We start from the raw sequence: 48,808 nt of genomic DNA on the forward strand, positions 1-48,808 counted from the left end.
TCCTAGGTGGCGGTAGCGGCGGCTACGCCGGCGTTCGCGGTGGTGGCGGTGGCGCGGGTCCGCGCACCGGCACCGGCGGTCCCGGTGGCGGCGGCGGTTTCGCCGGTCGTCCCGGTGGCGGCGGCCGTGGTCGCGGCGGCGGTACGGCAGGCGCGTTCGGCCGCCCAGGTGGTCGTCCCGCGCGTGGCCGCAAGTCCAAGCGTCAGAGGCGCCAGGAGTTCGACAACATGTCGGCGCCGGCGATCGGCGGTGTGCAGGTTCCTCGCGGCAACGGCGCGACGATCAGGCTCCCGCGCGGCGCTTCGCTGTCCGACTTCGCCGACCGCATCGGCGCCAACCCCGCCTCGCTGGTGCAGATCATGCTGCACCTCGGCGAGATGGTGACGGCCACGCAGTCGGTCAACGAGGAGACCCTGCAGCTGCTGGGTGCCGAGCTCGACTACAACATCCAGGTCGTCAGCCCGGAGGAGGAGGACCGCGAGCTTCTCGAGGCCTTCGACATCGAGTTCGGCGAGGACGAGGGCGACGAGACCGACCTGGCCGCGCGTCCGCCCGTCGTGACCGTCATGGGTCACGTCGACCACGGTAAGACCAAGCTGCTCGACGCCATCCGCAACACCAACGTGGCGGCGCGCGAGGCCGGTGGCATCACCCAGCACATCGGTGCCTACCAGGTCGCGACCGAGCACGAGGGTGAAGAGCGCAAGATCACCTTCATCGACACCCCCGGTCACGAGGCGTTCACCGCCATGCGTGCCCGTGGTGCCAAGGCCACCGACATCGCCGTCCTGGTGGTCGCGGCCGACGACGGTGTGAAGCCGCAGACGATCGAGGCGCTCAACCACGCCCAGGCGGCCGACGTGCCCGTCGTGGTCGCGGTCAACAAGGTCGACAAGGAGGGCGCGGACCCGAACAAGGTGCGGGCCCAGCTCACCGAGTACGGCCTGGTGGCCGAGGAGTTCGGTGGCTCGACGCTGTTCGTCGACATCTCCGCCAAGAACGGCACCGGCATCGAGAACCTTCTCGAGGCGATCGTCCTGACCGCCGACGCCGAGCTCGACCTGCGGGCCAACCCGACGATGGACGCTCAGGGCATCACGATCGAGGCTCGCCTCGACAAGGGTCGCGGCCCCGTCGCGACCGTCCTGGTCCAGCGCGGCACGCTGCGCGTCGGCGACTCCATCGTCTGTGGCGAGGCCTTCGGCCGCGTCAGGGCGATGCTCGACGACAACGGCGACCCGGTGGAGGAGGCCACGCCTTCGCGTCCCGTCCTGGTGATGGGTCTGACGGCGGTGCCGAGCGCCGGTGACAACTTCATCGTCGTCACCGACGACCGGATGGCCAGGCAGATCGCCCAGCAGCGCGCCGCGCGCAAGCGCAGCGCCGACATGGCGAAGTCGAGCCGTCGCCTGACCCTCGAGGAGCTGTTCAGCAACCTCGAGAAGGGTCGCGTCGACGAGCTCAAGCTCATCATCAAGGGTGACGTGTCCGGTTCGGTCGAGGCGCTGGAAGACGCGCTGCTCAAGATCGACGTCGGCGACGAGGTCAGGCTCCGTGTCCTGCACCGCGCCGTCGGTGCGATCACCGAGTACGACGTCAACCTGGCCGTCGCCGACGACAACGCGGTCATCATCGGCTTCAACGTCCGCCCCGAGCCTCGGGCGCGCGACCTGGCCGAGCGCGAGGGCGTCGACATCCGCTACTACTCGGTCATCTACCAGGCGATCGAGGAAATCGAAGCGGCGCTCAAGGGCATGCTCAAGCCCGAGTTCGAAGAGGTCCAGATGGGCACCGCCGAAGTCCGCGAGGTCTTCAAGGTGCCGAAGATCGGCAACGTCGCCGGTTCGCTGGTCCGTTCGGGCACGATCGTGCGCAACAGCAAGGCGCGGATCATCCGCGACGGTGTCGTCATCGCCGACAACCTCACCGTTTCGTCGCTGCGTCGCTTCAAGGACGACGCGACCGAGGTCCGTGAGGGCTTCGAGTGCGGTATCGGTGTCGGATACAGCGACATCAGGATCGACGACGTCATCGAGACGTTCGAGATGCGGGAGAAGCCGCGCGGCTAAAGCGCGGTCGGGCGCCCGGTGGAGTCTCCGCCGGGCGCCCCTCGCACGCCAGGGTGTCGTACGCATCACTGGCGTCACCTGCGCGGCGAGGACTAAGTCGCCGCGCGCGGGCGTTGACGAAGAAGGGCGTTGCCCATGAGGTCATGGGTGGCGCCGCGCCGTACGCCGGGGGATGGCCCCGCGCGTGCGGGGCGTACGAGGAACCGGGTAGGGCTCCCACCGCGGCCCTTCAGGACTGCCTCGCACGCTTCCGGCCACGAACCGAGCGGTGGATGCCAACGATGTATGTCGGTGCCTTGACCCTGGACATCCTGCTCGGCGACGTGCACTCACTGAAGCAGAAGCGCGGCGTGGTGCGTCCCCTCGTCGCGGAGGTGCAGCGACGCTTCCCCAGCGTCGCCGTCGCCGAGACCGGCCATCTCGACCTGCACCGCAGGGCGGAGATCGGCATCGCCGTCGTCTCGGCCTCCGCGGGCAACTGCGGCGAGGTGATGGACGCCTGTGAGCGGCTGGTGGCCTACCGCCCTGATATCGAACTGCTGTCTGCGAGGCAGCGGCTCTACAACGACGAAGACTGACCGAACACTAGGGGGATCGAAGATGGTGGACGCCGCACGAGCGCGCAAGCTCGCCGACCGCATCCAGCAGATCGTCGCCGAGATGCTGGAGCGGCGGATCAAGGACCCACGGCTGGGCTTCGTGACCGTGACCGACACGCGCATCACCGCTGACCTGCGGGAGGCGACGGTCTTCTACACGGTGTTCGGCTCCGACGCCGAGCGCGCGGACAGCGCGGCCGCGTTGGAGAGCGCGAAGGGGATCATCCGCTCCGAAGTGGGCAAGCAGACCGGTGTGCGCCACACACCCACGCTGACCTTCAAGCACGACCCGCTGCCTGACAGCGCCCGCCAGCTCGACGAGCTGCTGGCCGCCGCCAAGGAGCGCGACGCCGAGGTCGCCAAGCGGGCGGAGGGAGCCTCCTACGCGGGCGAGGCGGACCCGTACAAGAAGCCCGAACTTGACGAAGACGAGGACGAACCCTCCGACCGCGCGGGATACTCCGCAACGTGACGCCCGACGTGCGTGACGAGATCCGCCGTCCGGCCGCCGGGCCCGTTCAGGGTCCGGCGGACGGTGGTATTTCGCGTACGGCGATCGGCGAGGGCGAATGGGACAGGGCGCTGCGGCTGATCCACGAGGCCGACGAGGTGGCGCTGGCCTGCCACATCTCGCCCGACGGTGACGCCCTCGGCTCCATGCTCGCCGCCGCCAAGGCTCTCACGGCGATGGGCAAACGCGTGGTGGCCTCCTTCGGCGACCGCAGGTTCGTGGTGCCGAGGCTGCTGCGCTTCCTGCCCGCCCTCGACCTGCTGACGGTCCCCTCGGCCTTTCCCGCCGAACCCGACCTGATGATCACCTTCGACGCCTCCACGCTCGAACGCCTCGGCGTGCTCGCCGCCACCGCGGGCAAGGCACGCGAGGTGATCGTGGTCGACCACCACGCCTCCAACCAGGGCTTCGGCACGGTGAGCCTCATCGATCCAGGAGTGGCGGCGACAGCCGTCCTGGCCGAGGAGCTCATCCGCCGCCTCGGACAGCCGCTCGACCGCGACATGGCCACACTGCTGTACGTGGGCCTGTCGACCGACACTGGCCAGTTCAGGCACTCCTCGACCACGCCGGCCGCGCACCAGATGGCGGCCAGGCTGGTGGCCGCGGGGCTGCGCACCGATGAGATCGCGCGCGAGCTGTGGGACCGTTCCCCGTTCGCCTACCTCAAGGTGCTCGCGGCGGCGCTGGAGCGCGTGGTGCTCGAGGACGGCCTGGTCTGGACGTACATCTCCCACGCCGACAGGGCGGCGTACGGCCTGCCGTACGACGAGATCGAGGGCGTGATCGACGTGATCCGCCGCACCGACGAGGCCGACGTGGCCGTGGTGCTGAAGCAGGACGACGACGGCGCCTGGCAGGTGTCGGCGCGCTCGAAGGGCGGCGCGGACGTCGGGGCGATCAGCACGGCGCTGGGCGGCGGAGGTCACTGCTACGCTGCCGGGTTCACCTCGCACGACAGTGTCGAGGAGACCATGGCGCGTTTCAAGGAGATGCTGTGACTGAGAGCGGCTTGATCATCGTGGACAAGCCCGCCGAGTGGACCTCCCACGACGTCGTCGGCAAGATGCGGCGCATCGCGGGCACCAGGCGAGTGGGCCACGCGGGCACGCTCGACCCGATGGCCACGGGCGTGCTGGTGATCGGCGTGGAGAAGGCCACCAGGCTGCTGGGCCATCTGGCGCTGACCGAGAAGGTCTACGAGGCGACGATCAGGCTGGGCGTCACCACCAACACCGACGACGCCGAGGGCGAGGTCACCGCGACCTTCGACACCGGCTCGGTGATGCCCGAGGCGGTGCGCAAGGGGATCGAGGCGCTGACGGGGCGCATCATGCAGGTGCCCCCGCAGGTGTCGGCGATCAAGGTGAACGGCGAGCGGGCCTACAAGCGGGCGCGCGCGGGCGAGGAGGTCGAGCTGGCCGCCAGGCCCGTGACCGTCCACGACTTCGACGTCGCCTCCATCGAGGGGCCCGAGATCAAGGCCACCATCCGCTGCTCCAGCGGCACCTACATCAGGGCGCTCGCCCGCGACCTCGGCGCCTCCCTCGGCGTGGGCGGTCACCTCACCGCGCTGCGCCGCACCAGGGTCGGCCCCTACGACCTGTCGCTGGCCAGGACGATCGAGGAGCTGGCCGCCGACTGCGTGGTGCTGCCGATCGGCGAGGCCGTCAGCGCGGCCTTCCCCCGGCGCGACGTGGACGCCGACGAGGCGCGCGTCATCTCGCACGGCGGCCGCCTGCCCGCGGCCGGTCTCGGCGAGGGCCCGATCGGGGTGTTCGGGCCGGACGGCGACCTGCTGGCGCTGGTGGAGGAGCAGGGCAGGGCGGCCAGGCCGCTGGCGGTCTTCGTCGGTTAGGTCCTACCGCTTGCGGGCGACCATGATGTCGCGGACGATCGCCTGGTCCACCCAGTGCTCGAAGTCGGGAAGGGCCACGACCTCGAGGCCGTGCGCGGTGAGGATCCGCGCCAGGTCGTCGCGCGAGCCGCCGTAGGTGTTCCACGAGATGCCGATCGCGCCGCCGGGGCGCAGCAGCTCCTGCCAGACGGGCACCGCCCTGCCGATCAGGTCGAGGGGGCTGCGCGACAGGCCGCCCCCCGCCTTGCTGCCGTGCTGCACGCCGTACGGCGCGTCGGTCACGATGACGTCGAAGGAGCGCGGCTTGAAGAACTCGCGGCTGCGCAGGGTGTCGGCGTTGACCACGGTCACCTGCTGCGCCTCGCCCGCCTTGTAGGCCTCCTTCGAGAGCCCGAAGCTCGCGTTGAACCGCCGTCCGACCAGCGCCCGCTCCCTCCTGACGGGCACGGTCTCCGCGGTGTGCTTGAGGCGCTTGTTCTTCAGCCAGGTCCTGAGGAAGCCGGTGTAGGCCTCGAAGTCCTTGCCGTCGATGTCGACGCCGTAGGCGTCGTAGCCGTACATGAGGGCCTGGTTGAGCGTGGTGCCGCGCCCGCACATCGGGTCGAGGACGGACAGGCGCGCGTTCAGCGCGAAGTCGGAGGCGAGCACGGTGACGTTCAGCAGCAGCTTGGTGAAGTGCTCGTTGGTCTTGCCCGCGTACTTCTGGATCGTGATGAGGTCGCTGGACAGCCGGTCGAGCGGTGTCATCTCCAGGGGGCGCAGCAGGTCGCCCTCGATGCCGAAGATCGCGTAGACGGACGACAGGTTCGACAGCAGCGCGAGGTCGGGCGAGTCCGCCTCGAACGTCACGTACGGCACGCCGCCGATGCGCGTCTCCTCCACCTCGGAGACGTCGGCGAAGACCGCCAGCTCGCTCCTGGTCAGGCGGATGGAGCTTTCGCCGTAGACCCGGTTGAAGGCGGGCAGGATCAGCAGCGCGTAACGAGACATGCAGCGGATGGTACCGCCCACGCGCGGTCGGGCCCTCCACGGCGCCTTGACGGAGGTCGGAGGGCGGACGGCGGCTGCCGCCACCCTCGGTTGCGAGGAATGTCGCCGGGCATGGCACGCTTGAGGATGGTTGATCCGCCAAGAGACGAATGGGGACCGGGCGTGCAGGAGTCGGAAAGATCCGTCGTCACGGTCGGCGTGTTCGACGGCGTGCATCGGGGCCACCGTCAGGTGGTCGAGCGCGCCGTCGCCGTCGCCCGCTCGCTGGAGCTGCGATGTGTCGCGGTGACGTTCGAGCCGCACCCCGCCGAGGTCGTACGGCCAGGCACCCAGCCGCCGCGGCTGACCACCCTGCGCGAGCGCACCGCCCTGCTGACCGGGCTGGGCGTGGACGAGGTCGTGGTGCTGCCGTTCACGATGGAGGTGGCGCGTCTGAGCCCCGCCGACTTCGCCCAGAGCGTGCTGGCCGAGCGGCTGCGCGCCGCCGCCGTCGTGGTGGGCGCGAACTTCACCTTCGGCCACCAGGCCGCGGGCGACCCGTCGGCCCTGCGCGTGCTGGGCGACAAGTACGACTTCACGGTGGAGGAGATCCCCCTGGTGTCCGGCGTTTCATCCACTCTCGTCCGTGAGCTCGTCGCCGCCGGTGACGTCTCGGCCGCGGCCACCCTGCTCGGCCGTCCGCACCGCGTCGAGGGCGTCGTCGTCCGCGGCTACCAGCGCGGCAGGCAGCTCGGCTTCCCCACCGCCAACGTGGAGACCCCGCCGAACACCGCCATCCCCGCCGACGGCGTCTACGCGGGCTGGCTGCGCTGCGTCGCCGTGGGCAACCTGCCCGCCGGTTACGACGGCTGCGTCTGGCCCGCCGCCATCTCGGTCGGCACCAACCCGACCTTCGAGGGCGTGCCGCGCACCGTGGAGGCGTATGCGCTGGACAGGGACGACCTCGACCTGTACGGCATGCACGTGGCGGTCGACTTCGGGGCGCGGCTGCGAGGGAACACGAAGTTCGACTCGATCGAGGCGCTCATCGCCCAGATCCACGCGGACGTCGACAGGGTCAGGCAGCTCACCTCCGGTCACGATAACCGGTAGATCGGCTGTTGCTCCGTTGCCATAATCGCCCGGTGCGATTGTGGACGGTCCAGCACCGAGTGGTCGTCGAGAAGCTGGAGCAGGCCGGTGAGGTGGTCGGGGACTGGACCACGGTGACGAGCCGCTCCTACGTGCCCGCCTACAGGGAGATGGTGGCGGAGATGGCGCGGCGCGGCATCGACTGCGCGGGCCGGCCGCCGCTGTGGGCCTGGCTGGGGCCGGACACCCGCGACGAGAGGGTGGCCGTGACGGCGGAGCTGCTGCTCTGCCCCGAGGGTCCCGAGGAGTACGCCCGCTACGTCGTCCTGGACCTGGAGGTCCCCGACGAGTTCGTGGTGCTCAGCTCGTACGGGCGCTGGAACGACTTCATGGAGGCGACCCTCTTCGGCCCGAGCTCACCAAGCATGGACTGGACGATCGAGCGGAGCGAGTTGGCCGCCGCCGGTCGCGTCCAGGCGTGCCTTCCGCGCCTGGCGGAGCCGTGGGTGCTGGGCGTCCGCCCGCTGGAGCCGTCGCTCGACAAGCCCGAGACGACGCTCGTCGAGAGCTTCGCCCGCAAGGACGTCGCGGACGCATACGACGACTGAGGCTATCGTTGCACTGGGCGTCGAGAGCGGAGAGCGGGTCGACGAGCCGGCCGGCAAGGCCCTCGTCCCCGGTGGCTCTCCCGCCCACGATCCGATGGGCGAAGAGTCCATGTACGGCAGGAGTTTCCAGGGCCCCTGACGGGCACCTGTGGGAGGTTGTGTGAATGGACCCGGCGGCCGTCGAGTCCTGACGAGCCTGCGCGCCGATTGCGGGCGGTGCCAGGGACTGTGCTGCGTCGTTCCCGCCTTCGCCGCCTCGGCGGATTTCGCGATCGACAAACCGGCGGGCAAGGCCTGCCCCAACCTGGGCGCGGACTTCCGCTGCGGGATCCACACCCAGCTCAGGGACAAGGGCTTTCCCGGCTGCACGGTCTACGACTGCTTCGGCGCGGGCCAGCACGTCACCGAGGCGGGGGCCGCGGGAAGGGCCGCCGAGGTCTTCCCCGCCATGCGCGACCTGCACGAGCTGCTCTACTACGTCACCGAGGCGCTGGGCTGGCAGGCCGCCGCGCCCGTGCACGACGAGCTGGGCCGTACGGCGGGCGAGCTCGAGGAGCTCATCGCCGCGCTCACCGTCGTCGACACCGGGGCGCTGCGCGGCAGGATCAGCCCGCTCCTGCTGCGCGCCAGCGAGCTGGTGCGCGGACGCGGAGGGCGCACGATGAAGATGGACCTCATCGGGGCCAGGCTCAGGGGCTCCGACCTGCGCAGAGCCAACCTGCGCGGCGTCCTGCTGATCGGCGCCGACCTCAGGGGGGCGGACCTGCGCGAGGCCGACGTCATCGGCGCCGACCTCAGGAACGCCGACCTGAGTGGCGCGAACCTGACCGGCGCGCTGTTCCTGACCCAGTCGCAGCTCGACGCGGCCAGGGGAGACGCCTCCACACGCGTCCCGAAGGCGCTCGGCCGTCCCGCGCACTGGGCGCGAGCCGAGCGGCCCGTCCGGCGGTGAGGTGGGAGCAGTGAGCGGGCGCCGCGCAGAGCCGACGATGAACGATGTGTCAAGGGGCGGACCGCGATGGTAACCTTGCATGTCGGCTCTGTAACGGTGGCGCTGTGCGCTGCCCTGAAGGCCTTCTCGCGGCGACTGTAGGCACGCATGGTCGTTCGCACTCTCATCTCATTCACGCGTGTCCGTAGATTGAAGGAGAGCCGTGTCCCTCGACACCGCTGCCAAGAAGGCAATCATCAGCGAGTACGCGACGGCCGAGGGCGACACCGGGTCGCCCGAGGTGCAGATCGCGCTGCTCAGCAAGCGCATCAGCGAGCTCACCGAGCACCTGAAGACGCACAAGCACGACCACCACAGCCGTCGTGGTCTGCTGCTGCTCGTCGGTCGCCGGCGTCGCCTGCTGAAGTACCTGCAGAACAACGACATCGCGCGTTACCGTGCGCTCATCGAGCGCCTCGGCCTGCGCCGATAGAGTGAGAAGGGAGCGGCGCTGCGCGCCGCTCCCTTCTCATATGGGTCCCGGCGCGCCTAGCGTCGGACAACTGAATAACCGAGACACACTGATAGCCCCCGCGTCCGCTACAGCACCATGCGACCCGCGACGCCTGCGGGCCGGTCCTCGGTAGTGGCTTCCGGTCGGGATGACCGGGCGCTTCGATCGAAGACCGGCGCTGCACCTAACGAGGGTGCCGGTGAGAAAAGAGGGCGCGGGAGACCGACCAACCTAGGAGGTCCCCCGTGGAGGGTGTCCACACCGCTGAAGCCGTCATAGACAACGGCACTTTCGGCACGCGCACGATCCGGTTCGAGACCGGCAGGCTCGCCCGGCAGGCCGCAGGCTCGGCCGTCGCCTACCTCGACGGCGAGACGATGGTCCTGTCCGCGACCACCGCTTCCAAGAACCCCAAGGAGAACCTCGACTTCTTCCCCCTCACGGTGGACGTCGAGGAGCGCATGTACGCCGCGGGCCGCATCCCCGGCTCGTTCTTCCGGCGTGAGGGCCGTCCCTCCGAGGACGCCATCCTCACCTGCCGCCTGATCGACAGGCCGCTGCGCCCGTCGTTCGTCAAGGGCCTGCGCAACGAGGTCCAGGTCGTGGCGACCATCATGGCGCTCAACCCCGACCACCTCTACGACGTCGTGGCGATCAACGCCGCGTCGCTGTCCACCCAGCTGGCCGGGCTGCCCTTCTCCGGCCCGATCGGCGGCGTCCGCGTCGCGCTGATCGACGGCCAGTGGGTCGCCTTCCCGACCCACCCCGAGCTCGAGCGCGCCACCTTCGACATGGTCGTGGCGGGCCGCGTCCTCGAGGACGGCGACGTCGCGATCATGATGGTCGAGGCCGAGTCCACCAGGGAGACGCTCAAGCTCGTCGCGGGCGGCGCCGTCGCCCCGACCGAGGAGACCGTCGCGCAGGGCCTCGAGGCGGCCAAGCCGTTCATCAAGGTGCTGTGCGAGGCGCAGTCCAAGGTGGCCAAGGTCGCCGCCAAGGAGACCGCCGAGTTCCCCGTCTTCCTCGACTACCAGGACGACGTCCTGGCCGCCGTCGAGAGCGCGGTCAAGACCGAGCTGGCCGCCGCGCTGACGATCGCCGGCAAGCAGGAGCGCGAGAGCGAGCTCGACAGGATCAAGGCCATGGCGGGCGAGAAGCTCCTGGCCGACTTCGAGGGTCGTGAGAAGGAGGTCAGCGCCGCGTTCAGGTCGCTGACCAAGAAGCTCATGCGCGAGCGGGTCATCAAGGACGGCGTCCGCATCGACGGCCGCGGCCCCAAGGACATCCGCGCGCTCAACGCCGAGGTCCACGTGGTTCCGCGGGTGCACGGCTCGGCGCTGTTCGAGCGCGGCGAGACCCAGATCATGGGCATCACCACGCTGAACATGCTGCGCATGGAGCAGGTCGTCGACACGCTCAACCCCGAGCGGACCAAGCGCTACATGCACAACTACAACTTCCCGCCCTACAGCACCGGCGAGACCGGCCGCGTGGGCTCGCCCAAGCGCCGCGAGATCGGTCACGGCGCGCTGGCCGAGCGGGCGTTGATCCCGGTCCTGCCGACGCGCGAGGAGTTCCCCTACGCGATCCGCCAGGTCTCCGAGGCGCTCGGCTCCAACGGCTCGACCTCCATGGGCTCGGTCTGCGCCAGCACCATGGCCCTGCTCGACGCCGGTGTGCCGCTCAAGGAGATGGTCGCGGGCATCGCGATGGGCCTGATCGGTGAGGGTGACACCTACGTCACGCTGACCGACATCCTCGGCGCCGAGGACGCCATGGGCGACATGGACTTCAAGGTCGCCGGCACCAAGGACGTCATCACCGCCCTCCAGCTCGACACCAAGCTCGACGGCATCCCCGCCTCGGTGCTGGCCGCCGCGCTGAAGCAGGCCAAGGGCGCGCGCCTGGCGATCCTCGACGTGATGGAGGAGGCGATCGACTCTCCCGCGGAGATGAACGTGACCGCGCCTCGCATCATCACGATCAAGGTCCCTGTCGACAAGATCGGTGAGGTCATCGGCCCGAAGGGCAAGATGATCAACCAGATCCAGGACGACTCGGGTGCGGAGATCACCATCGAGGACGACGGCACCATCTACATCGGTGCCACCGACGGCCCCTCGGCCGAGGCGGCGCGCAGCGCCATCAACGCCATCGCCAACCCGCACATGCCCGAGGTGGGCGAGCGTTACCTGGGCACGGTCGTGAAGATCGCCGCCTTCGGCGCGTTCATCTCGCTCATGCCGGGCAAGGACGGCCTGCTGCACGTCTCCCAGATCCGCAAGCTGCACGGCGGCAAGCGCATTGAGAACGTCGAGGACGTCATGGGCGTCGGCGAGAAGATCCAGGTGGAGATCGCCGAGATCGACTCGCGCGGCAAGCTCTCGCTCGTGCCCGTCGAGGTCATCGAGAAGGAGGCCGCCGACAAGGCCGCCAAGGGCACGGAGGAGCCTGCCGGTTCCGGCGACGCCCCCGTGGCGGAGGCTCCGGCGGCGGCGGCCGACGAGGACAAGGCGCGCGACGACCGGCCTCGCCGTACTCGCACCAGGGTTCGCAAGCCCGCGGGTGACGGAGAAGACCGCAACTCGTGACCACGACCACGCTGCACCCCGGCAAGGACGGTGCCGGGGTCGTCAGGCGCACCGTCCTCCCCGGTGGGCTGCGCGTGGTGACCGAGACCATGCCGACCGTGCGTTCCGTCGCGGTCGGCATGTGGGTCGGCATCGGCTCGCGTGATGAGGCCCCCGAGCACACCGGGGCCACCCACTTCCTCGAGCACCTGCTGTTCAAGGGCACGCCCACGCGTGACGCCATGGAGATCTCGGCGTCGATCGAGGGCATCGGCGGCGAGATCAACGCCTTCACCGCCAAGGAGTACACCTGCTACTACGCGCGGGTGCTCGACGAGGATCTGCCGCTGGCCGTCGACGTGCTGGCCGATGTGGTCACCTCGTCGCTCATCACCGAGGAGGACGTCGAGTCGGAGCGCGGGGTGATCCTCGAAGAGATCGCCATGCACGACGACGACCCGTCCGACGTGGTGCACGAGCAGTTCTCGGCGGCGCTGTACGGCGACTCGCCGATCGGCAGGCCGATCCTGGGCTCCGTCGAGTCGATCAACGCCCTGCAGCGTGACCGGATCGTGGAGTACTACCGCGCCTACTACCAGCCGCCGCGCACGGTCGTCTCCGTCGCGGGCAACGTCCGCCACGAGCACGTGGTGGAGCTGGTGGCGCGGGCGTACGAGCGGTCGGGCTCGCTCACAGGGCCGAGAGAGAGCGCTCCCCCGCGCACCAGCGGCCCCGGCGCGCCGACGCAGTCCGGCGTGCGGGTCGTCGACAGGCCCACCGAGCAGGCCAACCTCGTGCTCGGCACCACCGGCATGGCGCGCACGGACGACCGCAGGTTCGCGCTCGGCGTGCTGAACGCGGCGCTGGGCGGCGGGATGTCCTCCCGGCTTTTCCAGGAGATCAGGGAGAAGCGCGGGCTGGCCTACTCCGCCTACAGCTACACCTCCGCCTACGCCGACACCGGCCAGTTCGGCATCTACGTCGGCTGCATGCCGTCGAAGATCGACGACGTGCTGAAGATCTGCAGGGACGAGGTGGCCAGGGTCGTCTCCGAGGGCATCACCGAGGAGGAGATCGTCCGCGGCAAGGGTCAGATGCGCGGCGGTCTCGTGCTCGGGCTTGAGGACACCGGCTCGCGCATGTCGCGGATCGGCAAGAACGAGCTGGTCTACGACGAACTGATGTCGGTGGACGAGGTGCTGTCCCGCATCGAGACGGTCACCCCCGAGGAGATCGCGTCGGTGGCGGGCGACATCCTGAACAGGCCGATGACGCTGGCCGTCATCGGTCCCTACGCCGACAAGGACTTCTCCCACGCCATCAGCTGACCATCCTGTACGGCACGACCTTTTCAGCCTGTACGGCACAGCGGCGTCACGGCCACCGGGGTCACTCGGTGGCCGTCCGTCTTTCACGCCACTCCAGCGGGACTCCGGTTCCCGCCGTCACGTCAGGCCGGTCGGCGTGGCGGCTTCGCCACCCGCTCAGGCGCTTTCCGGCCTGCCGTGCAGCGTGAAGGGACAGGACGCACCGCTAAGGTGAGAGCTGTGATTAGAGTGGGCGTGCTCGGAGCACGGGGACGGGTCGGCGTCGAGGTGTGCAAGGCCGTCGAGGCGGCCTCCGACCTCGAGCTCGTGGCGGCGATCGACAAGGACGAGCCGATCGATTCCCTCGACGGCGCGCAGGTGGTCGTCGACTTCACCCATCCCGACGTCGTCATGGGCAACCTCGAGTGGGCCATCGCGCACGGCATCCACCCCGTGGTCGGCACGACCGGCTTCGACGAGGCGCGCCTGGCCACCGTCCGCGGCTGGCTGGAGCGTTCCCCCGGCACGAACTGCCTGATCGCGCCCAACTTCGGCATCGCGGCCGTGCTGATGATGCACTTCGCCCAGCAGGCCGCCAAGTACTTCGACTCCGTCGAGATCGTCGAGCTGCACCACCCGAACAAGGCCGACGCCCCTTCGGGCACCGCCCGCCGTACGGCGGAGCTGGTGGCCGAGGCGCGCGCGAAGGCCGGCATGGCGGCGATGCCCGACGCGACCAGCTCCGAGCTCGAAGGGGCGCGCGGCGCCGACGTCAACGGGGTGCACGTGCACGCCGTACGGCTGGCGGGGCTGATCGCGCACCAGGAGGTGCTGCTCGGCGGCGACGGCGAGACCCTCACGATCAGGCACGACACGATGAACAGGTCGTCGTTCACCCCTGGCGTGCTGCTCGGCGTACGCAGGGTGGGCGAGCTGCCCGGCCTCACCGTCGGCCTGGAGCGCCTGCTCGACCTGTGAAAGAAATGTGCCCATGCCGGAGCATGGGCACATTCTGTGGAGAGGGTTCCGGCTCCGCACAGCCGGGCGCACGATCATCACACTAGTACCACACCCGATCAGCGGCGGAAAGGCGAGTGCGTGTCGGTGGTCCGTTGGGCTCGCGAAGAGGAGCTTCCCGCGCTGGCCGAGGTGGAGCGAGCCGCCGACGGGCTGTTCGAGCAGGTCGGCATCGTGTTCCCGCCGGGCACCACGATGATCGAGGAGTGCGACGATCCCGGCAGGGTGCTCGTCGAGGGGCGGGGCTTCGCCATGATCAGCATGGTCGACGGCAACGTGCACCTCGACCAGCTGGCCGTCCACCCCGACAGCATGCGGCAGGGCATCGGCGGCAGGCTGATGGCCGCCGTCCACGACCACGCCCTGGCCGTGGGCGCCCCGGGTGTGACGCTGACGACCTTCCGCGACGTTCCGTGGAACGCGCCCTGGTACACCAGGCACGGGTTCGCGCCCATGGACGATCCCGGCCCCGAGCTGCGCGCCATCGTCCAGCACGAACGCGAACTGGGCCTCGAAATAGCACCACGGATCGTGATGTACCGTCCCGTAGTGTGAGGTTTCGCGACGAGCTGTGGCGGGCGATGGACGGCGTCTATCGCCAGATTCTGCGCCATCCCTTCCTGGAGGGTCTGACCGACGGCTCGCTGCCGCGCGAGGCCTTCCGCCACTACGTCATGCAGGAGGCGCACTTCCTGCCCGACTACGCCCGCGCGCTGGCCGCCTGCGCCGCCAGGTCGCCGCATCCGCAGGCGGTGCACAGGTTCGCCGCCGACGCGGCCAGGACCGTGGAGGTCGAGCACAGCCTGGTGGTGGAGCTGCTGGCCGCCTTCGGCCTCGACGAGGTCGAGGCGCTGAAGTCGCCCGCCGCCCCCACCACCGTGGGCTACGCCTCCTACCTGGTGCGCACCTGCTCGCTCGGCACCTTTCCCGAGGCGCTCGGCGCGATCGTGCCGTGCTACTGGATCTACGCCCGCGTCGGCGAGAAGCTGCTGGCCGAGTCGTCGCCCGACCCGCTGTACGCCTGGTGGATCGAGACCTACGGCGGCGAGGACTACCAGGACACCGTCGCCGGCGTGCTCGACCTGCTCGACGACCTCTCGTTGAGCGCCGAGGAGCGCGAGCGGCTGCTGGAGCGCGCGGTCACGACCGCCAGGTTCGAGTGGATGTTCTGGGACGCGGCCTGGTGCCAGGAGAGCTGGCCATGCGGCTGAAGGACCTGGTCCAGGACGATCACCTGGCGCTGAAGGTCCTCACCGGGCACGACCTGCTCGACCGCAGGGTGCGGGGGGTCGCCACCACCGACCTGCCCGACCCCTCCCGCTTCGTCAAGCCGGGGGAGCTGGTGCTCACCGAGCTGACCTGGCACACCGGCGCCGACTCCGCCAAGGAGTTCGTGGACCGTCTCGGCGACGTGGCCGCGCTGGTCTGCGGCACCGCGCTGAAGGTACCCCCGACCGACCTCATCGACGTGTGCGCCCAGGCGGGGCTGCCGCTGCTGACACTGCCGGTGGACGTGCCGTTCAGCCGGCTGACCGAGCACGTGCTGCGCGCGCTCATCGCCGAGCTGGGCTCCAACCCCCGCAGGCCGTACGGCGGGCGCAGGCGCCTGGCCAGCACCCTCGTGGACGGCGGCAGCCTCACCAAGCTCGTGGACACGGTCGCGGGCGAGCTCGACGTGCCCTGCTGGGTGATGTCGGCGACGGGCAGGGTGATCGTCGGCTCGCAGCCGCTCAACGAGGACTCCAGGGCGCGGCTGGCCCATACCTTCCTCACCGCTCGTTTCCTGCCTGGCATGGTCGACGGCCTGTCGGTCTTCCCGATCAGCAAGGGGGTGCCGCACAGGATCGCCAACTGGTTCCTCGCCTACAGGGGCGAGGACGTGCAGGGCGACAGCGAGGACGTCATCGTCGAGCTGGCCGCCCTCGTGGCGCTGGAGCGCTCGCGCATGGAGGCGGCCCATCGGATCGAGCGCCGCGTCCTGGACCAGCTGTTGCAGCTGCTGGAGTCGGGCGACGCGGACCTGCCCGGGCTGGTCTCGCGCCTGCACACGCTGCACGTCGAGACCGAGCACGGACTCCTCGTCGTGGCGCTGACGGCGGGCGGCCCCGAGGTCAGCGTCGCCGTCCTCGACGAGCTGCTGCGCCCGCTGGCGCCCGGCATCGTGACGGCCTCGCACGCACCGGGCTCCTGGGGCTCTGCGGGCACGGGCGCTTCGGGCCAGGGCTCGCCGGGCACGCGCGCTCCGGGTGCGTCCGGCTCCGGCGTGACCGGCTCGGGTGCGGCTGGCTCGGGCGCCGCGGCTTCCGGTTACGCGGGTTCGGCGGGGGAAGCGGTGGCGCTGGTTCCGCTGGCAGGCAACAGCGCGGCCGAACTGGCCGAGCACCTCGTGAGGGGCGCCCGCATCCTGGAGGCGGGCCTGGGGGAGGAGCGGATCTCCCTCGGTGTCAGCAGCGTGACGACCGGCCCGGCGGGACTGAACGGTCTGATCGAGGAGGCCAGGCACGCCCGCTCCCTCGCCTCCCTCGGCACCGGCAAGGTCAGCGTCGTGACCGGCGACGACGTCAGCTCCCACCGCACGCTGCTGGCGGCCATCCCCGACCCGCTGCGCCGCTCGTTCAGATCGAGGCTGCTGGGACGGCTGGAGGCGTACGACGCGACGAACCAGACCGAGCTGCTGGAGACGCTGGAGACGTTCCTGGAGGAGTCGGGGTCGTGGGCCGCGACGGCCGACCGGCTGCACGTGCACGTGAACACCCTGCGGTACCGGCTGAAGCGAATCGAGGAACTGACGGGACGGTCCCTGAACTCGTGGGACGAGCGAGTGGACTTCCTGCTGGCGCTCCGCATGCGCTGACCCGCATCCCTGAGGAGCGGATGGCCCAGAGCCGCTTTTGTCGATGCCATCCACCTGAACGCGGGCGCTGGGCGGCCTCAGGTGGAGACGGTCGGGGTGAGGCGCGGGGGGCCCGAGCGAGCGCAGTCGCGTCACCGGAGGCGCGCCTCAGCTGATCCAGCGAACCGGCTGCCCGGTGAGGCGGGAGATGGTGTCGAAGTCGTTGTCCGCGTGCAGCACGGTGAGTTTGTGGTGTCGAGCAGTCACCGCCACCAGCAGATCGACAGGAGAGGCACACTGGTGCCATCCCTTGTCGGCAAGCTCGCGCTGCAGTTCGCCGGTCTCATGCCAGGCCGATTCGGGGAGGACAACGTACGGAAAGGTCTCCTGAAGCAGGCTGTCGGCCTCGTAGAAGGCGGGACGGCCGCCGGCCGCGCGGAGGTATTCCTGCCTGATCGGCTCACAGATGCCGACCAGTCCAGCGGAAACAGTCTGATCCCATTCGGCGCCGACCTGGCCGCGATAGAAGCGGACCAAGGCGCTGGTGTCCACGAGGTAGCGTTCGGTCACGCGACGTCCTGCTGCGTGGCATCGCCCTTCTCTGTAGCCGAGAAGTCGATCTGCCCCTCGGCCACCATCTCACGCATTCGAGCCACAGCCGCTGCCCGTCTGCGCCGATCGATGATCTCCCGTAGGGCGGCGTTGACCGTGTCCTTCTTGGACGAGGTGCCGAGCAGCTTCGCGGCCTCGGCCAACGCTTCGTCGTCAAGATCGATCAGGGTCTTGGTCATGACCTCACCTCGCCCATATATACGAATCGAAATTAGTATATCAGGAGGGGGGTTCAGGGCGTGAGGGAAGACGTGCTTCGCGAGAGGGTGCCGAGCCCTCACCGGGTGCTGTCCGAAGCCTCGCGTGCGGAGCGCGCCCGGTGAGGGCCTTGCTGTTTCCGGGGGGCTACTGCTTGGCGTAGGTCTCGAGTTCGGCCAGGTAGGCGTCCTTGAGGTGGCGCGGCAGCCAGGTGATCTCGAAGGCGTTGCGCTGCACCTGCAGCAGCTCCTCCCTGGAGAGCTCCAGAGCCTCCAGGTTCTCCTGCACGTACCCAGGGAAGTACGCCGGGTCGTCGGAGTTGATCGTCACCCGCACCCCCAGATCGAGCAGCTTGCGGATGCCCTCGGCCTTCATCGAGTCCGTGACGTAGGAGTTGGAGATCGGGCAGCAGGTCAGCCCGATGCCCTTGTCGAGGATCTGCTGCACCAGCGCAGGGTCCTCCAGGATGTTCACCCCGTGGTCGATCCTGTTGACCTGGATGTCCTCGACGCACTGGCGGATGTGCTCGACCGAGTTCTCCTGGTCGACGTCGCAGTGCATGGTCAGCAGGTAGCCCTCCTGCCTGGCCCGCTCGTAGACGGCGGCGAACTTCGCGGGAGGGTTGCCCTTCTCGTCGGAGTCGAGGCCGACGCCGACGATCCACTCCTTGTACGGCAGCGACTCCAGCAGCGTCGCCATCGCGTACTCGGCCTGGAAGTCTCGCAGGAAGCACATGATGAGCTGCGCGCGCACGCCGAGCTGCGCGTGGGCGTCCATGAGCGCCCTGCGCAGGCCGCGGATCACCACGTCGAACGGCACTCCGCGGGAGGTGTGCGCCTGCGGGTCGAAGAAGATCTCGGCGTAGCGGACGTTCTGCGAGGCGGCCTTGCGCAGGTAGGCCATGGCCAGGTCGTAGAAGTCGGGCTCGGTGCGCAGCACCCGCATGCCCTCGTAGTAGACGCCGAGGAAGGACGGCAGGTCGTCGAAGGCGTAGGCGGCGCGCATCTCCTCGACCGTCGCGTACGGCAGCGCGATGCCGTTGCGCTGGGCCAGCTCGAACTTGAGCTCAGGCTCGAGGGTCCCCTCGATGTGCAGGTGGAGCTCGCACTTGGGCAGCCCTGCGATGAAGTCCTTCATGATCAGGCCTCCGTGAGGATCGGGTCGATGACCTCCAACCGCACGCAGTCGACCAGACCGAGGTCGGTGACGGCGTAGTCGGGGATCGCGGTGATGGACAGGAAGAACAGGTACATCAGCGGCGCGGGCAGCGTGCAGCCGAGCGAGCGGGCCACCTCGTCGAGCCGCTCCTCCAGAACGGCCATCTCGGCGGCGGGCAGGTCGGAGACGATGCCGGCGACGGGCAGCGGCAGCGACTCGACGACGGCGCCGTCCACCACGATGACCTGGCCGCCGCCCATGGCCGAGACGGCGTTGACCGCCAGCGCCATGTCGGAGCGGGAGGCACCCACGCAGATGATGTTGTTGTCGTCGGGCGCGGCGCTGGTGGCGATGGCACCCTTCCTCAGCCCCATCCCGCTGACCATGGCGACCGGCATGTTGCCCGTCTTGCCGTACCTCTCGACCACGGTGACCAGCAGCGCGTCGTCGGCGACGGACGGTTCGACGATCCCGTCGACGACGGGAAGGCGCACGTCGCGCCTCTTGCGGACGAAGACCTGCTCGGTGAAGTTCAGGGTGAGGACGGTGACCTCGTCGGCGTCCGAGCGGAGCGCGAGGTCGTCGGCGGTGATCTCCCGGACGGGGAAGGGGCGCACCTCACCCCTGGCGGGCGGTACGGCCGGCGTGACCATGGCGCCCTCGCGCGCCACCAGACGTCCTCCCGCGACGACCTCGCGAACGATGAAATCGTTCAACGAGTCAACGATCAGGACGTCGGCGAATCGGCCGGGCGCGATGCTGCCGACCAGGTCGTCGATGCGGTACATCTCGGCGCAGTTGACGGTGGCCATCTGGATGGCGGTGACGGGGTCGACGCCCGCCTTGATCGCCATCCGCACCAGCTTGTCCATGTGCCCGCCCGCCAGCACGTCGGCGGCGTGGACGTCGTCGGTGCAGAAGGCCACCCTGCGGGCGCCGACCTTGGCCACGACCTGGATGTTCTCCTGCAGGAAGTGCGCGACGGACGACTCGCGGATGATCGCGTAGATGCCCTGGCGCAGCTTCTCGAGCATCTCCTCGTGGGAGTAGGACTCGTGGTCGAGCCTGATGCCGGCGGCGGCCAGGCCGGCGATGCGGCGGGCGTCCGACAGGGGAGCGCAGCCGAAGATCGGCAGCCGCCTGCGGTGGGCCAGCTCCAGCGCCTCCATCACGGCGGGATCGCCGTGCTCGACCATCTCCTGGACGGTCTCCCAGATGCCCACGCACTCGGGCCACTCGTGGGCGACGCGGTGCTCGTCGGGGCCGAAGGTGTGGCCGACGGTCGACTGCGGCACGGTGTAGGGGGCCTTCGCGGGGGCGCCCCACCAGATGCGCATGCTGGTCGCCGCCGCCTCGTCCAGCGCCTGCCGTACGCCGGGAAGGCCCTCGGCCACGAGGATCTGGTCCAGGCCGGAGACCACGCTGGTGGTGCCGAAGGGGACGGCCAGGTTGGCGAAGCTGGTGACGGACAGCTTGCTGCACTCGATGTGCAGGTGGCCGTCGATGAGGCCGGGCACTAGGTAGCCGCCGCGCGCGTCGATGATCCGCGTGGAGGGGCCACGCTCCAGGGAGGGGCCCACCGCCGCGATCCTGTCGCCGCTGATGCCGATCTCGGCCGGGTAGGTCTCGCCGGTCAGGACGTTGACCAGCACCCCGTTCGCGATGATCGTGTCGGCGGGCCTGCGGCCGTAGGCCACATCGAGCAGGTCATGCATGGGCGAGCTCCTTGACGGGGACCGCGCGGCGGTCCAGGGCGGCGTAGACGACACCGGCGACGAGGAAGCCGGCGAAGATGCTGAAGTCCGAGCCTCCGGTGGCGCTGGACAGCCAGCCGACATAGACGCTGGAGTTGAGCCAGAGCCCCGCGGCGAGCATGCCGACCGCCTGGGCGATCAGGCCCGCCCAGCGGATCTGGCCAGGCCCGCTCTCGTCGAACAGCGAGGCGGCGTCGTAGACGCCCTTGCGGCGCAGCCAGTCGGTGACGTAGATGCCCGCCCAGGGGGCCAGCCAGACGACGACCAGCCCGAGGAAGGCGTTGAGCATCGTGTTGAACGAGTCGGAGGTGATGGCGACGAACGTGATGATCACGCAGAAGATCAGGTCGAGGACGACCGCGGCCCACCGCTTGATCCTGATGCCCGCGGCCTGCAGGTTCAGCCCCGAGGAGTACAGGTCGGTGGTGTTGGCGGCGAAGAGCGTGACCACCGTCAGCAGCAGGTACGGCACGACGAACCACGACGGCAGCGCCCCCGGCAGGCCGGAGATCGGGTCGCTGGCGTTGGTCACGACGGTGGCGACCGCCGCACCGAGGATCATCAGCAGCAGGTACGGCACGAAGCCGCCCAGGAACGCGTAGCCGAACACGGCCTTCCTGGAGGAGTCGACGGGCAGGTAGCGCGAGTAGTCGCCGCCGAGGGGCGCCCACGACAGGCCGCCGCCCGACATCACCAGCATGACCGCCAGAGTGAACGTCGAGAAGTCCGCCGAGCCGCCCGCCGTGAGGTTCGCCTTGGGCGCGACCAGGATCGCCATGACGACGAACATCGCCACGAACACCCAGGTGAGGTACTTCTGCGCCTTCATCACCGCGGCGTGGCCGATCAGCGGCAGGATGAGCTGGATGACCGCGGCGATCAGCACGATCGCCACCTTCAGCCCGAGGCCCTCGCCCTCCACGCCCGCCTGCTTCAGCAGTGTGAGCCCGGCCAGGGTGATCATCACCATGCCGCCGGCCTCGAAGCCGACCATGTTCAGCCAGCCGAAGAAGCCGAGCACGCGGGCGCCCTTGTTGCCGTAGGCGGCGCGGGAGATCGCCATGGTCGAGGTGCCGTGCTGCATGCCCTGGATGCTGCTGAACCCGACCAGGGGGAAGGCCAGCAGGTTGCCGATCACGATGGCGGCCACGGCCTGCCAGAAGCTCAGCCCCATGGCGACCACGATCGTGCCGTAGACCACCGTGAAGACCGTGGTGGTCGTTCCGGCCCAGAGGAAGAGCAGGTCGCGCGGGCGGCCGTACCGCTCGCTCGCAGGAACCAGCTCGATCCCGCGTTGCTCCATGGGGGTCCCCTCACTGTCACCGAATATCCGGGTTCAGTGAACCAGAGGGGGCTGACCAGGACGTTTATTCGCGCATACGAGAGCGCGACGCCGGTTTGTATCCGCCTACAAGGTGATCGCCAAGCCGACGGCGAACAGCAGGCCGTAGGCCATCTGCAGCTTTCCCGTCGCCTGGAGCACACCGATCAGCGCGGGGCCCGTGGCGCCCGCCAGCACGGTCCTGATCGGGCCGATCGCCAGCGGGGCGGCGAGCACGGTCAGCGCGGTGAACGGCGTGAACGAGATCAGCAGCAGCGCGATCAGGAAGGGCAGGGTGAGGCAGGCGGTGTAGAGCGTGCGGGTGCGCGTCGCGCCGAGCACCACGGCCAGCGTGCGCTTGCCCGCGGGGCCGTCGGTGACGACGTCGCGCAGGTTGTTGACGACCAGCATCGAGCACGACAGCAGGCCGATCGGCACCGAGGCGGCCAGCGCCGTCCAGGACAGCTGCTCGGTCTGCACGTAGGCGGTGCCGACCACGGGGACGACGCCGAAGAAGACGAAGACCGCCAGCTCGCCGAGCGCGCGGTAGCCGTACGGGCTCTTGCCGCCGGTGTAGAACCAGGCGGCGGCGATCGCCGCCGCGCCGACCAGCAGGATCCACCAGGCCCTGGTGGCGATCACCAGGGTCAGGCCGAGGACCGCGGCGGCGGCGAAGCTGCCGAGCGCGGCGGCGAGCACCTCGCGCGGCGCGGCCGCCCCCGAGCCGACCAGGCGCATCGGGCCGACGCGCTGGTCGTCGGTGCCGCGGATGCCGTCGCTGTAGTCGTTGGCGTAGTTGACGCCGATCTGCAGCAGCAGCGCCACGAGCAGCGCCACCACGGCCCGCCACCAGATCGGGGAGCCCTCGCCGATGGCCAGCCCTGTGCCGACCATGACGGGCACGATCGCGTTGGGCAGCGTGCGCGGGCGTGCGCCTGCCACCCACTGGTTCAGCGAAGCCATCAGCTGATGTCCGTCGTCAGCCTGACCATCCGGATCGGACGGCCCATGTCGAGCACGCGTTCGGCCATGTCCTCGCCCCATCCGGCTGACTCGAGGAAGCCGAGCACGGCGTAGTTCTCGGCGAACACCCAGGTCACGATCTGGCGGAAGCCGTCTTCGCGCAGGTAGTCGACGGTGGCGTTGAGCAGGCGGCTGCCGTGCCCGCGCCTGACGAAGTCGGGGTCGACCAGCAGCGTCAGCATCTCGGCCGTCACCGTGGGGTCGAGGTCGGGATCCTCGGCGGGGGCGTGCGAGGCCAGCCCGACCACGCGCTCACCGCCGCGCGGCGTCGCCGTGACGTTGACGCCGCCCTGACCGAGCGCGGGGAAGCCCTCGGTGTCGAGGATGGTCTCCACCGCCACCAGCACCCGGTGCATGCGCGTGGGAGGCGCGACGATCGCCTCGTCCCACTGGCGCAGCCACATCTTCTCGGCCGCGGGGCCGGTCATCTGCTCAAGGGGCCCCTCGGGGAGGAACTCCCTGTAGCCGTAGCGCCAGGCGCGGACCTGAGTGTTCGCAACCTGGAGCACATCCTCGCGCCGGGCCGCCCGGACGCCTACGTCTGCCATCTCGGCCCGCTCCTTCGCCTGCCGTTGTGCCCGCGACCGGAGGATCTCGGGGGCACGTGTTACACCGTATCGGTGATTCGGGGCTCGCGATGACGCCTGGCTCGATAACGAAGGGTCTTCGTCCCGGTTTCCCGCGCGGGACGTGGGCCTGCTCAGGTGGCGGGCGCTTCGCTGAGACCAGCGTACGCCTCGGCCAGCCGCCGTACGCCCTCGGTCAGTTCGGCCAGATGCGTGGCGGCGCTGTGCGTGACGCGGACGCGTGGCCCCGGCGGCTCCGCGGGGTAGTAGATCCGTCCGGGGCTCACCTGGACGCCGTTCCTGCGCGCCCCTTCGACCAGCGCGGCCTCGTCGACGTGCGGCGGCACCCGTACCCACAGGTGCAGGCCGCCGCGCGGGACAAGGTGGAGCTCGGCCTCCGGCAGCAGGGAGAGCATCGCGGCGGCCAGCGCGTCGCGCCGCGTGGTCAGCTCGGCGTGGACGGAGGACAGGTGGCGCGGCCACGACGGCGAGCCGACGAACTCCAGCGCGGTCTCCTGCAGGGGCCTGGCCACGAAGAACGACTCCACCAGCTGGCTGGCCCTCAGCCGGTGCGCGGCGGGGCCGCGGGCGATCACTGCGGCCAGGCGCAGGCTGGGGGCGAGGATCTTGGTGAGGGAGCTGATGTGGACGACCGTGCCGTACCGGTCGAGCGCCACCATCGACACGGGCGCGTGGGCGGTGAGGAAGCGGGCGTAGTCGTCCTCGACCACGAACGCGTTGTTGGCCCTGGCGACCTGGAGCACCTGCCGCCTGCGCTCGGTGGACAGGGTGGCGCCCGTGGGGTTGTGCAGCGTGGGCTGGCAGTAGAAGACCCGCGCGCCCGTCACCGCGAAGGCCTCGGCCAGCAGGTCGGGCAGCACGCCGTCGCGGTCCATCGGCACGGCCGTCGCGCGCAGGCCGGCCGCCTTGGCCGCCGCCAGCGCCCCCGGATAGGTCGGCGTCTCGACCAGCACATGTGTGCCCGGCGCGGCCAGCGCGCGGAAGGCGTGGCTCAGCGCGGCCTGGCCGCCGCTGACGATCAGCGCGTCGGCCGCCGTCACGTCGCCTCCCGCCTGCCTGGCGAACCATCCCCGCAGCTCCTTGAGGCCGGTCAGCGGCGGCAGCGCCCACGCTTCCGCCCGCTTGACGGCCCGCGAGGCCGCCGCGGACAGCTGCCTGTCGGGGCGCATGGCCGGGTTGAGGTAGCCGCCGGTCAACGGGACGACGTCGTCGGGCGGCGCGGTGAGCAGCGCGGTCACGCCCGAGTCGTCGACCACGCGGTCGCCCAGCGCGACGGTCTGCCACGAGAGGTCGCTCATCTCGCCGACCGAGGGCGCCGCAGGGGCGACGAAGGCGCCGCTGCCCGGCCTGGTGACCACCCTGCCCTCGGCGGCGAGCTGCCCGATCGCCCTCGACACCGTGACGGGGCTGACCCCGTGGCGGCGCATGAGCTCCCTGCTGGAGGGCAGCCGGTCGCCCGGCCGCTTCGCCGCTATCTCCTGACGCAGCGTCGCGGCGAGCTGGACGATACTGCTATCGTCTTTCATGAGAGACAAGAATAGCGCTATCGCAAGCGGTGGAGTAGCGGTTCCCCCTATGGTCAGGAGCGACGAGCTGAAGGGCACCGCCCTCGCCTTCGCCGGCGTGCTGGCCTTCTCCGGCTCCTTTCCCGCCACCGTGTTCGCGATGCGCGGGTTCGACCCATGGCTGGTGGCCATCGGCCGCGCCCTGCTGGCAGGGATCGTGGCGCTGGTCTGCCTCCGTGCGGCGAGGGTGCCGCTCCTGCCGCCGCGGTCACAGTGGGGCTCCTACGCGCTCATCTCTCTCGGCGTGGTCTTCGGCTTCCCCGTCTTCAGCGGCCTGGCCCTGCATCTGGGGGCGAGCACGGCCCATTCGGCGGTCGTGATCGGACTGCTGCCCGCCGCCACGGCGGCCTTCGCCGTCCTGCGGGCGGGCGAGCGTCCGCGCCCGCTGTTCTGGGTCGCCTGTACGGCGGGAGCCGTCGCGATCACCGTCTTCACCGTCTCGCAGGGCGGCGGCGGCCTCTCCCTGGCCGACGTGCTGCTGGTGGCCGCCCTGCTGTCGGCGGCGCTCGGCTACACCGAGGGCGGCCGGCTGGCGCGTTCGACGCCGGGCTGGCACGTCATCTCCTACGCCCTGGTGCTGTCGCTTCCCGTGACGCTTCCCGTCTCGGTGGCGCTGGCCGCCGTCACCCCCATCACGCTCACCACGGCCTCGGTCGGCGGTTTCCTCTACGTCGGCCTCGTGTCGATGTTCCTCGGATTCATCCCCTGGTACGCGGGCCTCGCGCGGGGCGGCATCGCCCGCGCCGGACAGACCCAGCTCGTCCAGCCGCTGCTCACGCTGGTCTGGGCGTGGCTGTTGCTCGGCGAGAGGTACGGCCTGGCCACCGTGCTCGGCGCGCTCGCCGTCCTGGTCTGTGTGGCCGTGACGCAGCGGAGCCGTTCGTAGTCCTTGAAAGACATGACACCTCAGCGCAGGATAGGGGCAGGAGGTGTCACAACCATGGCCGACCTCACGATCCCCGAAGGCGGATTCTGGCCAGCGCCCGAGATCCCCCAGCCGAACATCTATCCGATGGAATGGCGGGTCGAGACCGAGAAGCTGGCGGCGATCTACGAAAAGTCCAAGCGCATGGTCTGGAACCCGGCCGACCTGCCGTGGGACGGGCTCTCCCCCGACGACTTCACGGTCGAGCAGCGTCTGGGGATCATGTACTGGTTCGCCGTCCTGGCCAACTTCGACGCCTCAGGGCCCGCGGTGTTCGCTCGGGCGACCATCCAGGCCTTCGAGAAGCACGAGGAGGATCCCGTCCGCAAGTGCTTCTTCTCGATCACCAGGGACGAGATGAACCACGAGGAGTGCTGCCAGCGGACGATCGCCAAGCTCTGGCCCGGCGGTCCTCTCGACTGGACTCCCGTCACCGACCTGGAGAAGGCGGCGCACAACAACATCGGGTGGCTCTACCACAACGGCGGGCGCTACTGGACGGGCTACAGCTCGGCGGTCGGGAAGTACTCGCTGCCCGTGCTCTTCACCTCGTTCATGATGGGCGAGATGGCGGCGTCCACCCTGTTCAGGGGCATGGCGTCGGGCACCCAGCACCCGGTGTTCAGCGAGATGTTCCAGCGCATCGGCCGCGACGAGTCCCGGCATCTCCAGATCTGCATGACGATCCTGGAGAACGAGTGGCCCGGGCTCACCGACGACGTCCGCTCGCTCATCACCCGGCAGCTGCGGGCAGGGTTCGTGTTCCTGTCGATGATCCTCTGGGAGCCGCCCGAGGGCTTCTGGGAGCTTCCGCCGTACTTCCTGGACAACCACCGGGTCCTCATGGACCACGCCAGGGAGGCCGGGCTCGGGGTGCTGTCGTACGAGGAGCAGGCGGAGAACTGGCGGGTGGCGATGGCGAGGATCCGCGCGATCGTCGAGCGGTGGGGGATCGAGTTCCCCGCCATTCCCGAGCTCGACATCGAGGGCGTCCACGTCGACTTCCTCGACCCCGAGGAGATCATCCCGGTCTTCTGACCCTTCCGGAGGTCCGCGGGCCGCCGCCTCCAGCAGGCCCCGGCTTGTGAGGGCGGCGGCGGCCGGCCGTAGCCTGCCGGTCATGTGGGGAAGGATCGAAGGACTCAGGGTCCTGGGGCTCGGCACGCCTGGCGGGCTGCGCGCCGAGTTGAACGGCCTCGTGCTGTCCGGCGCCAAGACCGGTACGGCGGGGCTGCTCGAGCACGACTACCGGGCGGAGGGCGAGGAGCTGGAGCGGGCCGGCGAACGGCTCGCCCTGGTCGACGACGACGACCAGCCGATCGCGGTGATCGAGGTGACGGCGGTCGAGGTGGTGCCGTTCGGCGAGGTGACGTGGGAGTTCGCGGACTCGGAGGGGGAGGGGTACCGCTCGGTGGAACACTGGGCCGACTCCCACCGCCGCTTTTGGAACAGCCTGGGACACACCGTCGACCCCGCCACAGAGATCGTCTGCGTGTCCTTCCGCCTGGTCGAACCTGAGGTCCTCTCGGACGCGGCCCAGGTGAGCAGATCCTGAGCCGGTTGGGCCGCTCGGCACATCACCCCGCGTCGAACATAGGGGGCTCGGTGTGCCAACCGGTGCGGGGCGGGACACCCGAGCGAGCCGCCCTTGTGCCGGGGCGTCCCGAGTCGGCGGAGACGATCAGCTGAACGCCTGGATCAGCTGCATGTGGGGGAAGGTGACCTGGACGGCGCGGGAGTTGGCGTCCTTCAGGAACGCGACGAACGCCGGGTCGTGGAAGGCCGTGCCTGCGGTCATGTCCTTGACCGCGTTCGTGCCGGGAGCGGTGATCCGGTGCCGGGCGTACCAGGGGTCGATGACGTAGCACTGGGGACCCCATGAGTCGACGTCATCGGGCGTTCCCGCGCGGTTGACCACGATGAAGGCGTGGCCGCCCTGACCGCCGTCGTACTTGAACAGCTCGACGACCGAGCCCGGATCAAGAAGATTGTGGTTGCGAGCGAGGTGGCCGAGGGCCGCACAGGCGAACATCGTACAGACGCCACTGGAGAAGTCCTTGATCGACTCGGCGCCGTGCTTGAGATAGTCGATCTTCAGTCGCGTGCGGAGCTGCTCGAACACCGGGGCGGTCAGAGTGCTCCACTCCAGCTGCCCGTCGAGCAGACCGCAGTTTTTTGCCGCGGCGGCGGCGGCGATCTTCTCGTTACGGCTGGCGGTCCCGAACACCCGTGAGTCCTCGATGACCTCCGGCACCTTCGGACTCAACTCCGGTGGCGCGCTGAAGGTGGCTGTCGATCCCTCAGCGAGCGAGGGGAACGGGTTCCAGATCCTGGCCCTGCTCAGAGAGGTGCTCTGTAACGACTGGTTGACGGCGGTCATCGCGGTGAGCTTGGGCATCCGTGTCTCCTCGTGTCGGGCCCCCGGATGGTCTCACCTCAGGAACGTTCCATCCACCCCTGTCGGCCCTTCACATGGGGGCGTTCGGCGACGAACGCCGATACCGGCTGATCACGTCTGGTTGTGACCGGAGGGGCAAGCGCCGTCTCCAGGTCCCGGGCCAGAAGTACTCCTGTCCCGGGTCTGGAGTACTGAAGAGGCCGCGCCGCAGGAGTCCGGTCTCAGCTGGAGATCGTTCCTGCCGTCGATGAACCGAAGCGTGGGTGTCAGCAGGCTGAGATACATGTCCGACATCCTCGATCGCCTGCACCGGATGTTCTTCCGAGTCGTGTCGCTGCTTCCCACCTCCGTTCAGGGTCGCTTCCTCCGCCACTACTTCGAGTGGGTTCATCACTTACCTGACCCGTGGCGGTATGACACCGAGCCGTATGAGATCGACAAGTATGAGATGACCTTGCGGCACGTGCCCCACCGTGCCTACCGCAGAGTCCTGGACGTGGGCTGCAGCGAAGGGGCATTCACTCGCCGGCTGGCCCGTGCATACCCGGGCGCGGAGTGCTGGGGCGTGGACGTCTCGGATCGGGCGGTCACCAGGGCGGCGGCGAAGGCGGCTGGGGCGGCGAGATTCGTGGCGCTCGACTTCCTCAACGAGGACCCCGACGGCACCTTTGATCTGGTCATCTGTGCCGAGACGCTGTATTACGTGGGCCGCGACGAACGGCTGCGCCTGGCTTACGGTCGGCTTCGCTCGTTCATGGCGCCGGGCGCGGTCCTGGTTCTCGTGCACGAATGGCCCGAGGCGCGCCGCCTCTACCGGCACCTCGACGACAACCCGTTCTTCCGCAGAGTGAGCGAGCACCCGTACGAGCACCCGGTGCGCTCGTACGCCGTCACGGTGTACGAACGCGTGGAACCCGCTTCGCGTGATCGTGCCGCGCTTGTGCGGGCACCGCGCACCGATCCCATGACCCGCCTCGACACGGGGGCTCCGGCCCCTGGGCTCGGAGGACGGCAAGGCCCCGCCTTCTCGGCGATGACGCAGGGCAGGAGACGTGATCACTCTCGCTCACGTATGCGGCCCTTTCGGACGCTGCTGCTGGCCGCCGTGCTCGCCACGGGAACGGCCGCCGCCGGCCGGCCAGTGGTGGATGAGCTGCCCCTTCCCTCTGCCTTCGATGCCCACACACTCCAGGACCGCTACGAACTCCACGCGTGGTCGGGCCGCCAGTTCCTGGCATGGAGCCGCAGGGGCGACGGCCAGGCGATCGAGGTCGTAGGAGATCTCGCCAACGCGCGGACGGTCATCGTCTATGTGCCGGGCTCGGGGCAGAGCCTGGCCTCCTTCGACGACTCCGCGGAAAGCACCGGGCGAGCGGCCCGCGCGCTCTATGACGAGGCCGCCGCGCTGGGGCCGGGGACCGCGGTGATCGGCTGGCTGGGCTACGACCCGCCGGACCTCGTCAACCCGGAGATCGCCACCATCTGGCCGGCCGACAGAGGCGCCCGGCGGCTGAGGCCCTTCCTCTCCCTGCTCCCGCGACACGTGCGGCTCAGTCTGGTCTGCCACAGCTACGGCTCGGTGGTCTGCGCTCGTGCCGTCGCGGGATCGCCGGTCCGCGATCTCATCGTCACCGGCAGCCCAGGCCTGGGTGTCCGAAGGGCATCGGACCTGCACACCTCGGCGCGGATCTGGGCGGCGCTCGGCCGCGGCGACGACGTGTTCCGCTCCGGCCTGCTGATCGGGCCGTTCGGGTTCGGCACCGATCCCGTGAGCGCCGAGTTCGGCGCGCGAGTCGTCGATGGCGGCGATGCCCAGCATCACACCTACCTCAGGCCCGGCACCCGGACCCTGACGGAGATCACTCACATCGCGGTGAGGGGGCGGGAGCGTGCGGCGTGAGCGGCGAATCGACGTGCTGCTCGCCACGTCCGTCACGGTCGGCATCCTCGGACAATGGCTCGCCACCTCGTACGTCGTCACGGACGATCTCCACGTGGCGAGCCTGCTCACGGCCCTGCCGGAGTTGGCGCCCGCCACCTGGCTGCTGCAGACCCTGCCCGTGTTCTTCTTCACGAGCGGATATGCCCATGGTGGAGAGGGGTCCTCGGCAGCGCTGCGGCTGCGCCCGATGCTGACCTTCCTGCTCGCCTGGGGAGCGGGCCTGGCGGTCCTGTCGGTCAACGGATTCTCCCTCGCCGCCATCCGGGAGATCCTCGGCCCCGTGCTCCAGCCGCTGTGGTTCCTGGTGCCCTACCTCCTGCTCACCGCGGTCGCCCCATGGCTACGTCGGGCGGTGCTTCGATACGGCTGGGGGACAGCCCTCGTCCCCGGAATCTCTGTGGCTCTTGTCGACCTTGCCCGTTTCGCCTGGCCCGAGCTGGGGTGGTTGGGCTCCGTCAACGCGATCTCGGCCTGGGCGGTGCCGTTCCTGCTGGGCCTGGCATGGAGGCAGGGCCGCATCAGCGGAGCGTGGTTGCTCAGCGGGGGCGGGATGCTCGCGGCGATGCTGATCGCCCTCGGTGACTACCCCGTCGGCATGGTGGATGTGCCTGGCGCGCCGGTGTCGAACATCGCGCCACCGACCGCGGCTCTCCTCGCTTTCGGATGCGCGCAGTGCGGGCTCGCGGCACTGGCGGGCGATCGGCTCGGCCGCTGGGCCGAAGACTGCCGGATCGCGGTCCTGATCAGCGACGCGGCCTTCCCGCTCTACCTCTGGCATCCAACGGCGCTTGCTCTCATCTCGCTGGCCACGGTCCAGCTCGGTCCGGTCGCCGGGCTCACCAGCCCGCCGACCAGCATGACCTGGCTGACGCTGCGGTTTGCCTGGATGCCCCTCTGCGTGACGACGCTGATCGGATTGCTGGCGCTGGCACGGCCGCGTGTGCCGAAGCCCCATGCGGGTCACAGCAGCCAGTAAGGCGTGATCGTCACGGCCAGGCAGAGCCCGTCTCCGGGGATCGTTCCCGACACCCTTGCGACGATGTCCGCATGGGCGGCCGGCCGGGCGGCTGGCTGTACCTGCTGGCCTGGCCGTCGGACGAGGCGATCGGCCGGAGGATCACGGCGAACCAGCGCTCCGCGCCTTCGGATCAGTGCCCTGACCCCGCCACCGGCCACGACCCAAGCTTGTCGGGGTTGCGTACCGCCCAGATGCGAATGATCCGGTCGCCTGCGACGTCGAACGCCGCCACCGTCATGGTGACGCCGTTGTGCTGGGCCACCAGACCGGGCCGGCCGTTGACCGTACGCTCCAGGAGCGTCAGGTCGGGTGCTCGCTCGGCAAGGGCGAGGACGTATCGGGCCACCTGCTCGCCGCCTTCGACGGGGTGGAGCGCGGCGCTGACCAGACCGCCGCCATCGGCGATCATCGTGGCGTCGGGGTCGAGGAGGCCGACGAGGGCGGCGATGTCCTTGGCCTCCCACGCCTGCTTGAAGTCCCTGACGAGGCCGGCGTGCCGGGCTGCGGGGGCCGACGGAGTCTGCGACGCGCGAACGCGGCGGCGGGCCGAGAAGGCCAGCTGGCGACATGCCAGCGGGGTACGCCCGACGATCTCGGCCACTTCGGCGAAGGAATACCTGAAGACATCGTGCAGGATGAACGCCACACGCTCGGCCGGGGTCATCGACTCGAGCACGACCAGGAACGCCATGTTGATCGACTCGTCGAGCGTGACCCGGTCGGCCGGGTCGACCGTGCCTGCGCCCTGCCCGTTGACCCACTCCGTGTGATCGGGCAGCGGCTCCGGGACCCATTCGCCCACGTAGCTCTCGCGCCGGACCCGTGCCGAGCCGAGCAGGTCGAGGCAGATGCGGCCGGCGACCCTCGTCAGCCAGGCGCCGGGGGATTCGATGGACTCCTGCTGCCGGCGGGACATGGCGTACCAGCGGGCGTAGGTCTCCTGGACGACATCCTCAGCCTCGGCCAGGGAGCCGAGGAGCCGGTACGCGACATTGATCAGCTGACGCCGCTCGCTCATGATCACGCTCAGGCCCGGATCGGGCCGACCGTCTCCCGGTTCGGATGGGGTGGTCATCGTTTCGCCGATTCCCTAGGTCGCATCGGGGGCCCTCACCAGATCGACGAAAGGTGAGGTCGGCGCGTCGCCTAACATTTCCGGCACCTGCTTCGTCGGACTACTGAGACACCCGGATCACCAGGCCTCAGACACCGCTGACAGGGAGAAGGAAAACCCGCCATGCCCACGCACACGACGACGAAGCGAGGCCTCCTCATGGTCTTGCAGGTCGCCATCACCCTACAAACCGTGGCCGTCTTCGTCCAAGCGATCACCGCTGGGCTGCTGTTGACCACCTCCGGCGGTGGGGCGCTGCACAGTGCCGGGTCGTACACGGTGTTCATCGTGACCCTGCTGCACCTGATCGTCGCGATCCTGGTGTGGCGGCCGGGCGGCGGCTCGCCCAGGCCCATCCGGTACGCCGCCGGCTTCTTCGCGCTCACCTCGGCACAGGTGGCGCTGGGCCTCGCGCACATGACGGCCCTGCACGTCCCCGTGGGCGTCCTGATGTTCGGCCTGAGCGTTCTCCAACTCGTCCGGATCTGGACCGGCCGCCGCGCTCACGGGGCCGCTGCAGCATCGACGGTCGGTCGGGGGGCCGACCGCGACACTCTCGACGAGTCAACACCGGCAGGTCAGCTCTGACCGCCGGGCACATGGCGGCCCGGGGAGCCGCCCGAGGCCGCACCAGGTGAGCACTGAAGCCCGCGGTGGGCCAGAGGCACCACCACGTAGCCTGGGGCGCCGCGATAGAGCAGCCGAGTGGCTTCAGATGTGGGGCCACGACTCCATGGGTGAGACGAAGCTGCCACGGGCCGGCACGGTGTAGATCCAGCCTTGCTCGCGCAACAGCGCCATGGCCCGGCGTACGGTCTCCCTGGCCACCTCATACTCCTGGACAAGGGCGGACTCACCCGGAATCGGGCGGCGCGGCTGTAGCTGCCCCGCTCTGATGCGCTGCTCGATGTCGCCCGCGATCTGGCGATACAACGGAACCCTGCGCGCCCCGCGCGGCGCCTGGCCGGGCTCGCCGACAAAGGCCCCCGATCCGGGGGCGGTGTAGATCAGCCCCTCCTCGCGCAGGACGCGCAGGGCGCGCCGGGCCGTCGTCCGGGCGACGCCGAACTCCTTCTGCAGCTCGGCCTCGCTGGCGACAGGGTCGCCGGGGGAGAGCCCGTGGACGATGCGCGACCGGATGATCTCACTGATCTGCACGTAGAGATGGGTGTCACCATCAGGGTCGAGCATGTCTAAGCATAGACGGGTGATGGGACTAGCGGGGAGAAGGCCACTTGTCCTTGGCGGAGACGTAGGTGCCGCGGTAGGGAACGGTGAACGCCCATCCCTGCTCCCTGAGGTGCGCCACCGCCTGGCGGGCTGTGACCTTGGCGACGCCGTACTCCTTCATCAGCGCCTTCTCGCTCGGGATGGGCCGGTTTGGGGCGATGTCGCCTCGGCGGATCCTGGCGGCGATCTCCTCGGCGATCTTCTGGTAGAGCGGGGTCTTACGCGGGGCGCGGGGGATTCCAAGGCTCGCCGACGAAGGTGCCCTCGCCCTGGATCGTGTAGGCCACACCCTGCTCGCGCAGCTCTCTGGCGACCCGCCGTGCGGTGGTGCGGGCGATCTCGTAGTCGGCCTCGAGCTGCGCCTCGCTGGGCACGGGCTCGCCTGGCTTCAGTTCGCCGCTCTCGATCCTGGCGCGGATCAGTTCGGCGACCTGCTTGTAGATAGGTACGGGGCCGTCTCGGTCAAGCACACCCGAACTATAGACGAAAAGGTACATGCGCGTACAAAGCAGACGCTCAATTGAACCTATAGAGAGAAGTAGCTAGACCAAGGGAGACGTGTTACCTATAGTGATGAGGGTGCCGCTGGACGAGCTGGACCGCTGCAACTCTCCTCACCTCTCGCCGGTGAGCGAAACGTTCGTGCCGATCGACTGGGCAGTCGCAACGCCCCGCGCGGATCGCGTTCGAGTGCGGGCGCATACGTGCGACTGCCTGCCGGTGGCGTACGAGTTGTGCCAGGCGGCCGGGCTCATGTTCATCCGGCGCACGAGTCGAGGGGAAGGGGCGACGGTGGTGCACGAGTCCCCGTGGCAGCGGGTGTGCGAGGTGGAGGAGCTGTGGCGGCGCCTCCTGGAAGGGACGGCGCGGTGATCGCGATACGAAGACTCGCGGGCTGGCGCGCCCTCCTCCGGTGGGGGCAGACGCGCTGGAAGGCGTCCACCGCCGCACGCGTGGCGCGGCACCGGTCGGGGGCGCAGACGTGGGGGTGGTGGGTGCCGTTGGTCGGGCAGTTTCACGAACGCGGCGCCCACCGCGAACCCTGATACGTGCCCTGGGCCCAGTGGCCTTTCGGGCGGGCGCTTGGCGGCCGCTCGGCTCAGGGCGCTTCGACCTCCGCGGGCATGCTCCATCCCGGCCTGCCCGCGGAGCCGTTCCTCCGGCGGGCAGGGCCCGTCCGCCGGAGGGACGGGGAGATGTGGAGACTCCGCTCTGCGCAGCGCGGAAGGCTTCGCTGGATAGACGGGGTCGCTCCTCCGGGTGGAGCTGAGACCCGTCTAGAAATGGGCGCCTGGCGGGCCTCCGAGTGACTGGGGAAGGGAGTCGGAGGTTCGCCGGGCGTCCTCTCTGTGCACGTGGTGCCGGTCGTCTCTGGGCTTCTGGCAAGGCCCCTGCGGCCTCCAGTGGGGGGATCCCCTTTCCCCCGGGCTGGAGTGGCGGCCCCGCTCTTTCAACGCCGAGCGGGGTCGTCTGCTGTGCACTGGGCGGCTTCTCGGCTTCAGGGGCCTGCCGGATGTGACGGATCGGCTGAGGGGTGCGGGATGCGGCGCCAGGCGGTGTCGGTGACGATCACGTGGTCGAGGAAGCGCAGGCCGACCGTTTCGGCGGCCTCGGACAGGCGGTGGGTGGTGGCGAGGTCGGCTTCGCTCGGGTCGAGGGAGCCGCTGGGGTGGTTGTGCGCGACGCCGAACGCCGCGCCGCCCGAGGTGAGCACCGTGGTGATGATCTCGCGGATCGGGGCCGGGGTGTGGTCGGTGCCGCCCTCCGTCATCAGGGCCCGGCGCAGGACGGCGCCGCGAGGGTCGCAGACGATGACGACGAGGCGTTCGCGGGGGTGTCCGCGCAGGAACGGGGCGGCCTGGGCGGCCAGCTCGCTCGATGAGGTGATCCGCGCGCGGGCGGGGCCCTCCTGCGCCCGCCGTACGAGGTGGAAGGCGGCGGCGACGCGGGCGGCCTTCGCGGGACCGACGCCGCGGACGGCGAGCAGGCGGTGAGCGTCGGAGCGGGCCAGCTCGCCCAGGTCGCCGCAGTGCTCGATGAGCTGGGCGGCCAGGTCGACGGCGTCGCTCCCCCTGGTGCCCTGGCCCAGCAGGAGGGCGAGGAGCTCCCTGTCGGCCAGCGCTCCCGCACCGCTGGCGAGCAGGCGCTCGCGTGGGCGGTCGGCGGTGGGCAGGTCCTTGACTCGCAATCGACACCTCCGGATCGGCACCTTGCCGGTTGTATCAACGGGCACCGACAAATCCGGGGCGGACGGGGAGCCCGCGCGCGAGATGGCGAAGAGCCGATCCGCCGGGACGGCGAGGGCCGCTCCATGGCCAGGCGTGAGGCAAGGGGCGACGAGTCGCGCCGGGGGTCCCGGAAGGGGCTGGAGTCGCCGGGGTGGAGAGTGGGTGGTGCGGCCGGGCGGCGCGGGGGTCGGGCGCCGCCCGGGCGGGGTTCGGGGACGAGGTTCCAGACGAGCAGGCGGGCCGGTCAGAGATGGACGGCCATGCTGTAGACGATTTCGAAGCGGTCGCCTGGAACCACGATGTCGCTCGTCTCCACAGGACGTTCGCCTGCCCAGTGGGTTCGTTTGAGGTGCAGCACGTGCACCCCCGCCGGCAGATCGAGCGCGTCGATCTCGGAGGGGCGGGGCACGCGGGTGTGCACGCTCTCCACGATCTCGGTCACCTTGATCCCGTAGGAGGCCAGGCGTCCGATGAGGCTGCGGCGCTCCTCGTCGGAGTGCGGAGCGAACTCCAGCGGCTCGTAGGAGGTGGCGAGCTGGAGGGGCTTGCCGTCGGCGCGGAAGACGTAGTGGGTCCTGGTGAGGGTGGTCGACTCCTCCACGCGCAGGCGCTGGGCGATGTCGGCCGTGGCCTCCACGGGTTCGCTGTGCCAGTCCCAGGTCACGCGCCGGCCCTGGCTCTGCAGGTCGGCGGCGAAGGGGGCCTGGTGGTCGTGGAAGCGCCATCTGTGCAAAGGAGCGAGGTCGGGACGCTCCCTGACGTAGTGTCCCGACCCCACCCGGCCGAAGATGAGCCCTTCGCCTGCCAGTACGCGCAGCGCATGGCGGGCGGCGGTCTCGCCGACCTGGTACTTGCGGGTCAGCTGCGCCCGTGAGGGGATGGGCGCGCCGGGGGGAAGGGTGCCGTCGTTGATCTGCCGCCGAATGTCTTCGACGACGCGCAGGTAGACCGGATCGGAACTTGCCACTAGTCCATCCCTGGGGTTGCTGTGAGGCGTTGCCCCATGTTGCCGTATTCGGCAGGTAACCCACCGTCATCGACGGGAGATGGAGTTCCAACTTTGGATGGCCGTAAAAATATTCCGAGAACTCTGTAACGCGAGCGTAAGGGGCTGCGATTCTCCGGTAGAGGTCGTCGATGTGTGTACCCCCGAGCACATATCGGCGGCCTCTTCCATGTCTCGCGTCAGTCGTCACGCTCTGCGACCGGAGGCGCGCTCCAGGTGAGCGGCGCGCGTGCCCGCCGTCCGGCAGGCGCGCATCGACGCGAAAGCGGCGTGATAAGGGCCTGGAAATGGCGTTATGGGGGTGGCGGGGTTCGGGAGGTGAGCGAATCCGGGTAGCGTTCGCACTATGGGATCGCCCACTCGAACCTCCGAAGCCCCCTTCGGACGCATGCTGACCGCCATGGTCACGCCGTTCACCGACGACGGCGCCGTCGATTACGACAACGCGCGCAGGCTCGCCGCCTACCTGGTGGACGAGCAGCGCAATGACGGTCTGATCGTGAGCGGCACGACGGGGGAGTCCCCGACCACCAGTGACGCGGAGAAAGAGCGTCTGCTGCGGGTCGTGGTGGAGGCGGTCGGCGACAGGGCCACCGTCGTCGCGGGTGTGGGGACGAACGACACCCATCACAGCATCGAACTGGCCAGGCAGGCCGCGCGCGCGGGCGCGCACGGGCTGCTCGTGGTGACGCCGTACTACAACAAGCCCCCGCAGGAGGGCCTCTACCGGCACTTCGCGGCTGTGGCCGGCGTGACGGGCCTGCCCGTCATGCTCTATGACATTCCCGGCAGGAGCGGCGTGCCGATCCAGACCGAGACGCTGCTCAGGCTGGCCCAGCACGACACGATCGTGGCGGTGAAGGACGCCAAGGGCGACCTGTTCGCCGCCTCCCTGGTGATGACGGCGACCGACCTGGTCTTCTACTCGGGTGACGACGTGCTCAACCTGCCGTGGCTTTCGGTGGGCGCGGCGGGGTTCGTCAGCGTGGTCGGGCACGTGGTCGGCGCCGAGCTTGCCAGAATGATCGAGCTGCACAGGGCGGGCGACGTCGCGCAGGCGACCGCCCTGCACCGGCAGCTGCTGCCCGTGGTCGACGGGGTCATGAACCGCGCGGGTGGCGCGATCATGACGAAGGCGGCGCTGAAGCTGATGGGCCGGTCGGTCGGCCCGATGCGGCCTCCGCTGGTGGAGGCCACCGAAGGACAGATCGCCGAGCTGCGGGCGTGCCTCGTGGCCGGTGGCGTGAAGTTGGCTGACTGAATGACAACGGGGAGGAACGGAGATATTGAGAACACGATCTGACCGGCATGGGGGCGCCGCATGAGCCATCCGCATCCGGAACTCGGCCCCCCGCCGCGCCTGCCCGACGGCGGGCTGCGCATCGTGGCGCTCGGCGGCCTGGGCGAGATCGGCAGGAACATGGCGGTCTTCGAGTACGAAGGCCGGCTGCTGATCGTCGACTGCGGGGTGCTGTTCCCCGACCCCGAGCAGCCTGGCGTCGACCTGATCCTGCCCGACTTCGAGTACATCAGGGGCAGGCTCGACGACGTCGAGGCGCTGATCCTGACGCACGGCCACGAGGACCACATCGGCGCCGTGCCGTACCTCCTGCGTGAGCGGCGCGACATCCCGCTCGTTGGGTCCAGACTGACGCTGGCCTTCATCGAGGCCAAGCTCACCGAGCACCGCATCCAGCCGGAGAAGCGGCACGTCGTCGAGGGGGAACGGCACCACTTCGGGCCGTTCGAGTGCGAGTTCTTCGCGGTCAACCACTCGATCCCCGACGCGCTCGCGGTCGCGATCAGGACCCCCGCGGGCATCGTCCTGCACACCGGCGACTTCAAGATGGACCAGCTGCCCAGCGACGGCCGGCTGACCGACCTCGGCGGGTTCGCCAGGCTCGGCTCCGAGGGCGTCGACCTGCTGATGTCCGACTCGACCAACGCCGAGGTGGCGGGGTTCGTCACCTCCGAGCGAGAGATCGGTCCCGTCGTCGACGAGGTGATCCGCACCTCCTCCAAGCGCGTGATCGTGGCGAGCTTCGCCTCCCACGTGCACCGCGTGCAGCAGGTGATCGACGCCGCGGAGAAGCACGGCCGCAAGGTCGCGCTGGTCGGCAGGTCGATGGTGCGCAACATGGGGGTCGCTCGCGACCTCGGCTACCTGCGCATCCCGAACGGCCTGGTCGTCGACTCGCGTGACATCGAGGAGTGGCCGCCGGAGGACGTGGTGCTGATCTGCACCGGTTCGCAGGGCGAGCCGATGGCCGCGCTGTCGCGCATGGCCAACCGCGACCACGCGATCCGCATCGCGCCGGGCGACACGGTGCTGCTGGCCTCCTCGCTGGTGCCCGGCAACGAGACCGCGGTCAACAAGGTCATCAACGGGCTGACCAGGTGGGGCGCGCGCGTCATCCACAAGGGCAACGCGAAGGTGCACGTGTCGGGGCACGCGGCGGCCGGCGAGCTGCTGTACGTCCTGAACCTCACCAGGCCGTCGAACTTCATGCCGGTGCACGGCGAGTGGCGCCACCTGCGGGCGCACGCCAAGCTGGCCTCGATGACCGGCGTGCCCGACGACCACATCGTGATCGCCGAGGACGGCGTCGTGGTGGACCTGGTCGACGGCGTCGCGAAGATCACCGGTGCGGTGCAGGCCGGGTACGTCTACGTCGACGGCATCTCGGTCGGCGAGATCACCGACACCTCGCTGAAGGACCGGCGCATACTCGGTGACGAGGGGTTCGTCTCGGTCGTCGTGGTGGTCGACTCCAACACCGGCAAGCTCACCGCGGGGCCCGAGATCCACGCGCGCGGGTCGGGAATAGACCCCGAGCGCTTCGACGAGATCATCCCGGTGATCGAGAAGGCGATCGAGCAGAACGCCGCCGACGGCGTGGTGGACATGCAGCAGATCCGCCGCGTGGTCCGCAGGACGGTGGGGCGCTGGGTGAGCGACACCTACCGCCGCCGCCCGATGATCATCCCGGTGATCGTGGAGGTCTGACCCAGGCCCTGCGAAGACCCCAGCCCGCAGTCCGGGGCTGGGGTCTTTCCCGTCGGGGCGGCGTGCCCCGCGTGCCTGGTCAGACGTCTCGTCCGCGGATGAGGAGGAGGCCGGCGCCCAGCGGCACCGCCGCGTACAGCACCAGCGCCACCGCCGCCGCGAACGGGGACAGCAGGGCGCCGTAGACCGAGGACGTGAGGTCCTCGCCGGTGATCTCGCGGGGCAGCGCGCCGAGCATCACCGAGCCGAGCCGCTCGCTCCACGGCTCCGGCAGGTTCCCGACGATCATCGGGAAGACGTAGACCAGCCCGACCAGGATCGCGATGGCCCCCGCCGCCGAGCGCAGCACCGCGCCGAGGCCCAGGCCGAGCAGCGCGTACACCGCGACGGTGAGGCTGGAGGTGACGAGTGTCGGCAGCCTGTCGGCGAAGCCGGCCACGGGATAGCGGCTCTCCAGCATCCACCAGGAGACGGCGTACGTGGCGAACACCACGACGGGCCCGACGACCAGGCCCAGGCCGCCCACGACCACGGACTTGGCCGCCAGCACCGGCCGGCGCCCTGGCACCAGGGCGAAGCTCGTCCTGATGAGGCCGGTGGCGTACTCGGAGGTGATCGCCAGCACGCCCATGATCCCCATGGCCAGCTGGGGCACGATCAGCACCACCTCCTCCAGTTCGGCGATCCTGGCGCCGGCGCGCATCGAGGCGGGGGCGCTGTCGTACATGGCGATCGCCGACATGGCCACCGCCACCGCGAGCGGGATCGCGCCGAGGGAGATCGCCAGGATGAGATGGCTGGAGCGGATCGAGCGGATCTTCAGCCACTCGGCGGCCAGCACGTTCACGCGTCCCTCCTCTCGAAGACCAGGAAGGCCGCGGCCAGCGCCACGAGCGCGTACCCGGCCAGGACGGCGACCGCGGCGGCAGGGGGCAGCAGGCCGTCCAGCCGGGTGGAGATCCGCTCGCCCGCGATCTGCGGCACCAGGTTCGGCAGCATCCAGGCGCCCACCCTCACGTTCCACGGCTGCGGCAGGTAGGGCGCGATGCCCGGCAGGACGAACAGCAGCCCCACGACCGAGCCGACGGCCGCGGCCGTCGAGCGGGTGACCACGCCGAGGCCCAGCCCGACCAGCGCGAGGACGGTCACCGACAGCACCGAGCCGAGCAGCAGCGGCAGGTCGTCGCCGAAGGAGCCCGCGTTGTAGCCGACCGCGCGGTCACCGGCGATGAGGTGGCTGAGGGCGTAGGTGATGAAGATCACGGCGAGCGCCGACAACGTCGTGGCGGCCGCCACGACCGTCGCCTTCGCCGCCAGCAGCGCCCTGCGGCGCGGCACGGCGGTGAGGCTCGCGCGGATGGTGCCCGTGCCGTACTCCGCGGTGACGGCCAGCACGCCGACCAGGGCCAGACTGATCTGGACGAGCGGCAGGAACCCCTCTTCGGGCGCGGCGGCCCTGATGGAGCCGCGCGCGTCGGCCAGCGTGCCGACGTAGAAGCTCCAGACCGCGCCCAGGACGATCACGAGCGCGGCGGCGACGATCGCGTAGCGGGTGGAGGAGACCGAGCGCAGCTTCAGCCACTCCGAGGCGATCACCGGGCCGCTCCGTACTCGACGCTGCCCGCCGTCAGGGCGAGGTAGGCCGACTCCAGGGAGTCGTACCGCTCGGTGAGGTCCTTCACCGAGGTCTCGACGATCAGCCGGCCCCTGCCGACGATGACGATCCTGTCGGCGGTCAGCGCCATCTCGCTCATCAGGTGGCTGGACAGCAGGACGGTCCTGCCCTCGGCGGCCAGCGACCGCATCAGGTCGCGGATCCACCGCACGCCGTCGGGGTCGAGCCCGTTGACGGGCTCGTCGAACAGCAGCACGCCGGGGTCGCCCAGCAGCGCGGCGGCGATGCCGAGACGCTGCTTCATGCCGAGGGAGAAGCCGCCCGCCTTCTTGCGCGCCACCCCGGCCAGCCCGACCTGCTCGAGCACCTCGGCGGCGCGCACGGGTCCGATGCCGTTGCTGCGAGCCATCCAGAGCAGGTGGTTGTAGGCCGAGCGGGCGGGATGAAGGGCGTTGGCGTCGAGGAGCGCGCCCACCTCGTGCAGGGGCCTGCCGAGCGTCGCGTAGCGGCGGCCGTTCACCAGCGCCTCGCCCGAGGTCGGGGTGTCGAGGCCGAGGATCAGCCGCATCGTGGTGGACTTGCCCGCGCCGTTCGGGCCGAGGAAGCCGGTGACGTGACCCGGCTGGACGGTGAACGACAGGTCGTCCACGGCGCGGGCCCTCCCGTAGCGTTTGGTCAGCTGTTTCACTTCGATCACCCCCTCACGGTCGGGGAAGGCGGGCGCCCCGCACATCGGACCCCGGTATGACGTGGACTGTCGGCGCCGCCGGATAGCGTTCGGGTCGTGGACTTCACCAGGCGGCTCACCCGCGGCCAGCTCATCGGCCTCGACTGCCTGGCCGGATGGGCCATCGCCATGGTCGGCCTGACCTCCGCGGCCACCGCGCAGGCGCCGGTCTGGGCCAAGCTCGCCCTCGCCTTCGGCCTGGGCCCCCCGCTGGCGGTGCGCAGGCTGTGGCCGGTGAGCGTCTTCGGCCTCGTCCTGGCGGTGTCGATGGTCGCGAGCGTCTCCGGCGTGGTGAGCATGGCCTACCTGTCGCCCACCTACGCGCTCTACGTCGTGGCGCTGGAGCGGCCCGGCAGGGTGTCCACCAACATGGTCGCGATCGTGACCGTGGTCATGGCGGTGTCGCTGGCCGTGGCGGGGGCGCCGGCCGGGTGGGCGCGCGGCGTCGGCGACGTCCTGTTCGGGCTGGCCGCCATGGGCGGGGCGTGGACGGTCGGGCGGGCCGTCCGCGAGAGAAGGCTCTACGCGGCGCGCGCCGTCGAACGGCTGGTCACCGAGGAGCGGCTGCGCATCGCCCGCGAGCTGCACGACGTCGTCGCGCACAGCATGGGGCTCATCGCGGTCAAGGCGGGCGTGGCCAACCACGTGATGCGCAGCAGGCCGGAGGAGGCGCACGACGCGCTGAAGGTGATCGAGAGCGCCAGCCGCGACGCGCTGACCGAGATGCGCCACCTGCTCGGCGTGCTGCGCACCGAGCCGCCCGACCTGCGTCCCGTGCCCGAGCTGGCGGAGCTGGCCGAGCGGACGAGGCTGGCGGGGGTGGCGGTCAAGCTGAGGGCCACCGGGGTGGACGACCTGCCCGAGGGCGTACGGCTGGCGGTGCACAGGATCGTGCAGGAGGCGCTCACGAACGTCGTCAAGCACGCCGCCCCCGCCCCCTGCAGGGTGACGGTGACGGCCGACGGCGGGCAGGCGTTCGTCGAGGTGGTCGACGAAGGGCCCGGGCGGCGCACGCTGCCCGCCATGGTGGAAGGTCACGGGCTGATCGGGATGAGGGAGAGGGTCATGATGTACGGCGGCACGTTCTCGGCGGGGCCGGGCCCGTCAGGGGGCTTCAGGGTGGCGGCGACCCTGCCCTATTCATGATCCGCGTCCTCATCGCCGACGACCAGGTGCTGCTGCGCGGCAGCTTCAGGGTGCTGGTCGACAGCGAGCCCGATCTGAGCGTGGTCGGCGAGGCGGGCACCGGCGCGCGGGCGGTGGAGCTCGCGCTCGCCACGCGCCCCGACGTGGTGCTGATGGACGTCAGGATGCCGGAGATGGACGGCATCGAGGCCACGCGCAGGATCGGCGACGTGGCCAGGGTGCTGATCGTGACCATGTTCGACCTCGACGCCTACGTCTACTCGGCGCTGCGGGCGGGCGCGTCGGGGTTCCTGCTCAAGGACACCCCTCCCGCCGACCTGCTGGCGGCGATCAGGCTCGTGGCCAGGGGGGAGGCGCTGCTCGCGCCCACGGTCACGCGCAGGCTGATCGAGGAGTTCGCGCGGCCTGCCGTACGGGGGTTGGAGGGCATCACCGACAGGGAGCGCGAGGTCCTCACGTTGATCGCGCGCGGCCTGTCGAACACCGAGATCACCGAGCGCCTGCACCTCAGCATGGCGACGGTCAAGACGCACATCGGCCGCCTGCTGACCAAGCTCGACGCCCGCGACAGGGCCCAGCTGGTGATCGCGGCGTACGAGAGCGGGCTCGTTGTACGGTCGGGGGCATGAAGGTCATTTTCCGGAAATATGGCGGTTCCCTCCACTGGCACCACCCCGCCAGACTGCTGGGCGAGGACGCTCACGGCGTGTGGGTGGGCTGCGAGGCGGGCACGACGGGCGCCAAGGGAGACGGGCCGCCGGTGGTGTGGGAGCGCGCGTTCGTGATGCTCTTCCCTCGCGACGAGTGGTGGGTGGCGCTGTTCAACGACGAGGGCCACAAGATCGACGTCTACGTCGACGTCACCACCGTGCCCGAGTGGCGGGACGGGGCGGTCACGATGGTCGACCTCGACCTCGACGTGGTGCGCACGAAGGAGGGGCGGGTCTTCGTCGACGACGAGGACGAGTTCGCCGAGCACCAGGTGCTGCTGGGCTATCCGCCCGAGGTGATCGCCCAGGCCGAGGCGGCGACGCGCGGGCTGGTCAAAGCGGTGACCGACCGCGTGCCGCCCTTCGACGGCACCCATCTGCCGTATCTCTCCCAGGTCCGCTGACACGCCGCCGTGACCTCGCCCCGAAGGACTCTCAAGGGCGCGGCCTTCGGGGAAGTCGTCGGGATCTCACGACCGGACGGCGCGCAACGCCCTGGCCAGCGTGTCCAGGCGGGCCGCTGAGGCGAGGCCGACGTGGTAGAGGTGCAGCTCGTCGGCTCCCGCCTTCGCGTATGCGGTGAACGACTCGGCGAGCTGGGCCTCGTCGGCGGGCTTGGGCGGCAGGAACAGCGCGTAGGCCCCCAGGCGCCCGCCTGGGGAGGAGAGCGCGGACAGCCTCGTGAGGTTCGAGGCGGCCTCCTCCTGGGTGCCCCAGCACATGCCCACCAGCCCGTCGAGCGAGGGGTCGGCGTCGGGCAGGGTGGCGAAGGGGCCGGCCGCCCACGGGTCTGGGCTGGCGTGCGTCCTGATCGGCAGACCGGGGGACAGCTCCCTGGCGGCCGCGACCAGCCTCGCGCGCAGCGAGCTCGCCAGCCTGCCCCGATGCTCCCGCACGGCCCCTGCCGGCTCCCCGAGCGCCTCCTCCACCGAGCCGGCCTCCACAGGCTCGGCCTCCACAGGCCCCCGCCCCGCTCCCGTGCCCGGGGCCCCGATGGTGTCGGCGGGGCCGTCGATGGCGGCGCGGACTCTCGCGCGCAGCTCGTCGGCGTCGGGGTAGCCGGGCAGGCAGGCCGTACAGAAGCAGAGAGAAAGCAGGGCCGAGTGGACGGAGGTCCAGTCGGCGCCGCCCGTCTTCTCGTGGACGCTCTGGTGACCGAACCCCATCGGCCCGCACGCCTCCAGGATCAGCCCGTCGGGCGCGCCCACCGAGACGATCTCCCTGACCAGCCGCTCGCAGTACTCGGCGACGTCCTCGTGGGAGGGGCACAGAGCGTACGGGTAGGCGTCGCCGAAGGCGTTGCGGACCACCACGTCGGGGTGGGCGGCGCCGAGGTGGCTGCTGTGGGTGAGGATCGTCCAGGCGTGGACGGGCAGGCCGACGGCGCGCAGGGCGTCGCGCGCCTGCAGGAACGCGTCGGGGGAGGTCCAGGTGGGATTCGGGGGGACGAGCCTGCCCCATGCCGACGGCCGTACGGGCAGGTAGAAGGCGGAGTAGGGCACGTCGAGCACGCGGTGCGCGGGGTGGAGGGGGGTGGCGGCGCGGGTGGAGTGGTAGGAGGCGGCCAGCGCGACCGCGTCCACCCCGAGCGCGGCGATCCTGCCGGGCGCGGCGGGGTCGCCGACGACGTCCCAGGGGTAGACGTAAGCGATGTTCATGGAGGCCGATTCTCCAGGGATCGTGGGGCGCGCTCTCGACGAGCGACCCGCGGCGGACGGTGGGCGCCTCTGGTGAGGGAAGGCCGATCTCCGTGGAGCCGGTTCCGGAGCGGGGCGGAGGTGACTCCGGGGGTGCCGACCGGCGGGGCGGCACCCCCTGGAGTCACCAGCGTGGCCGGGTGTTTGTGAAGGAGGGGTTGAACCTGCGCATGTACGAGGTGTCGTCACGCGCCGTGAACCCGCACGTGAGGTACTGCTCGTGCATCACCGCCAGCGCGTCGCGGTCCAGTTCGACGCCGAGCCCCGGCCCCTTCGGCACCGGCACCGCGCCGTCCACGAAGCGCAGCGCGCCGGGCGCGACCACGTCCTGACCGTCCTGCCACGGGGTGTGAGTGTCGCAGGCGGTGGCGACGTTCGGCACGGCGGCGGCCAGGTGGGTCATGGCGGCCAGGCTGATGCCGAGGTGGGAGTTGGAGTGCATCGACAGCGAGATCCCGAACGTCTCGCACAACCGCGCCAGCTGCACCGAGCGCTCCAGCCCGCCCCAGTAGTGGTGGTCGGACAGCAGCACCCCGATCGCCCCCTGCCTGATGGCGGGCGGCAGATGCTCGAACGTCACCACGCACATGTTCGTGGCCAGCGGCATCGGCGCCTGAGCCGCGACCGCCGCCATGTCCTCGATGCCCGCTGTGGGGTCCTCGAGGTACTCCAGCGTTCCCTCCAGCGCCCGCGCCACCTCGAGCGAGGTCTCGACCGACCAGACGGCGTTGGGGTCCAGGCGCAGCGGGTGCGAGGGGAAGGCCTCGCGCAGCGCCAGGATGGCGTCGACCTCCTGCGAGGGTTCGAAGACGCCGCCCTTGAGCTTGATGGAGCGGAAGCCGTACTCCTCGATGAGCAGGCGGGCCTGCGCGACGATCCCTTCGGGATCGAGCGCCGCGCCGAACCTGTCGTCGGCCTCGCCCGGGTGCCCCGCCCACTTGTAGAACAGATAGGCGCTGTACGGCACGGCCTCGCGCACCGCGCCGCCGAGCAGGTCGCTGACGGGACGGCCGAGCGCCTTGCCGCGGATGTCCAGGCAGGCCACCTCGAACGGGGAGTAGACCCGGTCGACGCTCTTCTCCTTGGTGGCCGCGCCCGTCAGGCCGTGCAGGTCGGACACCACGTCGCCGACCAGGGCCGCGACCCGGGAGTAGATCTCGTTCTGCGCGTGGACGTCGAGCCCGATCAGCGCCTTCGCCGCCGTGCGCACCTTCTCCAGGTGGGCCAGGTCGCCGTAGGTCTCGCCGAGCCCGGACAGGCCCTCGTCGGTGACGACCTCGATGACGGTACGCAGCGCCCACGGTTCGTGGACTCCGGCGGCATTGAGCAGGGGAGGGTCGCGGAACGCGACGGGGGTGACAGTGATCTCTCTAATGTTCATATATGTGAACGACCGCCAGAATTGTGGACGACTGTCGGTAACTGTAAGAATCGGGCGCAGTGAGTGTCAATAGCAGGCTAAAGTGAAGTGTGATATTGCACAGGGGTGAAGCGATGATCCACGCATACGACCCGCGCACCGGCGAGAGCTTCGGCGAGGCGATCGCCGAGAGCACCGACGCGGAGGTCGACGCGGCCGTCGAGGCGGCCCACGCGGCGGCCCCCGCCTGGCGCGCGGCAGCCAGGCCCGAGGTGCTGGAGGCGATCGCCTCCGCGCTGGAGGCCAACGTCGAGGAGCTCTGGACGGTCGCCGACAGGGAGACCGCCCTCGGCGAGACCAGGCTGCGCGGCGAGGTGGCCCGTGCGGCCAGCCAGTTCAGGCTGTTCGCCGAGGTACTCAGGGACGGCGGCCACCTGGAGGCGGTCATCTCCCGCCAGGCGGACGTGCGCCGCATGAACCATCCGCTGCCCGGCGTCGTAGGCGTCTTCTCGGCCTCGAACTTCCCCTTCGCCTTCTCCGTCGCGGGCGGCGACACCGCGTCGGCGCTGGCGGCCGGCTGTCCCGTCGTCGTCAAGGCGCACCCGGCCCACCCGCTGACCTCCGAGCTGTCGGCCGGCGTGATCAGGTCCGCGCTGCCCGACCCCGCGCTGCTCGGCCTGGTCCACGGCCTCGCCGCCGGCAAGCGCCTGGTGCAGCATCCCGACGTGGTCGCGGTGGGTTTCACCGGGTCGATCCCCGGTGGCAAGGCGATCCAGGCGCTCATCGACGAACGTCCTGAGCCGATCCCGTTCTTCGGTGAGCTGGGCAGCGTGAACCCGGTCGTCGTGCTGCCCTCGGCGGCGCGCGAAGGGCTCGCCTCCGGCTTCGCCGCCTCGCTCACGCTCGGCACCGGCCAGTTCTGCACCAACCCCGGGCTGGTGTTCGTGCCGGACGACGCCGACCTGGTGGCCTCGCTGGGTACGGCGGTGGCCGGCAGCAGCGGTTCGGCCATGCTCAGCGAGCGGATCAGGCAGGGCTACCTCGACGGCGTCGAGCGCCTGGCCAAGCTCACCCTGCTGGCCGAGGGCGCGCAGGGCGAGGCGGCGTGGGCCGTCGCGCCGCGCGTCTTCACGATCGACCTCGCGGCCTTCGCCGAGAGGCTGCCCGCGATCGCCGAGGAGTGCTTCGGGCCCTCGTCGATCGTGGTGACCTACGGGGACGCCGCCGAGCTCCCCTCGGTGCTGGAGCGCCTGGAGGGCTCGCTCACGGCCACCGTCCACGCCACCGACGTCGACGAGGCGCGCCCCGTCGCCGAAGCGCTGGCGCGCAGGGCGGGCCGGCTGATCTGGAACGGCTGGCCGACGGGGGTCGCGGTGTGCTGGGCGATGCACCACGGCGGACCGTGGCCGGCCAGCACGGCCCCCGCGCACACCTCGGTGGGCGCGATGGCGATCAGGCGCTGGGTGCGGCCGACGGCCTACCAGGGCTGGCCGTCGGAGCTGCTGCCGCCGGAGCTGCGCGACGACAACCCCCTGGGCGTGCCGCAGCGCGTCGACGGCTGAACCGGCCGGCTGAACCGGCCGGGCCGC

Annotated in this window: 48 protein-coding genes and 1 pseudogene; 28 read left to right on the forward strand and 21 right to left on the reverse strand. The window is 70.2% G+C overall.

Going from position 1 to position 48,808, the window contains the following annotated elements; all coding sequences use genetic code 11:
- From infB to truB, 5 genes are all read left to right on the forward strand, one after another.
- The coding region (gene infB, locus ABFX50_RS46525) for a translation initiation factor IF-2 (RefSeq protein ID WP_346156709.1) at positions 1–2,069 on the forward strand (2,069 nt) is incomplete at its 5' end.
- Between the two features lie 281 nt (positions 2,070–2,350).
- Positions 2,351–2,647: a DUF503 domain-containing protein gene (locus ABFX50_RS46530; RefSeq protein WP_183657340.1), complete on the forward strand. Its 297-nt coding sequence runs from the start codon at positions 2,351–2,353 to the stop codon at positions 2,645–2,647.
- Positions 2,648–2,669: 22 nt separating this feature from the next.
- Positions 2,670–3,140, forward strand: coding sequence for a 30S ribosome-binding factor RbfA (gene rbfA, locus ABFX50_RS46535; protein WP_346130225.1), 471 nt, complete (start codon positions 2,670–2,672; stop codon positions 3,138–3,140).
- Positions 3,137–4,180, forward strand: coding sequence for a DHH family phosphoesterase (locus ABFX50_RS46540; protein ID WP_346156717.1), 1,044 nt, complete (start codon positions 3,137–3,139; stop codon positions 4,178–4,180). The genes rbfA and ABFX50_RS46540 overlap by 4 nt, the downstream gene beginning before the upstream one ends.
- On the forward strand, positions 4,177–5,037 hold the full coding sequence (truB, locus tag ABFX50_RS46545; RefSeq protein ID WP_346156718.1) for a tRNA pseudouridine(55) synthase TruB: 861 nt from the start codon (positions 4,177–4,179) through the stop codon (positions 5,035–5,037). The genes ABFX50_RS46540 and truB overlap by 4 nt, the downstream gene beginning before the upstream one ends.
- A 3-nt stretch (positions 5,038–5,040) precedes the next feature.
- Here the strand turns inward: truB and ABFX50_RS46550 are convergent, their stop codons facing one another.
- The gene (locus ABFX50_RS46550) at positions 5,041–6,027 is read right to left on the reverse strand and encodes a TRM11 family SAM-dependent methyltransferase (RefSeq protein WP_346156720.1); all 987 of its coding nucleotides are present in this window, start codon (positions 6,025–6,027) and stop codon (positions 5,041–5,043) included.
- A 126-nt stretch (positions 6,028–6,153) separates the two neighbouring features.
- Between ABFX50_RS46550 and ABFX50_RS46555 the strand changes: the two genes are divergently transcribed.
- The 10 genes from ABFX50_RS46555 (at position 6,154) to ABFX50_RS46600 (ending at position 16,899) form a co-directional block, all read left to right on the forward strand.
- Positions 6,154–7,119, forward strand: coding sequence for a bifunctional riboflavin kinase/FAD synthetase (locus tag ABFX50_RS46555; protein WP_346156815.1), 966 nt, complete (start codon positions 6,154–6,156; stop codon positions 7,117–7,119).
- 32 nt (positions 7,120–7,151) lie between these two features.
- Positions 7,152–7,706 carry a DUF3841 domain-containing protein gene (locus tag ABFX50_RS46560; protein WP_346156722.1) on the forward strand — a complete coding sequence of 185 codons (555 nt, stop codon included), beginning with the start codon at positions 7,152–7,154 and terminating at the stop codon, positions 7,704–7,706.
- Positions 7,707–7,866: 160 nt separating this feature from the next.
- Complete coding sequence (locus ABFX50_RS46565) at positions 7,867–8,658, forward strand: pentapeptide repeat-containing protein (protein ID WP_312895865.1); 792 nt, start codon at positions 7,867–7,869, stop codon at positions 8,656–8,658.
- Positions 8,659–8,860: 202 nt separating this feature from the next.
- A complete protein-coding gene (gene rpsO, locus ABFX50_RS46570) occupies positions 8,861–9,130 on the forward strand; it encodes a 30S ribosomal protein S15 (protein ID WP_183657365.1) in 270 nt (89 codons plus the stop codon).
- A 266-nt stretch (positions 9,131–9,396) separates the two neighbouring features.
- A complete protein-coding gene (locus ABFX50_RS46575; RefSeq protein WP_346156727.1) occupies positions 9,397–11,742 on the forward strand; it encodes a polyribonucleotide nucleotidyltransferase in 2,346 nt (781 codons plus the stop codon).
- Entirely contained in the window at positions 11,739–13,049 is a 1,311-nt protein-coding gene (locus ABFX50_RS46580; protein WP_346156729.1) for a M16 family metallopeptidase, read from the forward strand. Before ABFX50_RS46575 ends, ABFX50_RS46580 begins: the two co-directional genes overlap by 4 nt.
- Before the next feature lie 219 nt (positions 13,050–13,268).
- Entirely contained in the window at positions 13,269–14,006 is a 738-nt protein-coding gene (dapB, locus tag ABFX50_RS46585; protein ID WP_346156731.1) for a 4-hydroxy-tetrahydrodipicolinate reductase, read from the forward strand.
- A 120-nt stretch (positions 14,007–14,126) separates the two neighbouring features.
- Entirely contained in the window at positions 14,127–14,600 is a 474-nt protein-coding gene (locus ABFX50_RS46590; RefSeq protein ID WP_346156733.1) for a GNAT family N-acetyltransferase, read from the forward strand.
- The gene (locus ABFX50_RS46595; protein ID WP_346156736.1) at positions 14,597–15,256 is read left to right on the forward strand and encodes a TenA family protein; all 660 of its coding nucleotides are present in this window, start codon (positions 14,597–14,599) and stop codon (positions 15,254–15,256) included. The genes ABFX50_RS46590 and ABFX50_RS46595 overlap by 4 nt, the downstream gene beginning before the upstream one ends.
- Positions 15,205–16,899, forward strand: coding sequence for a PucR family transcriptional regulator (locus tag ABFX50_RS46600; protein ID WP_346156739.1), 1,695 nt, complete (start codon positions 15,205–15,207; stop codon positions 16,897–16,899). The genes ABFX50_RS46595 and ABFX50_RS46600 overlap by 52 nt, the downstream gene beginning before the upstream one ends.
- A gap of 147 nt (positions 16,900–17,046) precedes the next feature.
- Here the strand turns inward: ABFX50_RS46600 and ABFX50_RS46605 are convergent, their stop codons facing one another.
- The 8 genes from ABFX50_RS46605 to ABFX50_RS46640 all read right to left on the reverse strand — a co-directional run bounded on the left by ABFX50_RS46605 (position 17,047) and on the right by ABFX50_RS46640 (position 25,057).
- Positions 17,047–17,448 (reverse strand): PIN domain nuclease, encoded by a 402-nt coding sequence (locus ABFX50_RS46605; RefSeq protein ID WP_346156743.1) that lies wholly within the window; start codon positions 17,446–17,448, stop codon positions 17,047–17,049.
- Positions 17,445–17,669 (reverse strand): type II toxin-antitoxin system VapB family antitoxin, encoded by a 225-nt coding sequence (locus ABFX50_RS46610; RefSeq protein WP_346156745.1) that lies wholly within the window; start codon positions 17,667–17,669, stop codon positions 17,445–17,447. Before ABFX50_RS46610 ends, ABFX50_RS46605 begins: the two co-directional genes overlap by 4 nt.
- A 166-nt stretch (positions 17,670–17,835) precedes the next feature.
- Positions 17,836–18,825 (reverse strand): adenosine deaminase, encoded by a 990-nt coding sequence (locus ABFX50_RS46615; protein ID WP_346156748.1) that lies wholly within the window; start codon positions 18,823–18,825, stop codon positions 17,836–17,838.
- A 2-nt stretch (positions 18,826–18,827) separates the two neighbouring features.
- Positions 18,828–20,561 (reverse strand): adenine deaminase C-terminal domain-containing protein, encoded by a 1,734-nt coding sequence (locus tag ABFX50_RS46620; RefSeq protein ID WP_346156750.1) that lies wholly within the window; start codon positions 20,559–20,561, stop codon positions 18,828–18,830.
- Positions 20,554–21,903, reverse strand: a complete 1,350-nt coding sequence (locus tag ABFX50_RS46625; RefSeq protein WP_346156754.1) for a purine-cytosine permease family protein — start codon at positions 21,901–21,903, stop codon at positions 20,554–20,556. Before ABFX50_RS46625 ends, ABFX50_RS46620 begins: the two co-directional genes overlap by 8 nt.
- Positions 21,904–22,008: 105 nt before the next feature.
- A complete protein-coding gene (locus ABFX50_RS46630; RefSeq protein WP_346156757.1) occupies positions 22,009–22,884 on the reverse strand; it encodes a 1,4-dihydroxy-2-naphthoate polyprenyltransferase in 876 nt (291 codons plus the stop codon).
- Positions 22,884–23,492 (reverse strand): GNAT family N-acetyltransferase, encoded by a 609-nt coding sequence (locus tag ABFX50_RS46635; protein WP_183657399.1) that lies wholly within the window; start codon positions 23,490–23,492, stop codon positions 22,884–22,886. Before ABFX50_RS46635 ends, ABFX50_RS46630 begins: the two co-directional genes overlap by 1 nt.
- Positions 23,493–23,644: 152 nt before the next feature.
- Positions 23,645–25,057: an aminotransferase-like domain-containing protein gene (locus ABFX50_RS46640; RefSeq protein ID WP_346156761.1), complete on the reverse strand. Its 1,413-nt coding sequence runs from the start codon at positions 25,055–25,057 to the stop codon at positions 23,645–23,647.
- A 49-nt stretch (positions 25,058–25,106) separates the two neighbouring features.
- Between ABFX50_RS46640 and ABFX50_RS46645 the strand changes: the two genes are divergently transcribed.
- The 3 genes from ABFX50_RS46645 (at position 25,107) to ABFX50_RS46655 (ending at position 27,576) form a co-directional block, all read left to right on the forward strand.
- Positions 25,107–25,982 carry a DMT family transporter gene (locus tag ABFX50_RS46645; protein ID WP_346156763.1) on the forward strand — a complete coding sequence of 292 codons (876 nt, stop codon included), beginning with the start codon at positions 25,107–25,109 and terminating at the stop codon, positions 25,980–25,982.
- Positions 25,983–26,036: 54 nt separating this feature from the next.
- Positions 26,037–27,059 carry a hypothetical protein gene (locus ABFX50_RS46650; protein ID WP_346130277.1) on the forward strand — a complete coding sequence of 341 codons (1,023 nt, stop codon included), beginning with the start codon at positions 26,037–26,039 and terminating at the stop codon, positions 27,057–27,059.
- Positions 27,060–27,141: 82 nt separating this feature from the next.
- On the forward strand, positions 27,142–27,576 hold the full coding sequence (locus ABFX50_RS46655; RefSeq protein ID WP_346156768.1) for an ASCH domain-containing protein: 435 nt from the start codon (positions 27,142–27,144) through the stop codon (positions 27,574–27,576).
- Between the two features lie 126 nt (positions 27,577–27,702).
- On the opposite strand, the gene ABFX50_RS46660 is transcribed toward ABFX50_RS46655, so the two are convergent.
- Positions 27,703–28,419 carry a hypothetical protein gene (locus ABFX50_RS46660; RefSeq protein WP_346156770.1) on the reverse strand — a complete coding sequence of 239 codons (717 nt, stop codon included), beginning with the start codon at positions 28,417–28,419 and terminating at the stop codon, positions 27,703–27,705.
- Between the two features lie 283 nt (positions 28,420–28,702).
- Between ABFX50_RS46660 and ABFX50_RS46665 the strand changes: the two genes are divergently transcribed.
- Together ABFX50_RS46665 and ABFX50_RS46670 are read left to right on the forward strand one after the other, a co-directional pair.
- On the forward strand, positions 28,703–30,319 hold the full coding sequence (locus tag ABFX50_RS46665) for an alpha/beta hydrolase (protein WP_346156773.1): 1,617 nt from the start codon (positions 28,703–28,705) through the stop codon (positions 30,317–30,319).
- The gene (locus tag ABFX50_RS46670; protein WP_346156775.1) at positions 30,309–31,337 is read left to right on the forward strand and encodes an acyltransferase family protein; all 1,029 of its coding nucleotides are present in this window, start codon (positions 30,309–30,311) and stop codon (positions 31,335–31,337) included. The genes ABFX50_RS46665 and ABFX50_RS46670 overlap by 11 nt, the downstream gene beginning before the upstream one ends.
- Before the next feature lie 172 nt (positions 31,338–31,509).
- On the opposite strand, the gene sigJ is transcribed toward ABFX50_RS46670, so the two are convergent.
- Positions 31,510–32,454: an RNA polymerase sigma factor SigJ gene (sigJ, locus tag ABFX50_RS46675; protein ID WP_346156778.1), complete on the reverse strand. Its 945-nt coding sequence runs from the start codon at positions 32,452–32,454 to the stop codon at positions 31,510–31,512.
- Positions 32,455–32,685: 231 nt separating this feature from the next.
- Between sigJ and ABFX50_RS46680 the strand changes: the two genes are divergently transcribed.
- Positions 32,686–33,081, forward strand: coding sequence for a hypothetical protein (locus tag ABFX50_RS46680; protein ID WP_346156782.1), 396 nt, complete (start codon positions 32,686–32,688; stop codon positions 33,079–33,081).
- Between the two features lie 123 nt (positions 33,082–33,204).
- Here the strand turns inward: ABFX50_RS46680 and ABFX50_RS46685 are convergent, their stop codons facing one another.
- From ABFX50_RS46685 to ABFX50_RS46695, 3 genes are read right to left on the reverse strand one after another with little or no spacing between them, the layout of a single operon-like run.
- Positions 33,205–33,684, reverse strand: coding sequence for a GntR family transcriptional regulator (locus tag ABFX50_RS46685; protein ID WP_346156785.1), 480 nt, complete (start codon positions 33,682–33,684; stop codon positions 33,205–33,207).
- A 25-nt stretch (positions 33,685–33,709) separates the two neighbouring features.
- The gene (locus ABFX50_RS46690; RefSeq protein ID WP_346156787.1) at positions 33,710–34,012 is read right to left on the reverse strand and encodes a GntR family transcriptional regulator; all 303 of its coding nucleotides are present in this window, start codon (positions 34,010–34,012) and stop codon (positions 33,710–33,712) included.
- On the reverse strand, positions 33,942–34,193 hold the full coding sequence (locus ABFX50_RS46695) for a GntR family transcriptional regulator (RefSeq protein ID WP_346156789.1): 252 nt from the start codon (positions 34,191–34,193) through the stop codon (positions 33,942–33,944). Before ABFX50_RS46695 ends, ABFX50_RS46690 begins: the two co-directional genes overlap by 71 nt.
- A gap of 109 nt (positions 34,194–34,302) precedes the next feature.
- On the opposite strand from ABFX50_RS46695, the gene ABFX50_RS46700 reads away from it, so the two are divergent.
- Positions 34,303–34,596, forward strand: coding sequence for a hypothetical protein (locus ABFX50_RS46700; RefSeq protein ID WP_346156791.1), 294 nt, complete (start codon positions 34,303–34,305; stop codon positions 34,594–34,596).
- A gap of 625 nt (positions 34,597–35,221) precedes the next feature.
- On the opposite strand, the gene ABFX50_RS46705 is transcribed toward ABFX50_RS46700, so the two are convergent.
- Positions 35,222–35,911 carry a JAB domain-containing protein gene (locus tag ABFX50_RS46705; RefSeq protein WP_346156793.1) on the reverse strand — a complete coding sequence of 230 codons (690 nt, stop codon included), beginning with the start codon at positions 35,909–35,911 and terminating at the stop codon, positions 35,222–35,224.
- A 284-nt stretch (positions 35,912–36,195) separates the two neighbouring features.
- Positions 36,196–36,918 carry a GntR family transcriptional regulator gene (locus ABFX50_RS46710; protein ID WP_183657432.1) on the reverse strand — a complete coding sequence of 241 codons (723 nt, stop codon included), beginning with the start codon at positions 36,916–36,918 and terminating at the stop codon, positions 36,196–36,198.
- Positions 36,919–37,303: 385 nt separating this feature from the next.
- Between ABFX50_RS46710 and dapA the strand changes: the two genes are divergently transcribed.
- Both dapA and ABFX50_RS46720 read left to right on the forward strand, forming a co-directional pair.
- On the forward strand, positions 37,304–38,218 hold the full coding sequence (gene dapA, locus ABFX50_RS46715) for a 4-hydroxy-tetrahydrodipicolinate synthase (RefSeq protein ID WP_346156797.1): 915 nt from the start codon (positions 37,304–37,306) through the stop codon (positions 38,216–38,218).
- Between the two features lie 60 nt (positions 38,219–38,278).
- Complete coding sequence (locus ABFX50_RS46720) at positions 38,279–39,964, forward strand: ribonuclease J (RefSeq protein WP_183657435.1); 1,686 nt, start codon at positions 38,279–38,281, stop codon at positions 39,962–39,964.
- 79 nt (positions 39,965–40,043) lie between these two features.
- Here the strand turns inward: ABFX50_RS46720 and ABFX50_RS46725 are convergent, their stop codons facing one another.
- From ABFX50_RS46725 to ABFX50_RS46735, 3 genes and pseudogenes are all read right to left on the reverse strand, one after another.
- Entirely contained in the window at positions 40,044–40,811 is a 768-nt protein-coding gene (locus ABFX50_RS46725) for an ABC transporter permease (protein WP_346156798.1), read from the reverse strand.
- Positions 40,808–41,560 (reverse strand): ABC transporter permease, encoded by a 753-nt coding sequence (locus tag ABFX50_RS46730; protein ID WP_346156800.1) that lies wholly within the window; start codon positions 41,558–41,560, stop codon positions 40,808–40,810. Before ABFX50_RS46730 ends, ABFX50_RS46725 begins: the two co-directional genes overlap by 4 nt.
- Before the next feature lie 74 nt (positions 41,561–41,634).
- Positions 41,635–42,276: pseudogene (locus ABFX50_RS46735) on the reverse strand (ABC transporter ATP-binding protein); the annotation flags it as partial.
- 87 nt (positions 42,277–42,363) lie between these two features.
- Here ABFX50_RS46735 and ABFX50_RS46740 point away from each other — a divergent pair.
- Genes ABFX50_RS46740 through ABFX50_RS46750 form a run of 3 tightly spaced genes read left to right on the forward strand, consistent with a single transcriptional unit; the run spans position 42,364 to position 44,566 of the window.
- Positions 42,364–43,452, forward strand: coding sequence for a sensor histidine kinase (locus ABFX50_RS46740; protein ID WP_346156803.1), 1,089 nt, complete (start codon positions 42,364–42,366; stop codon positions 43,450–43,452).
- On the forward strand, positions 43,449–44,081 hold the full coding sequence (locus ABFX50_RS46745) for a response regulator (RefSeq protein ID WP_183657446.1): 633 nt from the start codon (positions 43,449–43,451) through the stop codon (positions 44,079–44,081). Before ABFX50_RS46740 ends, ABFX50_RS46745 begins: the two co-directional genes overlap by 4 nt.
- Positions 44,078–44,566: a DUF402 domain-containing protein gene (locus ABFX50_RS46750; protein ID WP_346156807.1), complete on the forward strand. Its 489-nt coding sequence runs from the start codon at positions 44,078–44,080 to the stop codon at positions 44,564–44,566. Before ABFX50_RS46745 ends, ABFX50_RS46750 begins: the two co-directional genes overlap by 4 nt.
- Before the next feature lie 66 nt (positions 44,567–44,632).
- Here ABFX50_RS46750 and ABFX50_RS46755 read toward each other — a convergent pair whose 3' ends face one another.
- A complete protein-coding gene (locus tag ABFX50_RS46755; protein ID WP_346156809.1) occupies positions 44,633–45,820 on the reverse strand; it encodes a hypothetical protein in 1,188 nt (395 codons plus the stop codon).
- 163 nt (positions 45,821–45,983) lie between these two features.
- Positions 45,984–47,240, reverse strand: coding sequence for a glucarate dehydratase family protein (locus ABFX50_RS46760; protein ID WP_346156811.1), 1,257 nt, complete (start codon positions 47,238–47,240; stop codon positions 45,984–45,986).
- A gap of 113 nt (positions 47,241–47,353) precedes the next feature.
- Between ABFX50_RS46760 and ABFX50_RS46765 the strand changes: the two genes are divergently transcribed.
- Positions 47,354–48,781, forward strand: coding sequence for an aldehyde dehydrogenase (NADP(+)) (locus tag ABFX50_RS46765; RefSeq protein WP_346156813.1), 1,428 nt, complete (start codon positions 47,354–47,356; stop codon positions 48,779–48,781).
- Positions 48,782–48,808 lie beyond the last annotated feature (27 nt).

This window comes from Nonomuraea recticatena (assembly GCF_039533245.1).
GTDB lineage: Bacteria > Actinomycetota > Actinomycetes > Streptosporangiales > Streptosporangiaceae > Nonomuraea > Nonomuraea roseola.

Bases quoted from the DNA above. Each gene is read 5' to 3' on its own strand.
- ABFX50_RS46765 (WP_346156813.1), top strand. From the start codon at position 47,354: ATGATCCACGCATACGACCCGCGCACCGGCGAGAGCTTCGGCGAGGCG.
- dapA (WP_346156797.1), top strand. From the start codon at position 37,304: ATGGGATCGCCCACTCGAACCTCCGAAGCCCCCTTCGGACGCATGCTG.
- ABFX50_RS46760 (WP_346156811.1), bottom strand. From the start codon at position 47,240: ATGAACATTAGAGAGATCACTGTCACCCCCGTCGCGTTCCGCGACCCT.
- ABFX50_RS46645 (WP_346156763.1), top strand. From the start codon at position 25,107: ATGGTCAGGAGCGACGAGCTGAAGGGCACCGCCCTCGCCTTCGCCGGC.
- ABFX50_RS46755 (WP_346156809.1), bottom strand. From the start codon at position 45,820: ATGAACATCGCTTACGTCTACCCCTGGGACGTCGTCGGCGACCCCGCC.
- ABFX50_RS46530 (WP_183657340.1), top strand. From the start codon at position 2,351: ATGTATGTCGGTGCCTTGACCCTGGACATCCTGCTCGGCGACGTGCAC.
- ABFX50_RS46720 (WP_183657435.1), top strand. From the start codon at position 38,279: ATGAGCCATCCGCATCCGGAACTCGGCCCCCCGCCGCGCCTGCCCGAC.
- ABFX50_RS46610 (WP_346156745.1), bottom strand. From the start codon at position 17,669: ATGACCAAGACCCTGATCGATCTTGACGACGAAGCGTTGGCCGAGGCC.
- ABFX50_RS46630 (WP_346156757.1), bottom strand. From the start codon at position 22,884: ATGGCTTCGCTGAACCAGTGGGTGGCAGGCGCACGCCCGCGCACGCTG.
- ABFX50_RS46685 (WP_346156785.1), bottom strand. From the start codon at position 33,684: ATGCTCGACCCTGATGGTGACACCCATCTCTACGTGCAGATCAGTGAG.
- ABFX50_RS46620 (WP_346156750.1), bottom strand. From the start codon at position 20,561: ATGCATGACCTGCTCGATGTGGCCTACGGCCGCAGGCCCGCCGACACG.
- sigJ (WP_346156778.1), bottom strand. From the start codon at position 32,454: ATGACCACCCCATCCGAACCGGGAGACGGTCGGCCCGATCCGGGCCTG.
- ABFX50_RS46625 (WP_346156754.1), bottom strand. From the start codon at position 21,903: ATGGAGCAACGCGGGATCGAGCTGGTTCCTGCGAGCGAGCGGTACGGC.
- rbfA (WP_346130225.1), top strand. From the start codon at position 2,670: ATGGTGGACGCCGCACGAGCGCGCAAGCTCGCCGACCGCATCCAGCAG.
- ABFX50_RS46655 (WP_346156768.1), top strand. From the start codon at position 27,142: ATGTGGGGAAGGATCGAAGGACTCAGGGTCCTGGGGCTCGGCACGCCT.
- ABFX50_RS46750 (WP_346156807.1), top strand. From the start codon at position 44,078: ATGAAGGTCATTTTCCGGAAATATGGCGGTTCCCTCCACTGGCACCAC.
- ABFX50_RS46550 (WP_346156720.1), bottom strand. From the start codon at position 6,027: ATGTCTCGTTACGCGCTGCTGATCCTGCCCGCCTTCAACCGGGTCTAC.
- ABFX50_RS46660 (WP_346156770.1), bottom strand. From the start codon at position 28,419: ATGCCCAAGCTCACCGCGATGACCGCCGTCAACCAGTCGTTACAGAGC.
- ABFX50_RS46635 (WP_183657399.1), bottom strand. From the start codon at position 23,492: ATGGCAGACGTAGGCGTCCGGGCGGCCCGGCGCGAGGATGTGCTCCAG.
- ABFX50_RS46650 (WP_346130277.1), top strand. From the start codon at position 26,037: ATGGCCGACCTCACGATCCCCGAAGGCGGATTCTGGCCAGCGCCCGAG.
- ABFX50_RS46555 (WP_346156815.1), top strand. From the start codon at position 6,154: ATGGTTGATCCGCCAAGAGACGAATGGGGACCGGGCGTGCAGGAGTCG.
- ABFX50_RS46665 (WP_346156773.1), top strand. From the start codon at position 28,703: ATGTCCGACATCCTCGATCGCCTGCACCGGATGTTCTTCCGAGTCGTG.
- ABFX50_RS46745 (WP_183657446.1), top strand. From the start codon at position 43,449: ATGATCCGCGTCCTCATCGCCGACGACCAGGTGCTGCTGCGCGGCAGC.
- ABFX50_RS46640 (WP_346156761.1), bottom strand. From the start codon at position 25,057: ATGAAAGACGATAGCAGTATCGTCCAGCTCGCCGCGACGCTGCGTCAG.
- ABFX50_RS46615 (WP_346156748.1), bottom strand. From the start codon at position 18,825: ATGAAGGACTTCATCGCAGGGCTGCCCAAGTGCGAGCTCCACCTGCAC.